55 protein-coding genes and 1 pseudogene (2 of these 56 only partly in view) are annotated in these 56,045 nt (G+C 70.5%); 12 read left to right on the plus strand and 44 right to left on the minus strand.

Annotated elements, in window-relative coordinates; all coding sequences use genetic code 11:
- From FCI23_RS02520 to FCI23_RS02535, 4 genes are all read right to left on the minus strand, one after another.
- On the minus strand, positions 1–300 hold the 5' portion of the coding sequence (locus FCI23_RS02520) for a succinic semialdehyde dehydrogenase (RefSeq protein WP_136721771.1). The gene continues 1,347 nt to the left of window position 1, outside the view; only the first 300 of its 1,647 coding nucleotides appear in the window; its start codon is at positions 298–300; the stop codon falls past the left edge of the window.
- 417 nt (positions 301–717) lie between these two features.
- A complete protein-coding gene (locus tag FCI23_RS02525; RefSeq protein WP_136721772.1) occupies positions 718–2,577 on the minus strand; it encodes a protein kinase in 1,860 nt (619 codons plus the stop codon).
- Between the two features lie 95 nt (positions 2,578–2,672).
- Positions 2,673–4,484 carry a serine/threonine-protein kinase gene (locus FCI23_RS02530; RefSeq protein ID WP_136721773.1) on the minus strand — a complete coding sequence of 604 codons (1,812 nt, stop codon included), beginning with the start codon at positions 4,482–4,484 and terminating at the stop codon, positions 2,673–2,675.
- A 189-nt stretch (positions 4,485–4,673) separates the two neighbouring features.
- A complete protein-coding gene (locus FCI23_RS02535; RefSeq protein WP_246143234.1) occupies positions 4,674–6,320 on the minus strand; it encodes a serine/threonine-protein kinase in 1,647 nt (548 codons plus the stop codon).
- 125 nt (positions 6,321–6,445) lie between these two features.
- Between FCI23_RS02535 and FCI23_RS56120 the strand changes: the two genes are divergently transcribed.
- Positions 6,446–6,622 (plus strand): hypothetical protein, encoded by a 177-nt coding sequence (locus FCI23_RS56120; RefSeq protein ID WP_169316664.1) that lies wholly within the window; start codon positions 6,446–6,448, stop codon positions 6,620–6,622.
- A 70-nt stretch (positions 6,623–6,692) separates the two neighbouring features.
- Here FCI23_RS56120 and FCI23_RS02540 read toward each other — a convergent pair whose 3' ends face one another.
- Complete coding sequence (locus FCI23_RS02540) at positions 6,693–8,402, minus strand: glycerol-3-phosphate dehydrogenase/oxidase (protein ID WP_136721774.1); 1,710 nt, start codon at positions 8,400–8,402, stop codon at positions 6,693–6,695.
- Between the two features lie 197 nt (positions 8,403–8,599).
- Between FCI23_RS02540 and FCI23_RS02545 the strand changes: the two genes are divergently transcribed.
- A complete protein-coding gene (locus tag FCI23_RS02545) occupies positions 8,600–9,766 on the plus strand; it encodes a nucleotide sugar dehydrogenase (protein ID WP_136721775.1) in 1,167 nt (388 codons plus the stop codon).
- Positions 9,767–9,913: 147 nt separating this feature from the next.
- A complete protein-coding gene (locus FCI23_RS02550; RefSeq protein WP_136721776.1) occupies positions 9,914–11,626 on the plus strand; it encodes a PH domain-containing protein in 1,713 nt (570 codons plus the stop codon).
- 215 nt (positions 11,627–11,841) lie between these two features.
- On the opposite strand, the gene FCI23_RS02555 is transcribed toward FCI23_RS02550, so the two are convergent.
- From FCI23_RS02555 to FCI23_RS02575, 5 genes are all read right to left on the minus strand, one after another.
- Positions 11,842–12,618: a polyprenol monophosphomannose synthase gene (locus FCI23_RS02555; protein ID WP_136721777.1), complete on the minus strand. Its 777-nt coding sequence runs from the start codon at positions 12,616–12,618 to the stop codon at positions 11,842–11,844.
- Between the two features lie 76 nt (positions 12,619–12,694).
- Entirely contained in the window at positions 12,695–13,816 is a 1,122-nt protein-coding gene (locus tag FCI23_RS02560; RefSeq protein ID WP_136721778.1) for a GuaB3 family IMP dehydrogenase-related protein, read from the minus strand.
- A gap of 319 nt (positions 13,817–14,135) precedes the next feature.
- A complete protein-coding gene (gene guaB, locus FCI23_RS02565) occupies positions 14,136–15,638 on the minus strand; it encodes an IMP dehydrogenase (protein ID WP_136721779.1) in 1,503 nt (500 codons plus the stop codon).
- Between the two features lie 247 nt (positions 15,639–15,885).
- A complete protein-coding gene (locus FCI23_RS02570; RefSeq protein WP_136721780.1) occupies positions 15,886–16,500 on the minus strand; it encodes a sigma-70 family RNA polymerase sigma factor in 615 nt (204 codons plus the stop codon).
- 291 nt (positions 16,501–16,791) lie between these two features.
- Positions 16,792–17,403: a response regulator transcription factor gene (locus FCI23_RS02575; RefSeq protein WP_003948568.1), complete on the minus strand. Its 612-nt coding sequence runs from the start codon at positions 17,401–17,403 to the stop codon at positions 16,792–16,794.
- 468 nt (positions 17,404–17,871) lie between these two features.
- Between FCI23_RS02575 and FCI23_RS02580 the strand changes: the two genes are divergently transcribed.
- From FCI23_RS02580 to FCI23_RS02590, 3 genes are all read left to right on the plus strand, one after another.
- Positions 17,872–18,180 carry a WhiB family transcriptional regulator gene (locus tag FCI23_RS02580; protein ID WP_136721781.1) on the plus strand — a complete coding sequence of 103 codons (309 nt, stop codon included), beginning with the start codon at positions 17,872–17,874 and terminating at the stop codon, positions 18,178–18,180.
- A gap of 110 nt (positions 18,181–18,290) precedes the next feature.
- The gene (locus FCI23_RS02585) at positions 18,291–19,367 is read left to right on the plus strand and encodes an aminotransferase class V-fold PLP-dependent enzyme (RefSeq protein ID WP_136721782.1); all 1,077 of its coding nucleotides are present in this window, start codon (positions 18,291–18,293) and stop codon (positions 19,365–19,367) included.
- A 253-nt stretch (positions 19,368–19,620) separates the two neighbouring features.
- A complete protein-coding gene (locus FCI23_RS02590) occupies positions 19,621–20,310 on the plus strand; it encodes an MOSC domain-containing protein (RefSeq protein ID WP_136721783.1) in 690 nt (229 codons plus the stop codon).
- A gap of 155 nt (positions 20,311–20,465) precedes the next feature.
- On the opposite strand, the gene groL is transcribed toward FCI23_RS02590, so the two are convergent.
- Both groL and groES read right to left on the minus strand, forming a co-directional pair.
- On the minus strand, positions 20,466–22,094 hold the full coding sequence (gene groL / locus FCI23_RS02595; RefSeq protein WP_136721784.1) for a chaperonin GroEL: 1,629 nt from the start codon (positions 22,092–22,094) through the stop codon (positions 20,466–20,468).
- 127 nt (positions 22,095–22,221) lie between these two features.
- Positions 22,222–22,530 (minus strand): co-chaperone GroES, encoded by a 309-nt coding sequence (gene groES / locus FCI23_RS02600; RefSeq protein WP_136721785.1) that lies wholly within the window; start codon positions 22,528–22,530, stop codon positions 22,222–22,224.
- Positions 22,531–22,767: 237 nt separating this feature from the next.
- Between groES and FCI23_RS02605 the strand changes: the two genes are divergently transcribed.
- On the plus strand, positions 22,768–23,937 hold the full coding sequence (locus tag FCI23_RS02605) for a class I SAM-dependent methyltransferase (protein ID WP_136721786.1): 1,170 nt from the start codon (positions 22,768–22,770) through the stop codon (positions 23,935–23,937).
- 96 nt (positions 23,938–24,033) lie between these two features.
- On the opposite strand, the gene FCI23_RS02610 is transcribed toward FCI23_RS02605, so the two are convergent.
- From FCI23_RS02610 to tsaB, 5 genes are all read right to left on the minus strand, one after another.
- Positions 24,034–24,168 (minus strand): SCO1431 family membrane protein, encoded by a 135-nt coding sequence (locus FCI23_RS02610; RefSeq protein ID WP_136721787.1) that lies wholly within the window; start codon positions 24,166–24,168, stop codon positions 24,034–24,036.
- 65 nt (positions 24,169–24,233) lie between these two features.
- Entirely contained in the window at positions 24,234–24,488 is a 255-nt protein-coding gene (locus FCI23_RS02615; protein WP_136721788.1) for a hypothetical protein, read from the minus strand.
- A complete protein-coding gene (tsaD, locus tag FCI23_RS02620; RefSeq protein WP_136721789.1) occupies positions 24,488–25,540 on the minus strand; it encodes a tRNA (adenosine(37)-N6)-threonylcarbamoyltransferase complex transferase subunit TsaD in 1,053 nt (350 codons plus the stop codon). The genes FCI23_RS02615 and tsaD overlap by 1 nt, the downstream gene beginning before the upstream one ends.
- Positions 25,533–26,039 carry a ribosomal protein S18-alanine N-acetyltransferase gene (gene rimI, locus FCI23_RS02625; protein ID WP_136721790.1) on the minus strand — a complete coding sequence of 169 codons (507 nt, stop codon included), beginning with the start codon at positions 26,037–26,039 and terminating at the stop codon, positions 25,533–25,535. Before rimI ends, tsaD begins: the two co-directional genes overlap by 8 nt.
- Entirely contained in the window at positions 26,036–26,689 is a 654-nt protein-coding gene (tsaB, locus tag FCI23_RS02630; RefSeq protein ID WP_136721791.1) for a tRNA (adenosine(37)-N6)-threonylcarbamoyltransferase complex dimerization subunit type 1 TsaB, read from the minus strand. Before tsaB ends, rimI begins: the two co-directional genes overlap by 4 nt.
- 514 nt (positions 26,690–27,203) lie before the next feature.
- Here tsaB and FCI23_RS02635 point away from each other — a divergent pair.
- Complete coding sequence (locus FCI23_RS02635) at positions 27,204–27,764, plus strand: hypothetical protein (protein ID WP_136721792.1); 561 nt, start codon at positions 27,204–27,206, stop codon at positions 27,762–27,764.
- Positions 27,765–27,770: 6 nt separating this feature from the next.
- Here FCI23_RS02635 and FCI23_RS02640 read toward each other — a convergent pair whose 3' ends face one another.
- From FCI23_RS02640 to glmS, 8 genes are all read right to left on the minus strand, one after another.
- Positions 27,771–27,971, minus strand: a complete 201-nt coding sequence (locus tag FCI23_RS02640; RefSeq protein WP_136721793.1) for a hypothetical protein — start codon at positions 27,969–27,971, stop codon at positions 27,771–27,773.
- A gap of 157 nt (positions 27,972–28,128) precedes the next feature.
- Entirely contained in the window at positions 28,129–28,638 is a 510-nt protein-coding gene (gene tsaE, locus FCI23_RS02645; RefSeq protein WP_136721794.1) for a tRNA (adenosine(37)-N6)-threonylcarbamoyltransferase complex ATPase subunit type 1 TsaE, read from the minus strand.
- A 39-nt stretch (positions 28,639–28,677) separates the two neighbouring features.
- Positions 28,678–29,928 (minus strand): alpha/beta fold hydrolase, encoded by a 1,251-nt coding sequence (locus FCI23_RS02650; protein WP_136721795.1) that lies wholly within the window; start codon positions 29,926–29,928, stop codon positions 28,678–28,680.
- Positions 29,929–29,961: 33 nt separating this feature from the next.
- A complete protein-coding gene (alr, locus tag FCI23_RS02655) occupies positions 29,962–31,098 on the minus strand; it encodes an alanine racemase (protein ID WP_136721796.1) in 1,137 nt (378 codons plus the stop codon).
- A gap of 38 nt (positions 31,099–31,136) precedes the next feature.
- Entirely contained in the window at positions 31,137–31,895 is a 759-nt protein-coding gene (locus FCI23_RS02660; RefSeq protein ID WP_246143236.1) for a L,D-transpeptidase family protein, read from the minus strand.
- 683 nt (positions 31,896–32,578) lie between these two features.
- Positions 32,579–34,018: an NAD(P)H-hydrate dehydratase gene (locus FCI23_RS02665; RefSeq protein ID WP_136721798.1), complete on the minus strand. Its 1,440-nt coding sequence runs from the start codon at positions 34,016–34,018 to the stop codon at positions 32,579–32,581.
- A gap of 34 nt (positions 34,019–34,052) precedes the next feature.
- Positions 34,053–34,421, minus strand: coding sequence for a holo-ACP synthase (locus tag FCI23_RS02670; protein WP_136721799.1), 369 nt, complete (start codon positions 34,419–34,421; stop codon positions 34,053–34,055).
- Positions 34,418–36,265, minus strand: a complete 1,848-nt coding sequence (gene glmS, locus FCI23_RS02675) for a glutamine--fructose-6-phosphate transaminase (isomerizing) (protein WP_136721800.1) — start codon at positions 36,263–36,265, stop codon at positions 34,418–34,420. Before glmS ends, FCI23_RS02670 begins: the two co-directional genes overlap by 4 nt.
- 73 nt (positions 36,266–36,338) lie before the next feature.
- On the opposite strand from glmS, the gene coaA reads away from it, so the two are divergent.
- Positions 36,339–37,331 (plus strand): type I pantothenate kinase, encoded by a 993-nt coding sequence (coaA, locus tag FCI23_RS02680; protein ID WP_136722008.1) that lies wholly within the window; start codon positions 36,339–36,341, stop codon positions 37,329–37,331.
- Positions 37,294–37,640: pseudogene (locus tag FCI23_RS02685) on the plus strand (hypothetical protein); the annotation flags it as partial. The gene coaA and the pseudogene FCI23_RS02685, both read left to right, overlap by 38 nt.
- A 326-nt stretch (positions 37,641–37,966) precedes the next feature.
- Here FCI23_RS02685 and glmM read toward each other — a convergent pair.
- From glmM to FCI23_RS02710, 5 genes are all read right to left on the minus strand, one after another.
- A complete protein-coding gene (gene glmM, locus FCI23_RS02690; protein WP_136721801.1) occupies positions 37,967–39,325 on the minus strand; it encodes a phosphoglucosamine mutase in 1,359 nt (452 codons plus the stop codon).
- A gap of 146 nt (positions 39,326–39,471) precedes the next feature.
- The gene (gene rpsI, locus FCI23_RS02695) at positions 39,472–39,972 is read right to left on the minus strand and encodes a 30S ribosomal protein S9 (RefSeq protein ID WP_136721802.1); all 501 of its coding nucleotides are present in this window, start codon (positions 39,970–39,972) and stop codon (positions 39,472–39,474) included.
- A 41-nt stretch (positions 39,973–40,013) separates the two neighbouring features.
- Complete coding sequence (gene rplM / locus FCI23_RS02700; RefSeq protein ID WP_136721803.1) at positions 40,014–40,466, minus strand: 50S ribosomal protein L13; 453 nt, start codon at positions 40,464–40,466, stop codon at positions 40,014–40,016.
- Between the two features lie 481 nt (positions 40,467–40,947).
- On the minus strand, positions 40,948–42,222 hold the full coding sequence (locus FCI23_RS02705; protein ID WP_246143237.1) for a glycosyltransferase family 87 protein: 1,275 nt from the start codon (positions 42,220–42,222) through the stop codon (positions 40,948–40,950).
- 106 nt (positions 42,223–42,328) lie between these two features.
- Complete coding sequence (locus tag FCI23_RS02710) at positions 42,329–43,948, minus strand: ABC-F family ATP-binding cassette domain-containing protein (RefSeq protein WP_136721804.1); 1,620 nt, start codon at positions 43,946–43,948, stop codon at positions 42,329–42,331.
- 102 nt (positions 43,949–44,050) lie between these two features.
- On the opposite strand from FCI23_RS02710, the gene FCI23_RS02715 reads away from it, so the two are divergent.
- Positions 44,051–44,968 carry a hypothetical protein gene (locus FCI23_RS02715; protein ID WP_211265182.1) on the plus strand — a complete coding sequence of 306 codons (918 nt, stop codon included), beginning with the start codon at positions 44,051–44,053 and terminating at the stop codon, positions 44,966–44,968.
- A 314-nt stretch (positions 44,969–45,282) separates the two neighbouring features.
- Here FCI23_RS02715 and FCI23_RS02720 read toward each other — a convergent pair whose 3' ends face one another.
- Positions 45,283–45,486 carry a DUF6191 domain-containing protein gene (locus FCI23_RS02720; RefSeq protein WP_136721805.1) on the minus strand — a complete coding sequence of 68 codons (204 nt, stop codon included), beginning with the start codon at positions 45,484–45,486 and terminating at the stop codon, positions 45,283–45,285.
- A 214-nt stretch (positions 45,487–45,700) separates the two neighbouring features.
- On the opposite strand from FCI23_RS02720, the gene gndA reads away from it, so the two are divergent.
- Complete coding sequence (gene gndA / locus FCI23_RS02725) at positions 45,701–47,143, plus strand: NADP-dependent phosphogluconate dehydrogenase (RefSeq protein WP_136721806.1); 1,443 nt, start codon at positions 45,701–45,703, stop codon at positions 47,141–47,143.
- A gap of 240 nt (positions 47,144–47,383) precedes the next feature.
- Here the strand turns inward: gndA and truA are convergent, their stop codons facing one another.
- The 13 genes from truA to rpmD form a co-directional block, all read right to left on the minus strand.
- The gene (gene truA / locus FCI23_RS02730) at positions 47,384–48,229 is read right to left on the minus strand and encodes a tRNA pseudouridine(38-40) synthase TruA (protein ID WP_136721807.1); all 846 of its coding nucleotides are present in this window, start codon (positions 48,227–48,229) and stop codon (positions 47,384–47,386) included.
- A gap of 79 nt (positions 48,230–48,308) precedes the next feature.
- On the minus strand, positions 48,309–48,821 hold the full coding sequence (gene rplQ / locus FCI23_RS02735; RefSeq protein WP_136721808.1) for a 50S ribosomal protein L17: 513 nt from the start codon (positions 48,819–48,821) through the stop codon (positions 48,309–48,311).
- A gap of 107 nt (positions 48,822–48,928) precedes the next feature.
- Positions 48,929–49,951, minus strand: coding sequence for a DNA-directed RNA polymerase subunit alpha (locus FCI23_RS02740; protein WP_136721809.1), 1,023 nt, complete (start codon positions 49,949–49,951; stop codon positions 48,929–48,931).
- A 127-nt stretch (positions 49,952–50,078) separates the two neighbouring features.
- Complete coding sequence (rpsK, locus tag FCI23_RS02745; RefSeq protein ID WP_136721810.1) at positions 50,079–50,483, minus strand: 30S ribosomal protein S11; 405 nt, start codon at positions 50,481–50,483, stop codon at positions 50,079–50,081.
- A gap of 106 nt (positions 50,484–50,589) precedes the next feature.
- Positions 50,590–50,970 carry a 30S ribosomal protein S13 gene (gene rpsM, locus FCI23_RS02750; protein WP_136721811.1) on the minus strand — a complete coding sequence of 127 codons (381 nt, stop codon included), beginning with the start codon at positions 50,968–50,970 and terminating at the stop codon, positions 50,590–50,592.
- Positions 50,971–51,144: 174 nt separating this feature from the next.
- Positions 51,145–51,258, minus strand: a complete 114-nt coding sequence (rpmJ, locus tag FCI23_RS02755; RefSeq protein WP_003956441.1) for a 50S ribosomal protein L36 — start codon at positions 51,256–51,258, stop codon at positions 51,145–51,147.
- 28 nt (positions 51,259–51,286) lie between these two features.
- A complete protein-coding gene (infA, locus tag FCI23_RS02760; RefSeq protein WP_003956442.1) occupies positions 51,287–51,508 on the minus strand; it encodes a translation initiation factor IF-1 in 222 nt (73 codons plus the stop codon).
- A gap of 296 nt (positions 51,509–51,804) precedes the next feature.
- The gene (gene map / locus FCI23_RS02765; RefSeq protein ID WP_136721812.1) at positions 51,805–52,641 is read right to left on the minus strand and encodes a type I methionyl aminopeptidase; all 837 of its coding nucleotides are present in this window, start codon (positions 52,639–52,641) and stop codon (positions 51,805–51,807) included.
- A 154-nt stretch (positions 52,642–52,795) separates the two neighbouring features.
- On the minus strand, positions 52,796–53,476 hold the full coding sequence (locus FCI23_RS02770) for an adenylate kinase (protein ID WP_136721813.1): 681 nt from the start codon (positions 53,474–53,476) through the stop codon (positions 52,796–52,798).
- On the minus strand, positions 53,476–54,789 hold the full coding sequence (gene secY, locus FCI23_RS02775) for a preprotein translocase subunit SecY (RefSeq protein ID WP_136721814.1): 1,314 nt from the start codon (positions 54,787–54,789) through the stop codon (positions 53,476–53,478). The genes FCI23_RS02770 and secY overlap by 1 nt, the downstream gene beginning before the upstream one ends.
- Before the next feature lie 375 nt (positions 54,790–55,164).
- Positions 55,165–55,323, minus strand: coding sequence for a hypothetical protein (locus FCI23_RS59230; protein ID WP_407645910.1), 159 nt, complete (start codon positions 55,321–55,323; stop codon positions 55,165–55,167).
- Positions 55,324–55,452: 129 nt separating this feature from the next.
- Positions 55,453–55,908, minus strand: a complete 456-nt coding sequence (gene rplO / locus FCI23_RS02785) for a 50S ribosomal protein L15 (RefSeq protein ID WP_136721815.1) — start codon at positions 55,906–55,908, stop codon at positions 55,453–55,455.
- 2 nt (positions 55,909–55,910) lie between these two features.
- Positions 55,911–56,045, minus strand: partial view of a 50S ribosomal protein L30 gene (rpmD, locus tag FCI23_RS02790; protein WP_136721816.1) — the 3' portion only. 48 nt of this gene lie beyond the right edge of the window; only the last 135 of its 183 coding nucleotides appear in the window; the start codon falls outside the window, past its right edge; its stop codon occupies positions 55,911–55,913.

A 56,045-nucleotide genomic window follows, 5' to 3' on the forward strand; every position in this document is an offset into this window, starting at 1 on the left:
CCTGACGGGCAGCGCCGCCCACCCCTGCTGGGCGGCGCGGGCACGCTCGAAGGCGGTGGCGACCTCTTCCGGGGTGGCCTCGGGGAGGTCGGCGAGTTTCTCGCCGTTCAGCGGGCTGTGGTTGCTCGTCCGGCCGCTGCCTACGACCCCGCGGGTGAGGCGGGCGATCAGGTCGGGGGTGACAACGTCCGCCGCGGTGCGCGCGCCTGCGGGGGCGGGGGCGACCGGGTTGCTGTCGCTGTTGCCGATGCTGTTGGTGCTGCTGCTGTTGCCGTTGCTGCTTTCCGGCGACTCCGTCATGGCGGCGAGGGTACGACCGGCGAACATGTCTTGGATACCCTCCGGTAACAAGTTCACACCAGGGTTACACAAACATGCCATCAATCACTGGCGTGGAACGACGCGGCGGCCGTCTCCAAATAGGTCCGGCCCTGCTCGGCCTTGGCGATGGGCGACGACACCCATACGTCGTACTGGCGACCGCTCTCCGTCCAGCACAGGTCGTACGTCCGGCGCGTGCCGCCCCCGTCGGCGAAGCCGTTCCATTGGACGTCCAGTCCCCCCGGGGCCCCGCCACAGCCGCACGCGGCAACAGGCCCGCATCCTGAGGGCGGCGCACCCCAACGCACCCGCCGGTGCCGGGAAATCGGCTGGGCGGGGGAACGCCCACCGCAGGCGCGGGCTGCCCTGAGGCGGCCGGGTAAGCCCCCCGCCGGGTCAGGCGGTCGTGCGGTAGGTCGCGGCGGCTTTGTCGAAGTAGCGCTTGACGGCAGCAGTCTGATCGCTGGGGCCGACGACAAGGATGACGTGGTACTTGTCGCCCCGGATCATGGCGAGATTGTTGGCGTAGACGTCGCGGCCGCTCGCTTCACGCCAGGTGTATTCGCCTTCGGCGGCGGCGACGCCGCCCATGTCGAGGCGGCGGGTGCCGAATACCGACGACCAGTCGGATGAGTGAAAGGCGGCGAGTTCGTTCTCGGAGGTGGACTGATAGGCGAGGGGGTCGCTGCCGAAGTCGGCGACGGAGTCGCGGCCGGGGACGACGATGATCTGGTAGTCACCGCCGGTGTAGCGGATCTGGCCGCTGGAGTTCTTGCCGCTGCGCTGCCAGCCTGTGGGGACGGCGAGGGAGAAACCGGCGGGGTCGGTGCGGAGTTGGAAGTCGCTGCCGACGTCGGTGGAGGGGGCGCTGGACGGGGTGGCGGCGGCGGTGGAGGGCGCCTTGGTGGTGGGCGCGGACGTGGCGGTGGGCTTGTCGTTGCCGGAGCCGGGGACCTGGGCAGGAATCGTCCGGGCGGTGTCGGCGGAGCCGCTGGTGTTGGAGGCGCCGTTGCGCGGCATGAAGACGAGGGCGTAGAGGACGACGGCGGCGAGCAGGATGAAGACGGCGGCGACGAGGAGCTTGCCGAGGCTGCGGGGGGCGCCGGCGGGCTTCCGCTGCTTGGAGCGAGCGTGCCGGTGCCGGGCAGCGGACTCGGCGGCGGCCGCGGCGGCAGCGGCTTTGCGGCGGCGGACGAGCTCGCCGCGGCGCCGTACGATCGGCAGCTTCTGGGGATCGGCGGGCACTTGGATGGTGTGGGCGCCGAGTTCGGGCTCGGGGGCGGAGCGCACCAGGGAGCGGAGCCAGCCGCCGAGTTCTTCGAAGTCGGGGCGCTCGGAGGCGTCCTGGCGGAGCAGCGACTCGACGATGGGGCGCAGGGGCCCGCATTCCTCGGCGAAGGCGGGGGGCTCGGCGCAGACGAGCTGTACGAGTTCGGCGGTGCTTTCCTCGGGGAAGGCGGGGTGGCCCTGGACGCTGCGGAAGAGCAGCGCACCGAGCGCCCAGAGGTCCGCTTCGGGGCCGACGGGCGGGGCGAGCTGCCAGGCGTCCTGTATTTCGGCGGCCTGCTCGGGCGCCCAGCGCTCGGTGACGGGGCCGATGACGGTGATCCGGGCCTGGCGGGCGCGTTCGAGCTCGAGTACGGAGTCGGGGCCGCTCCAGCTGGCCCCGGAGCCGCCGGAGACCATGGCGTGGGCGGGCTCCGGCACGGGGTCGTAGCCGCAGAGCGCTTCCTGGGCGGCGCCGACCGCGAGCCCGGTGAGCATGGCGCGGCCGTCGTCGCAGACGAGGACCGTGGCGGCGGTGACGTTACGGTGCGTCCAGCCGTGGGCGTGCACGGCGCGCAGCGCGTAGAGAACGTCGGAGGCGACCTCGGCGGCGCGGTACGGGGAGAGCCGCTTGTCGGCGAGGAGCGCGGCGAGCGGGCGGGCGGAGACGAGTTCGCTGACAACCCAGAGGCTGCCGCCGTCTATGAAGATGTCGAAGACCTGCACCAGGCGGGGGTGGTCGGGTATCGCGGCGGCGGCGCGTGCTGCGTCCAGCGCGCGCCGGGCACTGTCGCTGCCGGGGTCGTCCGGCCCGGCAGCGAGGCCGGTGGGCTCGGCGCCGACCACCTCCGGCAGCAGGACCTGGCGGACCAGCACCTCCTGACCGCTGTACGTGTCAAAGGCACGGGTCTCGACCAGCTCGTACTCATCGGCCGGGGGCCTGGGCAGGCGGTAGCGGTCGGCGAGTACCCGTCCCGCGTAGTCGTCCACGACGCCTCCCCAAAAAGCGTCAGTTCCGGTCAGAATCCGGAGGCAATCTGAATGCGGACAGTCCGCAGGGACTCACAATACGTGCCGCACCATTATCACTTGGCCGGTTTGAAGGTCTTGTAGAAGGTATCCCGCATCTTCTCCACCTTGGCGGTGTTCCAATCACCGGCGGGCGCCGAGAACATGATCGAATAGGCGTGGGTGTCATCCGTGACGAATCCGCGGTTCACGACGTGCACCTTGGTGCCTTCCTGGGTACGGAGGAACTCCCAGTCGGCGGCGGTGCGGTAGCCGTTGAAGCTGATCTTCTTGATGGAGATCAGCGTGTACGCGGTGCTGTTGGACCTCACGCCGGGTTCTGCGGCGCGCCAGGCAGCCGCCGCGTCCTTGCCGGGCGTTGGGGTGAAGTCCACCTGTACGCGCGGGAATCCACCGCCGGCGCTGTATATAACGCCGGAGCTCGCGCCGGCCGTGCCGGTCTGCTTCCAGCCGTCGGGCATCGCCATGGAGAAGTGGAACGCCGAGTTGGTCACGACGGTGAAGCCCGACGGCACCGAACTGCCACTGCCCGAGTTGCCACTGCCCGAGTTGCCACTGCTATTGCTGCCGGTCGTGTCACCGCTGCTGCCGCTGCCGCTTTTACTGCCGGTCCCTGATGAGCCGGATGCGCCGGCGGACGGCGAGGCCGACTTCGTCGCCGACTGGCTCGCGCTCGCCTTGGAGCCGGAGCCCGTCTTCTTGCCCTTGCCGTCGTCTGCGTTGGCGAGGACGAAGCCGATCGAGGTGCCCAGGATGGCAAGGGCAATGGCGATCGCGGCGATCACCGCCACGCGCTTGCGCGACTGCCCGGCTGCCGGGGCGGCCGGAGGGACGGCGCCCGGGGCCGCCGGGGCCGGATCCGGCTTCGGCTTGGACTTCGGCTTGGCGGCCCGGACCGAGCTCAGCGCGCTGCGGATCTTCGTCTGGTCGGCGGAGCTTTCGCGGGTGGTGGCGGGGGCGTCGGTCGGGGTGGGCTGCGGGTCGGCGGGGAGGGGCATGGCCCGGGTCACGTCGGGTGCCGGGGCGACAGGGGCCTCGGGCGCGTTGGCGATCTCGGTGAGCAGCGGGCGTACGGCGGTGTCGTCGAGCCGCCGGGCCGGGTCCTTGACGAGCAGGCCGTGGATGGCTTCGGTGAGCGGTCCGGCGTTGACCGGGGCCTTCGGCTGCTCGGTCATGACCGCGGTGAGGGTGGCGATCGCCGAGCCCCTGTCGTACGGCGGACGGCCCTCGACGGAGGCGTAGAGCAGCGCGCCCAGCGACCACAGGTCGGCCGGCGGCCCGGGCTTCTGGCCCCGGGCGCGCTCGGGGGAGATGTACGAGGGCGCGCCGACGAGCATGCCCGTGGACGTGACGGAGGGATCACCGTCGATCTGGGCGATGCCGAAGTCGGAGAGCACGACCCGGCCGTCGTTGGCGATCAGGACGTTGGACGGCTTGACGTCGCGGTGGAGGATGCCCTCCTTGTGAGCCGCCTTGAGCACGTTCAGGACGGTGAGCCCGACCTCGGCGGCGCGCTTGGGAGTGAGGGGGCCGTCCTCGCGGATCGCGTCGGACAGCGACCGGCCCTCGACCAGCTCCATGACGATCCAGGGCCGGTCGTCCTCTTCCACGACGTCGAAGACGGTGACGGCTCCGGTGTCCCGGATCCGGGCGGTCGCCTTCGCCTCGCGCAGGGTGCGGGTGATCAGGCGGCGCTTCTCGTCCTCGTCGATGTTGTGCGGGAAGCGGAGTTCCTTCACGGCGACGGTCCGGCCGAGGGTTTCGTCGACGCCCCGCCACACTGTGCCCATGCCGCCCTTGCCGAGGACCCCTCCGAGCCGGTACCGGCCGGCGAGGAGACGTCCGTCGGTGCCTTGCGCCTGGCCCATGAATTCCCTCTGCAGTCGCTGGAAATGGTGCGTCGGCAACCGGCGTTGCGCCGCCCCCCACAGGATGAGACCTCCATCATCCCTGAACCCGGACGCGGTCATGTACACCGCCGCTGCCCATGGGCACCGTACTGCCACGGACAACGGGATTCCAGACAGATTTTCAGGCCGCTGGCCAGCGATTACCGGCTATCCGGTCAGCCGGAGCCCGGCGACGGCGCTGTCGAAGACCGGCCTGTACGTTGCCCATTCGGCATCCGGCGCGGAGAGGTAGACGGCGTAGTCACGGCCCCCCTCCTTGCCGAAGCCGAGGTCGGCGGCGCGCCAGTTGCGAACCTTGCCCGTGAAGGTGAAGTCCCAGATGGCGGCTGCCTGTCCGCGCCAGCTGGTGGCCTGCAGGCGCAACTGCTGGTAGCCCTGCAACCGGTCGGGGTTGGACGCGGCCGTCAGCTGGGCCTCGACGTCCTTGAAGTGCTGGACGGGGTCCGGGCTCGCGTAGTCCAGGACGCTGATCTTCAGCCCGACCAGGCCGGTCGGGTCGATGTAGTTGATGTCCTGGCCGTTGGCGTTGGCCTGGCGCGTCCAGCCGTCCGGTACGGGGACGGAAAAGCCGAGCCCCGGCTCCTTGGCCAGGCGGTAACCGGCGGGCACCTTCGGCAGGGCGGAAGGGGTCGGCGTGGTCTTCACCGGGGACGCGCTCGCGGTGGGCGGCACGGCCTGGGCAACCGTCGGGGTGGGCCGCCCGGCCTGGGCGGTGGACCCGGTGCCGCCGATCTTCGTGGCCAGGACCGCCCCGCCCGCCGAGAGGGCCGCGATGGCAACGGCGGACCCCACCCACACGCCCCTCTTACGGCGCCGGGCGCGGCCGCCGTCGCTCCGCGACGCGCTCTTGACGCTGGCCGTGGGGCCGGTCGGCGAGCTGTCCGTCGATGCCTCGGCCTGGGTACCGGCCGGGCCGAAGGCCGGGGGCAGCGCCGGCCCGGCCCGCAGGCCCGTCGCCGTCTGCGGTTCGGCCATGGGGGCCCGCAGCAGCCGCTCCGCCGCATCCAGCGACAGGCGCTCCCCCGGCTCCCGCATGAGCAGGCCCGCTATCAGCGGCTCCAGCGCTCCGGCGTTGGGCGCCGTCGGCACGTCGTCCGCCGCTATCGCGTACGCCGTCTCGATCGCCGTGTCCTTGCGGAACGGCGAGTTCCCTTCCACCGCCTGGAACAGCGTCGCACCAAGCGCCCACAGATCCGCCTCCGGCCCGGGCGTCCCGCCCGTCAGCCGCTCCGGGGCCAGGAAGTCGATCGACCCGATCAGCTCCCCGGTGCGAGTCAGCGTGGAGGTGCCGGACGCCTGCGCTATCCCGAAGTCCGTCAGCACGACCCGCCCGTCCTTGCCGAGCAGCACATTGCCGGGCTTGACGTCCCGGTGCAGCACGCCTGCCTCGTGCGCGGCACGGAGGGCGGCGATCATGCCCCGGCCGATCCGGGCCGCCTCGGCGGGCGACACCGGGCCGCTTCTCTTGATCAGCTCGCCGAGCGTGATGGACGGCACGTACTCCATGACGATCGTCGGCAGCCCGTCGTCGTCCACCACGTCATGGACGGTCACCACATTCGGGTGGCTGATCCGCGCCGCGCTCCGCGCCTCCCGGCGGGTCCGCTCGAACAGCGTTGTCAGCTCGTCCTCATGCATATGCGCCTGCGGCGCGTGCAGACGTTTTACAGCGACTTGCCGGCCGAGCAGCTCATCCTCGGACCGCCATACGGTGCCCATGCCGCCGCGGCCTATGTGCTCCAGCAGGCGGTATCTGCCCGCCACCAGTCGGCCCTGATCGGTGCTATCGGACACCGTGCCCCCTTCCTGCTCCCCCGTACACGCTTAGGGGCACGATATCCGGCCCCCTTGCCCGGGCCGAATGTCCCCCTGCCCATGGGGTGGACGTGGAGGCGAAGGTCAAGGTCACGGTGTCACCGGTGGCTGCGTTGAAGGTGTGGTCGGCGGAAGGGACGATCGTGAAGCAGCAGTTGGTTCCCTTGCTGCCGTGGACCGCCAGGGTCTGGGTGCGGGAGTTCCGGTCAGCCGCCGGACCTTCTCCGGGACGGCCGGGCAGGGGCGCCACCACGCTCGTGGCGGTCGCCGACCGCGCGTAACGGCTGACGGTGCTCCGGGCCCGCTTTCGCCGGCCGCAGCGGCGAAAACGGGCCCGAACGGGACGGAGTCCTACTGGAGCGGGACGATGTCCGGCGCGCCCAGCCTTGCCGCGTCGGCCGTGAGGTCGTCGGGCTGACGCTGGGACTCGCGCTCGGCCTCGACCCGCTTCTCGTAGTGGGTGACTTCCTTCTCGATCTGCTCCTTGCCCCAGCCGAGCACCGGCGCCATGAGCTCGGCCGCCTCGCGCGCGCTGAGCGTGCCGCGGTCGAAGGTCTCGATGGAGATCCGGGTGCGGCGGGTGAGGACATCGTCCAGGTGCCGGGCGCTCTCGTGGGAGGCGGCGTAGACGACCTCGGCGCGGAGATAGTCGTCGGCGGCGGCGAGCGGATGGCCGAGGGAGGGGTCGTCGGCGATGAGCTGGAAGACTTCCTCGGCCAGGGTGCCGTACCGGTTGAGGAGGTGCTCGACCCGGGCGACATGGAGCCCGGTGCGGGCGGCGATGCGGGAGCGGGCGTTCCAGAGGGCGTGGTAGCCCTCCGCGCCGAGCAGGGGGATCTCTTCGGTGACACATTCGGCGACACGGTGGTCAAGCCCGTGGACGGCCTCGTCGACGGCGTCCTTGGCCATGATCCGGTAGGTCGTGTACTTGCCGCCGGCGACGACCACGAGCCCCGGCACGGGGTGCGCCACGCTGTGCTCGCGCGAGAGTCTGCTGGTGTCCGCCGACTCGCCGGCGAGCAGCGGGCGGAGCCCCGCGTAGACGCCCTGGACGTCGTCCCGGGTGAGGGGGACGTTGAGGATGGAGTTCACGTGCTCCAGCAGATAGTCGATGTCTGCGCTGGACGCCGCTGGGTGCGCTTTGTCGAGGTTCCATTCGGTGTCGGTGGTGCCGATGATCCAGTGCCGGCCCCAGGGGATCACGAAGAGCACGCTCTTCTCGGTGCGGAGGATCAGCCCGCTCGAGGAGTGGATGCGGTCCTTCGGTACGACCAGGTGGATGCCCTTGGACGCCTTGACGTGGATGAGCCCTCGCTCGCCGATGAGCCCCTGGGTGTCGTCCGTCCACACACCGGTGGCGTTGACCACCTGCTGGGCCCTGACCTCGTACTCGGTTCCCCCTTCGACATCCTGCACCCTGGCACCGACCACGCGTTCGCCCTCCCGCAGGAAGCCGATCACCCGGGACCGGTTGGCGACCTGTGCGCCGTACGAGGCTGCGGTCCTGATCAGGGTGGTCACATAGCGGGCGTCGTCGACCTGGGCGTCGTAGTACTGCAGCGCGCCGACCAGGGAGTCCTTCTTCAGCGATGGAACGATCCGCAGTGCCTTCCGCCGGGTGAGGTGCCGGTGGTGGGGCAGTCCCCGGCCGTGGCGGGAGGCGACCGCCATCGCGTCGTACAGGGCCACGCCCGTCCCGGCGTAGAGACGCTCCCAGCCGCGGTGCTGGAGCGGGTAGATGAAGGGCACCGGCTTGACGAGGTGCGGGGCGAGCCGCTGGACGAGCAGCCCGCGTTCCTTGAGTGCCTCTGCCACGAGCCGGAAGTCCAGCATCTCCAGGTAGCGCAGGCCGCCGTGGATCAGCTTGCTTGAACGGCTGGAGGTGCCGGACGCCCAGTCCCGCGCCTCGACCAAACCGGTGCTGAGGCCCCGGGTGGCCGCGTCCAGTGCGGTGCCGGCGCCGACGACTCCGCCGCCGACGACCAGTACGTCGAGTTCATGATCCGCCATCCGGGCGAGCGCTGTATCGCGCTCCGCCGGTCCGAGTGTCGCCGTGCGCATCGAGTGCCTCCTGTGGTGGAGGGTGCGTTCCCGTTCTTTCGATGCTTACCCCTCCGGGAGCGAACGGCCAGCCAGAGAGGCGCGGATCCGGGGGAGATCCACGGCACATCGGCGCGGCGTGCGGTCATATCAGCTATATGTCTGGTTAGCCTGTTTTGCAGCCATTTGGTGGTTTCTTCGTGAGAGGACGGACCTCCATGCCCGCAGACCTCGCCGTCATCGGACTCGGCCACACCGGACTTCCCCTCGCCCAAGCCGCCACCGCCGCCGGCGTCCGCACCATCGGCTACGACACCGACCCGCGCACCGTCGACGCCATCAACGCCGGCCGGATCCCCTCCGGCGCCCTGGCCGCCGCCGACGTACGCCGCATGCTCAAGGACGGCTTCCGCGCCACCGCCGAACCCGCCGTACTCGGCCGGGTACGCACCGCCGTCATCTGCGCACCCACCCCGGACGTCGCCGCCGCCGGCCGCATCCTCGCCGCGCACCTGCGGCCGCACACCACAGTCGTCCTCGAGTCGGCCGTACGCCCCGGAACCACCGAAGAACTGCTCCGACCCATCCTCGAAACCTCCGGCCTCCGGGCCGGCCGCGACTTCCACCTCGCCTACTCCCCCAGCCGCTTCCCCGGCGCCCCCAAGGTGATCGCCGGCTGCACCCCCGCCTGTACCGAGGCGGCCGCCGTCTTCTACGGCCGCTTCGCCGAACGCGTCGTACGCGCCCGCGGGCCGCGCGAGGCCGAGACCGTCAAGCTCCTCGAAACCAACTACCGGCACGTCAACATCGCGCTCGCCAACGAGATGGCCGTCTTCTGCCACGACGCCGGCATCGACCTCTGGGACGTCATCCGCTGCGCCGAGACCAAGCCCTACGGCTTCCACGCCTTCCGCCCCGGCCCCGGCGTCGGCGGCCCCGGCGGGCCTCTCCCGCTCCCCCTTCCCCTCGTCGAGCTCGCGCAGCAGATCAACGCACGCATGCCGAGCTACGTCGTCCAGCGGGCCGCGGCCCTCCTCAACGAGCACGGCAAATCACTGCGCGGCGCCCGAGTGCTCCTGCTCGGCGTCACCTACAAGGCCGACTTCCCCGACCAGACCGGCGCCCCCGCCCGCGAAATCGGCACCCTCCTGGCCGGCATGGGCGCCCACCTCAGCTACCACGACCCCTACGCCCCCACCTGGCACCTCCTCGACCGCCCCGTCCCCCGCGCCGATTCCCTCTGGGACGCCGCCGCCGACGCCGACCTCACGGTGCTGCTGCAGCACCACCGCACGTACGACCTGCAGGGCCTCGCCGTAAAGGCCCAGCTCCTGCTCGACACGCGAGGCGCCGCCCCGGCGGGGGCGGCTGCGACCCGGCTGTAGAAGGGGCCCGGGGTGTCGGTCAACGACTCTCCCCCAGACTCCGTCCGGGAGGTGCCCGCACCTTCCTCCACCCCACCTATTCGCGCGGCCTCTTACTCGGCTGACCCTGAGCAGGGGACGCACAGTCGTGACCGCCATAATGCGCGGATGACGCCGAGTTCAGTGCCGTACGCGGATGTGCCCGCGCGCCCCTGGGTGTCCGCCGACGCCGAGCGGTGGGCGAACGCCCGGGTGCCCGCGTGGGCGCGGCCGGTGGGGCCCGCAGCGGTGCTGCTGGTGGCCGTGATCATGGCTGCCGTGATGTTGTCGCCCGGCACGGTGTGCACAGTGGCGGCGCCCTGTGGGGCGCAGTGGCTTGATGCGGCCGGGGCCATGCTCTTCCTGCCACACCTGGTGTGGCTGTTTGTGCTGCCGGAATTCGCTTTGGTGTCGGCGCCGTTGCTGCTGTTCTGGATGGCGAATCCCGGCGTGTGGCAGGGCGGCCGGGCCGAGAAGATCGCGGATGCCATCGTTGTCGCGGCGCTGTGCTGGGGCTGGGCGGCCGTCGTGGCGCGACTACGGACGCGCCGCCGTCGGCGCTCGCTCGTGCTCGACGCGGCCGGCGGCATCACGGCCCCCGCCCCCGCGACGAACGACGTCCGCGCTTGGCGCCGGGGCCTGGTCCACGGCATCGCGGGGGCGATCCTGTGCGCGGCAGCCGGTGCCCTGATCACGACCGTCGTCGTGGCCAACCGGGCGGACGACCGCTTGGCCCGTACGGCCACTCCGCAGAACGCCCGCGTCGTGGCCTACGACACCGACAACTACACCATCACCGTCCGCCTCCCCGACAGCACACGGCACCGGTTCGACACCCAGGGCACTTATCGCGCCGGCAGCACCGTGCCCGTACTGGTGCGCGGCGATTGGCTGCGGCTCGCCACCGAGCCCTACGGCGACCACACCGGCCGCCAGTCCCTCGCCCTCACACTCGCCGGGCTCGGCGTAACCCTGCTCGGCTCGGGCCTGCTCTCCGGCCGCCGGGCGGCCGCGCTGCGCCACGCCCCCGTCCCGGTACTGCGCGTCCTGGCCCGCCACCATCAGGGCCGTACGGAGATATTCGCCGCCCACGACACGGCTGCGCTGCGCCCGGTGCTGAGCTACAGGCCCCACGTCCACACCCGCACGGCACTGCGCCAGGCCCTGCTCTACGGCACACCGAACGAGGGCGGTGAGCTGATCCTGGCGAGCGCCACGGAATCCGGGCACTGGCTCGTCGAGGCCACCGCGTCCCCGATACGGCGCGGCTCCCCCGCCGCCGGCAAGCCCGGCACAGACCGTCCCGGCACAGACCGCGCCGCCGCACACCTCCGGGCCGCCGAGGTCCGCGTCCAGAACGCCCTCGCCACGATGACTCCCGCCACCGGACCGGTCCGCTGGCAAGCGGGACCGGTAGCACGCTCGGTCGGAGCAGTGTTCCTCGTCGTGAGCCTCATGCTGCTGGGGACGCTCTTCACGAGTTCGCACACGTGGTGGCAGCTGCCCATCTGGTCGGTAGGTGGCGTGTACTGGGTGAGCGTCTGCCTCCGGATGATGACCTGGCGGATCACCGCCGACTCCGCCGGACTGCACGTCCGCGGTCTCGGGCGTACCCGTCACCTCCCGTGGGCGGATGTCACCCACGCCGTCTACACCCCCGGAAGTGAACTGGTCGTCCGTTGCCGCACCGGTGTCGACGACACCCGCGTCGGCAGCGTCGGCTTCCCCCCACTGGAGCGGCTGCTGCGCCGCCCCGGCCGCGCCGAGCACGCCGCCGCCGAGATCACCGCCATGGTCCGCGAGCCGATCCTGCGGCCGACAAGCGACACCGGACGCACCTGACCGCCGCGCCCGCTCCGGCCCGCAAAAGGGAGGCTGCCGGTCAGCGGACACGAGCAGCCTCCCCCAGCCTTCGGCCAGAAGTGCCCCGGCGCGGCGGGCGCCGATGACCGTCCGGGCACGGCCTGGGGCCATGGTGAGGCCGTTGGCCTCCTGGCGGCTGGATATGAAGCGCGAGTGCGCCGGTCGAGTTCGAAAAGGACCAGGCCGCCGGGCGCTCAGTCCCGGTTGCGCAGGCGCAGGCGCAAAGGCACAAGGGCGGACTCGATCTGGGTACCGAAGCTCATCTTGGAGACTCCTTCGGTGCGCTCTTCGAAGCGGATGGGAATCTCGACCCCGTTGTGGCCGATGCGAGTCGCCCTGAACTTGAGCTCGACCTGGAAGCTGTAGCCGGCGCTGCCCAGGGTGGAGAGGTCGACGTCGCGGAGGGTCCGGGCGCTCCAGAGATTGAAGCCGGCCGTGATGTCGCGGATTCGCGTCGACAGCACCGTACCGGCGTAGAAATTGGCCCATTTGGACAGCAGGCGGCGGTGCAGCCCCCAGTCCTCGGCGAGGGAGCCGCCGTCGACGTAGCGGCTGCCGACGACAAAGTCGGCGCCGGTGGCGAGGGCGGTGCCGAGCATTTGGGGGACGACATGAACGGGGTGGCTGCCGTCGCCGTCCATTTGGACGATGAAGGCGGCGCCTTCGCCGAGGGCGGCGGTCATGCCGGCGGCGTAGGCGCGGCCGAGGCCGTCCTTGGCGGTGCGGTGGAGGACGCTCATGCGTCTGCGACCGCCTGCGTTGGCCGCATCGGCGAGTTCTTCGGCGACGCGCCCGGTGCCATCGGGGCTGGAGTCATCGACGATCTTGAGGTGGAGCCCGGGGAGCGGCAACGCCAGGACGAGTCCGGCGATACGGGGCAGGTTGGCCGCTTCGTTGTAGGTCGGTATGACGACGGTGACGGCTGTACCGGCCCAGGCTGCGGGCAGATCCGCCGGACGCGAATGGGTCATGAGAGTTTCTCCTTGTCCTCCGCGGTAAAAGCCCGGACCGCGTCCGCGAATCCGGGCCCTTACTACCTCCGCCAGGTCAGCGGTGGTGCGTCGGAGACACCGTCACCTCGACGCGCTGGAACTCCTTGAGGTCGCTGTAGCCGGTGGTGGCCATGGAGCGGCGCAGCGCACCGAAGAAGTTCATCGACCCGTCGGGCGCGTGCGACGGACCGAGCAGGATCTCCTCCGTCGTACCGGCCGTGCCCAGGTTCATACGCTTGCCACGCGGCAGCTCGGTGTTGACCGCCTCCATGCCCCAGTGGAATCCACGGCCGGGCGCGTCGGTCGCACGGGCCAGCGGGGAGCCCATCATCACCGCGTCGGCGCCGCAGGCGACCGCCTTCGGGAGGTCACCGCTGGATCCAAAGCCACCGTCGGCGATCACGTGCACATAGCGGCCGCCGGACTCGTCCATGTAGTCCCGGCGGGCTGCGGCCACATCGGCCACCGCGGTCGCCATCGGCACCTGGATACCCAGCACGCTGCGCGTGGTGTGCGCCGCGCCGCCGCCGAAGCCGACGAGTACGCCCGCCGCGCCCGTACGCATCAGGTGCAGCGCCGCGGTGTATGTGGCGCAGCCGCCGACGATCACCGGGACGTCGAGCTCGTAGATGAACTGCTTCAGGTTGAGCGGCTCGTGCGAGCCGGAGACATGCTCGGCCGACACGGTGGTGCCCCGGATCACGAACAGGTCCACGCCCGCGTCCACCACGGCCTTGCTGAACTGCGCCGTCCGCTGCGGCGAGAGCGCGGCGGCGGTGACCACGCCCGCGTCACGCACCTCCTTGATGCGCTGGCCGATCAGTTCTTCCTTGATCGGGGCCGCGTAGATCTCCTGAAGGCGCCGGGTGGCGGCGGCGTCGTCCAGCTCCGCGATCTCGGCGAGCAGCGGCTCCGGGTCCTCGTACCGCGTCCACAGGCCTTCGAGGTTCAGCACGCCGAGGCCGCCGAGATTGCCGATCCGGATGGCCGTCTCCGGGGACACCACGGAGTCCATCGGCGCCGCGAGGAAGGGCAGCTCAAAGCGGTAGGCGTCGATCTGCCAGGCGATCGAGACCTCTTCCGGGTCCCGTGTGCGCCGGCTGGGGACGACCGCGATGTCGTCAAACGCGTAGGCCCTGCGGCCTCGCTTGCCCCGTCCGATCTCGATCTCAGTCACAGCGTGTGCCTTTCCTTGCGGTCTGCGGTCCCCAGTATCCCCCGCGCTGCCCTCGCCGGGCAGGCCGGGACGATGCCGGGTACGCCCGGCGCGGCTTGCGTTTGTCCGGCTGGACCGGCGCGGCAGGGTGTCCCCGGTGCTGGCGCGCCGATTCCGGTGCGAGGGTGGCAAACAAGAGGTGCGCCCGTCCGGCGTTTGCGGGGGGCACCTCCTGGGGGCACCTCCCGGCCGAAGGCTGGGGGAGGTAGCTGGGGGAGGATCGGCAACCCCGGCGCCGGGGCCACCCGGCGCCGCACCGGCCAGCCCGGCGAGGGCAACGTCAGCGCGCGGAGTAGTTAGGCGCCTCGGTGGTCATCTGGATGTCGTGCGGGTGGCTCTCCTTGAGCCCGGCGGCCGTGATCCGAACAAAGCGCCCCTTGGCCTTCAGCTCGGGGACGGTCGCGGAGCCGACGTAGCCCATGGAGGAGCGGAGGCCGCCGATGAGCTGGTGGACGACGCCGGAGAGCGGGCCGCGGTAGGGGACCTGGCCCTCGATGCCCTCGGGGACGAGCTTGTCCTCGGAGAGGACGTTGTCCTGGAAGTAGCGGTCCTTGGAGTAGGACTTGGCCTGGCCACGGGACTGCATGGCGCCCAGCGAACCCATGCCGCGGTAGGACTTGAACTGCTTGCCGTTGATGAAGAGCAGTTCGCCCGGCGACTCCTCGCAGCCCGCCAGCAGGCTGCCGAGCATGACGGTGTCCGCGCCGGCCGCGATCGCCTTGGCGATGTCGCCGGAGTACTGGAGGCCGCCGTCGCCGATGAGCGGGACGCCGGCCGGGCCGGCCGCGAGGGAGGCCTGGTAGATGGCGGTGACCTGCGGCGCACCGACGCCGGCGACGACTCGGGTCGTACAGATGGAGCCGGGGCCCACGCCCACCTTGATGCCGTCGGCGCCGGCGTCGATCAGGGCCTGGGCACCGTCACGCGTGGCGACATTGCCGGCCACGACCTCGGTGCGGATGTTCGCCCTGACCTTGGCGACCATGTCGAGGATGCCGCGGCTGTGGCCATGCGCACTGTCGATGACGAGGAAATCGGCACCGGCCTCGACCAGCGCCTGGGCACGGGTGTACGCCTCGTCGCCGACACCGACCGCGGCGCCGACCAGCAGGCGGCCCTCGGCGTCCTTGGCGGCGCCGGGGTACTTCTCGGCCTTGACGAAGTCCTTGACGGTGATCAGGCCCTTGAGGCGGCCCTCGTCGTCGGTCAGCGGCAGCTTCTCGATCTTGTGGCGGCGCAGCAGCTCGAAGGCGTCCTCGCCGGAGATCCCGACCCGGCCGGTGACCAGCGGCATCGGGGTCATGACCTCCCGCACCTGGCGGGCCCGGTCCGTCTCGAACACCATGTCGCGGTTGGTGACGATGCCGAGCAGCTTGCCGCCGCCGTCGGTGACCGGCACGCCGCTGATCCGGAACTTGGCGCAGAGCGCGTCCGCCTCCGCGAGCGTGGCGTCCGGGTGGACGGTGATCGGGTCCGTCACCATGCCGGATTCGGAGCGCTTGACCAGGTCGACCTGGTTGATCTGGTCCTCGATGGAGAGGTTGCGGTGCAGTACGCCGACGCCGCCCTGGCGGGCCATCGCGATGGCCATCCGAGCCTCGGTGACCTTGTCCATCGCGGCGGACAGCAGCGGGATGTTCACGCTGATGTTCCGGGTGATGCGGGAGGACGTATCGACCTGGTTGGGCACCACGTCGGACGCGCCCGGGAGCAGCAGCACGTCGTCGTAGGTGAGTCCGAGCAGTCCGAATTTCTCGGCTGCTCCGTCGGCGTTCAGCGACATGACACCTTCCCAATGGTCTTGCCCGGCGAGATGTTCAATGCTAATGGCTCCGCCGGGTGCCGGGTACGCCTACGGCCCGGCCCGCGCTTCCGGCCCGCTGGGGCGTGTTTTGCGCCAGGGCCGTATGGGCCGAGCCCGTCCGGAGGACAGAACGCCGAGCCCGTCCGGAGGACAGACCGAGCCCGTCCGGAGGACAGAACGCCGAGCCCGTCCGGAGGACAGACCGAGCCCGTCCGGAGGACAGAACTCAGCCCGCCCGGCGGGTGAGGGCGTCCGCCGTCTCCTCCGCCAACGCCCGCAACCGGCTGAGCGCCCGGTGCTGGGCGACCCGGACGGCCCCCGGCGACATGCCGAGCACCTGTCCGGTCTCCTCCGCCGTGAGGCCGACGGCAACCCGCAGCAGCACCAGCTCCCGCTGGTTGTCGGGCAGATTGGCCAGCAGCTTCTTCGCCCAGGCGGCGTCGCTGCTCAGCAGGGCCCGTTCCTCGGGGCCGAGGGAGTCGTCCGGCTGTTCCGGCATCTCGTCCGAGGGGACGGCCGTGCTGCCGGGCCCGCGCATCGCGGCCCGCTGGAGGTCGGCGACCTTGTGGGCGGCGATGCCGAAGACGAAGGCCTCGAAGGGCCGCCCCTGGTCCCGGTAGCGCGGCAGCGCGCACAGGACGGCGAGGCAGACCTCTTGTGCGAGGTCGTCCACGAAGTGGCGCGCGTCGCCGGGCAGCCGGTTGAGCCGGGTGCGGCAGTAACGCTCGGCCAGTGGATGTACCTGGGCCAATAGGTCGTGCGTCGCCCGTTCGTCGCCGTCGACGGCGCGACGGACCAGAGCACCGATGACTGTGCTGTTGCCGGTCGCCTCGTCGCGCATCCGTCCATAGTGCCTCGCCGCAGGACGATCCGTCGCATCCCAGCCGGACTTCTGCTCCGAAGCGTTATGAGAGATCGCACCCGTAGCCGTCATGTCATGCACCCGCCACCCCGCCCGCCCATCCCCGAGGAATTCCATACATCAAGCATGCGTCCTCTCCCGGGAAACCGGATACGCGCAGGGTAAGTGCATAGTCAGCTCACAGCCGCACCAGCGTCGGCGGGCGCTCCCGGACCGTGTCCGGCCGATCATGAACGATGGCTCGAACGCCCATGATCGGCCGGACAGGCCCTAGCGGACCAGGCCCCAGCGAAAGCCGAGCGCGACGGCATGCGCCCGGTCCGAGGCGCCGAGCTTCTTGAACAGCCGACGGGCATGGGTCTTCACGGTGTCCTCGGAGAGGAAGAGTTCACGGCCGATCTCGGCGTTCGACCGTCCATGGCTCATACCTTCCAAAACCTGGATCTCGCGGGCGGTCAGCGTCGGGGCCGCGCCCATCTCCGCCGAGCGAAGCCGGCGCGGAGCCAGCCGCCAGGTCGGGTCGGCCAGGGCCTGGGTGACCGTGGCCCGCAGTTCGGCGCGCGAGGCGTCCTTGTGCAGATAGCCACGGGCGCCGGCCGCCACAGCGAGCGCGACACCGTCCAGGTCCTCGGCGACGGTGAGCATGATGATGCGCGCCCCGGGGTCGGCGGACAGCAGCCGCCGTACCGTTTCCACACCCCCGAGGCCGGGCATGCGCACGTCCATGAGAATGAGGTCCGAGCGGTCCGCACCCCAGCGGCGGAGGACTTCCTCGCCGTTGGCCGCGGTCGTTACGCGCTCGACGCCGGGCACGGTAGCCACCGCGCGGCGCAGGGCCTCTCGGGCAAGCGGGGAGTCGTCGCAGACGAGGACGGAAGTCATGACCGTCCTCCGCAGCTGATCCGCGTCACGTTGAGCCTCCAGGCTGTACGAATCGTCACCAGTGGGGCTGACGGCTTCGGGCACCCGCCCGATTGGCCCCACCGTCAAGCACTTCCGCACTCCTAACGACCCTCACTCGAAAGAGTTACGAAGTTTGGCAGGCGCCTCCAGCACTCTATGTGAGCGTTCCGGCACTCACCGACTAGGCCGCAGGTCCGGTAGGCGCACCGGGCCCCGCGCGGGAGCACATCGCGCGCCCGCTTCCCCGGCGTGCCCCCCGCCAACCGGGGGGAAATGTAATGGTTTGCCGGTTTGGCTGCTTTTTGCCTGTATGGCGGGACTTCGATACAGAAGATGTGATGAATCATATTTACATCTACTTCGATAGTAGATGTACCGTCGGGGCAGCTGCCCTCACACGACCTCTCACCACCCGCACACGCAGCCCACCTCATGAGGAGATGAGCAATGGCAGACTTCTCCCGCCTCCCGGGCCCGAACGCCGACCTCTGGGACTGGCAGCTGGTCGCCGCCTGCCGCGGTGTCGACAGCTCTCTGTTCTTCCACCCCGAGGGGGAGCGAGGCGCCGCCCGCAGTGCGCGCGAAGCTTCGGCGAAGGAGGTGTGCATGCGCTGTCCCGTACGAGCGGAGTGCGCTACCCACGCTCTGGCGGTCCGCGAGCCCTACGGGGTCTGGGGTGGGCTGACCGAGGACGAGCGCGAAGAGATGATGGGGCGCTCCCGCAACCGGCTGGTCAGCACCACGCACACCGACTGAAGAATCGTTTCAGCGAACCTCTGCCGCTGGCCACGAGGGTGCCGTCGGTGTCGACGGCACGCCGCGCGCACTGTGGACTTCGGCACCGGGCCGCGTCACGCTGATGGCTCATGGAGACCAATTTCGCCGAACTTGTCGATGCGGAATTCGCGCTCGAACCCGGAATCACCTACCTCAACACCGCCTCGCTGGGGATCGGCCCGCAGCGCGCCGCCGCTGCCCTGCACCACGGCGCCGACGCCTGGACCTCCGGCCGGTCCACCTTCGCCGAGGCCGAGGCCGCAGTGGACTCCGTGCGCCGGGCGTACGCCCGGCTCACAAATGTGCCCCCCGACCGTGTCGCGGTCGGCTCAACTGTCTCGGCCCACGTCGGGCTGATCGCTGCGGCCCTGCCGGAGGGCGCCGAGGTGCTCATCGCCGACGACGACTTCGCCTCGCTCGTCACCCCCTTCGCCACCCGGCACGACGTGAAGCTGCGCTCCGTCCCCCTCGAACGGCTCGCCGACGCCGTACGGCCCGGGACAGATCTCGTCGCCGTCAGCGCAGTGCAGTCCGTCGACGGCCGGACCGCCGATCTCACCGCCCTCCGGCACGCCGCCGAGGCCGCCGGGGCCCGCGTCCTCCTCGACGCCACCCAGGCCGCGGGATGGCTGCCCCTGCAGGCCGACGGCTTCGACTACGTGGTCTGCGGGGCCTACAAATGGCTTCTCTGCCCGCGCGGCGTCTCCCTCCTCACCGTCCGCGAAGGCTCCGAGGACGGGATCTCCCCCCACTTCGCCGGCTGGTACAACGCCGACGACATCTGGGCCGATCTCTACGGCCCGATCCCCGAGGGCAGCCTCGCCTCCTCCGCCCGGCGGTTCGACTCCGCCCCGTCCTACCTTCCCTATCTCGGGGCTGCCCGGTCACTCGCCCTCGTCGAAGAGCTCGGCATCGACGCCATCCGCGCCCATGACGTCGCTCTCGCCGAGCGTTTCCATGCCGGGCTCGCCTCGCTCGGCCTTGACGCCCCTTCGCGCGGCAGCGCGATCGTCGCTGTGCCCGGCCTCGGGCGGCTCGCGGCGCCACTCGCCGATGCCGGCATCTTCGTCGCGACGCGGGGCGGGCGTCTGCGGGCGGCGTTTCATCTCTACAACGGGACCGCGGATGTGGACCGCTTGCTCGACGCGGTGGCAGGGCGGCTCTAGGTCCTGTCCGGGCGATCTCCGCGGGAGAAGGAGCGGGGTCCGGTGCCTGCGATCGCAAGGCGGAGGAAGGAAGCGACGCGATGGGGGTCCCCCCTGCTCGAGCGGAGCCGAGAGCTTGGTGGGGGCACCTCCCAGCCGCCAGGCTGGGGGAGCGCCGCGGGGCAGGCGGGGTTTGCCGGACAGGGCCTAACCCGTCCGCCCGGGCGCCGGAAAACCGGTGGGGCGGGCGGAGGGCCGAAGATACCGTCCTCGGATGCAGGTACTGACGGTAAATGTGGGCCATCCGCGGCCGAACCCCTGGAAGGGCCTGGCGGCGACCGGCATCGACAAGCGTCCGGTGGAGGGCCCGGTGGCCGTGAGCGCGCCGGGCCCCAAGGGCACGGGGGCGGTGGGGCTGGCCGGGGACCGGGTATACGACGTGCGGCATCACGGCGGCACGGACCAGGCGGTGTACGCCTACGCACGCGAAGACCTGGACGGCTGGGAGCGGGAGCTCACCCGCGAACTGCGGAACGGCGCGTTCGGTGAGAACCTCACCACCGGCGGGATCGATGTGAACGCGGCGCTGATCGGAGAGCGCTGGCGCATCGGCCGGGACGTGGTGCTGGAAGTCTCCTGCGCCCGGATCCCGTGCTCGACCTTCCAGGGCTGGCTGGACCGTGCGGGCTGGCTCAGGCGGTTCACACAGGAGGCCCGCCCCGGCGCATACCTGAGGGTGATCGAACCCGGCGATATCCGCGCCGGGGACCCGATCACCGTCGTACACCGGCCGGACCACGAAGTGACGGTGGCGCTGGGCTTCCGCGCGCTGACGACGCGTCCGGAGCTGCTCCCCCGGCTGCTGCCGGCGGCGGACGCGCTGCCGGAGGAGACCGTGGCGAGGATCCATGAGCGCATGGCCCCGGGCCTGGGGCACGAGGAGGATCAGGCCCCGGAGGATTAGGCTGGTATTTGAGCCTTGATCCGGAGCGCGGGGTCGCCCGTGGGAGGCGCGAGGCACCGTTGATCAAGCAATAGAGACCCGCAAGGGGCAGAAGGCCTCTGTTCCCGCCGCTCACGAGCGGGAACAGAGGCCTTCTCTTGGATCAGGCGCGTGCGTCAGTGGGAGTGGCCGTGACCATGGCCGTGACCCGCGTCGGCCGGCTCCTCTTCCTTCTTCTCGACCACAAGGGTCTCGGTGGTGAGGAGGAGGGACGCGATGGACGCGGCGTTCTCCAGCGCGGAGCGGGTGACCTTGACCGGGTCGATGACGCCGGCCTTCACCAGGTCGCCGTACTCGCCGGTCGCGGCGTTGAAGCCGTGGTTCTTCTCCAGCTCGGCGACCTTCGCGGTGATGACGTAGCCCTCGAGGCCCGCGTTCTCGGCGATCCAGCGCAGCGGCTCGACGGCGGCGCGGCGGACGACCGCAACACCGGTGGCCTCGTCGCCGGTCTTGCCGAGGTTGTCCTCCAGGACCTTGACGGCGTGGACGAGCGCGGAGCCACCACCGGAGACGATGCCCTCCTCGACCGCGGCGCGGGTCGCGGAGATGGCGTCCTCCAGACGGTGCTTCTTCTCCTTGAGCTCGACCTCGGTGGCCGCACCGACACGGATCACGCACACGCCGCCGGCCAGCTTCGCGAGGCGCTCCTGGAGCTTCTCGCGGTCCCAGTCGGAGTCGGTGTTGGCGATCTCGGCCTTGATCTGGGCGATGCGGCCCTCGATCTCGGCCTTGTCGCCGGCACCGTCGACGATGGTGGTCTCGTCCTTGGTGACGGTGACCCGGCGGGCGGTGCCCAGCAGGTCCAGATCGGCCTGCTCGAGCTTGAGGCCGACCTCCTCGGCGATGACGGTCGCACCGGTGAGGGTGGCGATGTCGCCGAGCATGGCCTTGCGACGGTCGCCAAAGCCGGGGGCCTTGACGGCGACCGCGTTGAAGGTGCCACGGATCTTGTTGACGACGAGGGTGGAGAGCGCCTCGCCGTCGACGTCCTCGGCGATGATCAGCAGCGGGCGGGAGGAACCGGCCTGGATGACCTTCTCCAGCAGGGGCAGCAGCTCCTGGATGGAGCTGATCTTGCCCTGGGTGACCAGGATGTACGGGTCGTCCAGGACAGCCTCGAGGCGCTCCTGGTCGGTGACGAAGTACGGGGACAGATAGCCCTTGTCGAAGGCCATGCCCTCGGTGAAGTCCAGCTCCAGGCCGAAGGTGTTGGACTCCTCGACGGTGATCACACCGTCCTTGCCGACCTTGTCGATCGCCTCGGCGATCAGCTCGCCGACCTGCTTGTCCTGGGCGCTGAGCGCGGCCACGGCCGCGACATCTTCCTTGCCCTCGATCGGGCGGGCGGTGGCGAGCAGCTCGTCCGAGACAGCCTTGACGGCCGCGTCGATGCCCTTCTTGAGCGAGGCGGGGGAGGCGCCCGCGGCGACATTGCGCAGGCCCTCGCGGACCAGTGCCTGGGCCAGCACGGTGGCGGTGGTGGTGCCGTCACCCGCGATGTCGTTGGTCTTGGTCGCCACCTCCTTCACCAGCTGGGCGCCCAGGTTCTCGTACGGGTCGTCGAGTTCCACCTCACGGGCGATGGTCACGCCGTCGTTGGTGATCGTCGGCGCGCCGAACTTCTTGTCGATGACGACATTGCGGCCCTTGGGGCCGATGGTCACCTTCACGGTGTCGGCGAGCTTGTTGACGCCGCGCTCAAGGGCGCGACGGGCGTCCTCGTCGAACTTCAGGGTCTTGGCCATGCCTGGAGTACTTCCTCGTCTTCTTCGTCGTCTACGTACGTCTACGTCGGCTGCGCCGTGAACGGCCACGCCCCGGGTCCCCGGTCTGGACGACGCGGATGACCCGGGGCGCGCTACTGCCTTGGTATTACTTCTCGATGATCGCGAGAACGTCGCGAGCCGAGAGGACGAGGTACTCCTCGCCGTTGTACTTCACCTCGGTGCCGCCGTACTTGCTGTACAGCACGACGTCGCCGACGTTGACGTCGAGCGGAAGGCGCTTGCCGTCCTCGAAGCGGCCCGGACCGACGGCAAGGATGACGCCCTCCTGGGGCTTCTCCTTGGCGGTGTCCGGAATGACCAGGCCCGAGGCCGTGGTCTGCTCGGCCTCGAGCGGCTGGACCACAACACGGTCCTCAAGCGGCTTGATGGCAACCTTGGTGCTGGCGGTCGTCACGATCCGACCTCCCCCTTCAAAGGGCTTACGGGAGTGTCTGTATGGGGTGGCGACCTGGTAGGCCCGTCGTCGCGGGTGCCGGACCTGCCCGTCGCTGTGTGTTTGGCACTCGGCAGTGCTGAGTGCCAGTTCTGAGACTAGGACGGACTTAGCACTCGGTCAAGTAGAGTGCCAACGCGTCGCCCCGGCGGTTTGTTGACGGCGGCTCGGGCACCACGGCTCGTTCACAATGACTGTGTGGATCTCGAAGCGTTCTCCGCGCTGCTGACCGGCCAGGGCCAGGCCCTGCTGGCCGGGCTGCGCGACTACGACCCCGCCCAGGAGCTCGGGACAGCGACAAGACTGCGCCGCGAGCACCCCGCGGCGCTGGTATCGGCGGCGCTCGCCCAGGCGCGGCTGCGGCAGCGGGGGGCGGCGAAGTTCGGCGAGGACGCCTACCGCATGTACTTCACGCCGGACGGCGTCGAGCAGGCCACCCGCACCTCCGTCGCCGCCCACCGCGCCGCCCGCTTCACCGCGCTGGGAGTGCGGCGGGTCGCCGACCTGTGCGGCGGTATCGGCGGCGACGCGATAGCGCTGGCTCGGGCCGGGGTGAAGGTGCTGGCCGTCGACCGCTCCCCGCTGACCTGCGCGGTCGCGAACGCCAACGCGCGGGCGCTGGGGCTGGAGGGGCTGATCGAGGTGCGGTGCGCGGATGTCACGGAGGTTGACACAGGTGCGTACGACGCCGTGTTCGTCGACCCGGCACGGCGCGGCGGCAGGGGCCGGATCTTCGACCCCGAGGCGTACTCACCGCCGCTGTCGTGGGCCGTCGCGGCCGCCCGCAAGGCACCGTACGCGGCCCTGAAGATCGCCCCGGGCATACCCCACGAGGCCGTACCCGAGGAGGCCGAGGCCGAGTGGGTCTCCGACCGGGGCGATGTGAAGGAGGCCGTGCTCTGGTTCGGCACCGCCCCCGGTGCCCGGCGCGCGACCTTGCTGCCATCGGGAGCGTCCCTGGTCGGCGAGGGACTCCAGGACCCCGCCGCGCGGCCCGTGGGGCGGTATCTGTACGAGCCCGACGGCGCCGTCATCCGCGCCCACCTGGTCGCGGACATCGCGCGGACGCTGGGGGGCGGGCTCATCGACGAGACCATCGCCTACATCACGGCCGACGAGCTGCGGCCGACGCCTTACGCGACCCCGTACGAGATCACCGATGTGCTGCCCTTCAACCTGAAGCGGCTCAAGGCGCTGCTGCGCGAGCGCCGGGTCGGGACCGCCGTCATCAAGAAGCGCGGTTCGGCGGTCGAGCCGGAGGAACTGCGCAAGCGGCTCAGACTCGAAGGAGTGAACACCTGCGTGATCGTCCTCACCCGCGTCGCGGGGGCTCCGATGATGCTGCTGGGGAACCCGGCCCAGGCGTAGCCTGGCACCTCGTCCGAGCTGGGCGGCAAGGTGCCGCTCCCCGATCCCTACCCGGTGCTGGACACCTCGGCCCTGCTGCCCTGAGCCCCGACCGGGCTACAACAGCCCCAGGCTGGTGACGAGCACGGCGAGCAGGACCACCAGCGCCCAGCCGATCGCATGCTCCAGCACATTGCCGCTGTCGTCCTTCGGTCCGCCAGTACGCGCCCGGGGCGCCGCCATCTCGGTCATCCCACAACCGTAAAGCGCCGTTCGCCCCATTACGGCCACAGGTGACCCAATTCACCACTCATGTGCTACGAGCCGAGTGACTCGAAGCGCCAGCGGTGCGGCGGACGGCTCACCAAGCCGCCGTCCGGCTCGGGGAGTTCCGGGAGTTCGGCGTCGTACGGCGCGTCCCACCAGGTGATCACAAGGACGCGGTTCCCAGGGGCGGTAAGGGTCTCGCGGCGCAGCGGCGGGGCGGAGAGTTCCTGCCCCCGTACCCACTCCAGCAGTTCGGTCCCCCGGCCCTCCGCCGCGCGGGCCTCCCACATCAGGGCGACGGCCATCAGTGGGTGTGTCCCGGTACGGAGACCTCGGTGACTGGCAGCGAGGAGTCGGCGGGCAGGTCCCAGGTGGACGCCGGGCGGCCCCGGGCGACCATCTCCGCGCCCAGCGCGGCCACCATCGCGCCATTGTCCGTGCAGAGCCCCGGCCTCGGCACCCGGAGCACGATGCCGGCGTCGGCGCAGCGTTCCTGGGCCAGCGACCGCAGCCGCGAATTCGCGGCGACACCGCCGCCGATCATCAGATGATCCACGCCGTTGTCCTTGCAGGCGCGGACGGCCTTCCGGGTCAGCACATCGACAACCGCCTCCTGGAAGGACGCGGCCACGTCGGCGACCGGCACCGCCACCCCCTCCCGGCGCTTGCCCTCCACCCAGCGCGCGACAGCGGTCTTCAGACCCGAGAAGGAGAAGTCATAGATCGGGTCGCGGCCCCCCGTGAGGCCGCGCGGGAAGCGGATGGCCCCGGGGTCGCCGTCGCGCGCCTGGCGGTCGATGGCCGGGCCGCCGGGGAAGCCGAGGCCCAGCACCCGGGCGACCTTGTCGAAGGCCTCGCCCGCCGCATCGTCGATGGTCGAGCCGAGCGGCCGCACATCGGTGGTGATATCGGGCGCGAGCAGCAGTGACGAGTGTCCGCCGGAGACCAGCAGCGCCATGGTCGGCTCGGGCAGCGCACCGTGTTCCAACTGGTCGACGCAGATGTGGGAGGCCAGGTGATTGACGCCGTAGAGCGGCTTTCCCAGGGCGTACGCATACGCCTTCGCCGCCGATACGCCCACCAGTAGCGCCCCCGCCAGCCCCGGCCCCGCCGTGACGGCGATACCGTCCAAGTCCGAAGCGGCGACACCGGCGTCCTTCAGGGCGCGCTGGATGGTCGGCACCATCGCCTCAAGGTGCGCCCGGCTCGCCACCTCCGGCACGACGCCGCCGAAACGGGCGTGCTCGTCGACGCTGGAGGCGATGGCGTCGGCGAGGAGAGTGTGGCCCCGGACGATGCCGACACCGGTCTCGTCGCACGAGGTTTCGATGCCGAGGACAAGAGGCTCGTCAGCCATGGATCTCTGTTCCTTGTACGGAGGAAGGGTCGGTCAGCCGCATCACCAGCGCGTCGACATTGCCCGGCTGGTAGTAGCCACGCCGGAAGCCGATCGACTCGAAGCCGAAACGGGTGTAGAGGCGCTGGGCACGCTCGTTGTCCACCCGCACTTCGAGCAGCACCTCATGGCACTCGAAAGAGGTGGCCTGGCGCAGCAGTTCCCGCAACAGCCTGGCGCCGAGGCCGGTGCCCCACTGGCCCCGGGCCGTGCCGATCGTCTGTATGTCGCCGGTCCCGGCGATCGCGGCGAGCCCCCCATAGCCCGCGACACGCCCGGACTCGTCCTCGGCCACCACATAGTGACGCGTTGCGTCGGGGTGGCGCGCGTCGGCCAGTTCCGACCAGAACATGCCGCGCGACCAGGCATCGTCCGGGAAGAGCTCGTGTTCCAGCTCCATCACCGCATCGATGTCCCACCAGCGCATCTCGCGCAACACAATGCTTGTTACGGCGTTCATTTCGGCAGGACCGCCTTGTAGCCAGCCGGCACTTGAGCGTCCGGCCGCCGCAGATACAGCGGCAGCGCCGGCAGGAACTCCTCGCCCTCCGCCAGCTTCAAGGCGGCCAACGCCGCCAGAGCCCCGGCCGACTGATGCCCAGGCGGTCGTACGTCCGTGAACACATCCGGATACAGCGCAGCCCCCGCGCCCACCGCCGGCAGCCCGGCAACAGCCCCTGCGATCTTCGCCGGACGGTCCACGGCGGCCTCGGTGACCCGGGTACGGGCGTTCAAGTACCGCGCCCAGTACACCTCTTTCCGCCGCGCATCGGTCGCGACGACGAACGGCTCGTCCAGGCCGGCCGCGTAAGCGATGCCGTCCAGCGTGCACACCCCGTGCACCGGCACCCCCAGCGCGTCCCCGAACGCCGCGGCCGTCACCAGGCCGACTCTCAGCCCCGTGTACGGCCCCGGCCCGACCCCGACCACGATGCCGGTCACCGCGTCGAGCTTCACCCCCGCCTCCCCCAGCACCCGGTCCACGGCGGGCATCAGCAGTTCCCCGTGCCGCCGCGCGTCGACGGTCGTCGATTCGGCGAGCACACCCTGCCCGTCGTGCAGGGCGGCGGTGACGGCGGGAGTGGCGGTATCAAAGGCGAGCAGCAGCACGACCACAGCCTACGGCGCGGGAGTCCCCCCACCGGCCCCAAGACGCAGCCTGGCAGCCCGCTGCCGCCGTCTTGTCACCCCTTACCGGCCGTGAGCCCGCGACGAGACGCAAGGGGGGCGGGACAGGCCCTAGTGCCCGTACGGGCACTAGGGCCTGTCCGGCCGATCTCCGTGGGAGAAGGAGCGGGGTCTGGCGCCTGTGATCGCAAGGCGGAGGAGGGAGGCGACGCGGAGCGTCGTCGACTGACGACAACGCCGCGAGCTCCCCCAGCTACCGCTGGGAGGTGCCCCCAGTGCCAGGGCACGCGACGCCGCGGAGATCGGCCGGACAGGCCCTAAAGCGACGCAGGGCGGGTGGCCACACGGCGGCAGCCGCAAATCGACCGCAGCGCCGCCCGCTAGGGCCCACGCCGCCCCACCCCGACCCACCCGCACCGGTGTGCGCCTTCCGGCGCCGAGTAACGGCCGGGCGCTGCTAACGTCGCAACAGAGCGCAAACCCCTCCGGAGGAGAAATGGCAAGGATCAGCCCGGGGACCATCGTGGCCGGCCTCACCGCGGCCGCGGTGGCCGCGATCGCCGCGCTGGCTGTCCAGGCGTCGGGCGCGGCACCGATCGCCCGCCCGGGCAACCCCGGTGGAGCGGCGGCCTCGCCCTCCACTGCCTCGTCGCAATCGACGGCGAAGGCGAAGGCCAACGCGTTGCCGGGCGGCTCCGGAAGCGGCCTGCGCGTCGTGTACTCGCTCGGCGAGAACCGGGTCTGGCTGGTGGACGCGGCCGGCAAGGCGACCCGCACCTTCCTGGTCACCCCCGGCACCGTCGATCCCGCGCTCGGCTCGTACACCGTGACGTCACGCACCGCACAGGGCCTGGGCGGCGACGGGGTGTCGATCGAGCATGTGGTGCGGTTCGCGACGCACAACGGTGTGATCATCGGCTTCAGCGCGGCGCAGGACGGCTCACTGCCCACCCCGAACCCCGCGCAGAAGACCGGCGGCATTCGCGAAAAGCGGGCGGACGGCACAGCGGTGTGGGACACGGCGGTGACCGGAACAAAGGTCGTCGTAGTGAAGTAACCCGACTCAATGACTGACGGCGGCGTCCGGCTCGTCCCCGGCGCCGGCGCCCGGTTCCGGGTCGGCCTCGGCGGCGTCGTCGCCCTCCGGCGGCGTACTGATCGTGTTCGCGGCGGCGCCTGCCGCCAGCAGGTCCCGCATCGAGAAACCCGGGCAGCCCGGCGCCTTCGGGGCGCTGGGTGCGTCCTTCGTGCCGTAGGCCGACATGCGTGCCTCCTGGGACCAGGCAGGTGAGGTTAGGTCGCCCTAACCGGCTCTCTGCCTCCAGCAGAACACGTATGGGTGCCTCTGCGCAACATCTTGCCGACACCTTGTCGGCACGTAAGCGCCGGAAACGCCAGAAGCCCCGGAAGCCCCACAGCCCTCAAACCGCGAGCGCCGACAGATCCTGGGCCGCCCAGCGCTCACCGATCCCGGTGACGGTCACCTCCCGCTCGTCGTGGTCGTCCTCGGCGAGCTCGACCATGCCGACAGCCCGCTGGATCACGACCTGCAGGCGCGCCTCGGACAGCTTCTCGACCTTGCCCTCGCCCCACTCCACGACCACCACCGATTCCGGCAGCGACACATCCAGGTCCAGATCCTCCATCTCGTCAAGCCCGCCGCCCAGCCGGTACGCGTCCACGTGCACCAGCGCGGGGCCGCCGCTCTGCGACGGATGCACGCGCGCGATCACGAACGTCGGCGATGTGACCGCCCCCCGCACCCCGAGTCCCTCGCCCAGCCCCCGGGTCAGCGTCGTCTTGCCCGCCCCCAGCTCACCGCTGAGCAGCACCAGGTCGCCGGGCGCGAGCAGCCCCGCGAGCCTGCGGCCCAGCTCCCGCATGTGCTCCGGGGTCTTGACGGTGATACGGACTTCCTGAGGTGCTCCCATGAGCCCGAATGTACCGGTGCCGGGCGCGGTGCAGAGCCGCTACGCCCCTTCGGCCGCCGCCGCGGACCCCAACTCGCGGAGCGCCTGCGGCAGCGGGGCCCTGGCGGCGTCCGCAGCCTCCGTGAGCAGCGCGGCGAGATGAGCGTTGACCAGGTCGGGACGCTCCAGCATCACGAGGTGCCCGGCGCCGGGGACGACGACGAACTCGGCGTCCGGCAGCCGCTCGGCGATGTCGCGGCTGTGGTCGCTGGGCGTCAGCAGGTCCTTGTCCCCGGCGAGCACAAGCCCCGGCAGGCTGTCGAAAACCTCCAGGGCCTCGGTCTTCTCGTGCTCGGTGAAGGCCGGATAGAACTCCGCCACGACATCGATCGGCGTCGACTCGATCATCCGCTCCGCGAACCTGCCGACTCCCGGGTCCACGTCGTCCGAGCCGAAGGAGTACCGCTTCACGATCCCGGCGAAGAGGTCCGCGGTCGCCCGCCGCCCCCGCTCCACCAGGTCCACCTGGGTGCCCAGCACCCGCAGCACGCCGGGCGCCAGCACTCGGAACGCCCGCGTGGCCGCCGCCGGCAGGCCGAGCGTGACGGCGGCCATCTTGCCGGAGGACGTGCCGACGAAGGCGACACCGGCCACCCGTTCGTGGACCAGGTCCGGGAACTGCTCGGCGAACGCCATGACCGTCATGCCGCCCATGGAGTGGCCGACGAGGACCAGCGGCCCGTCGGGCGCGGCGGCGTCGATGACCCGCTTCAGATCCCGTCCGAGCTGGTCGATGGTGGCGGGGGCGCCGCCGAGCTGGTCCTTGCCGCGCGCGGAGCGGCCGTGGGAGCGCTGGTCCCAGTACACGGCCCGTACGCTGCCGCGCAGGGCTGCGCGCTGGAAGTGCCAGGAGTCCTGGTTCAGGCAGTAACCATGGCTGAAGACAACGGTCAGCGGCGGTGAGGCCCCGTTTCGCCGGAAAAGCCCGGCCCGCCGCCTCTTGCCCCGGCGCGGGGCGGCCTCCGCCGGCGCGGACTCGATCTCGTCGGTCTCGTAGTAGAGCTCGGTGCCGTCCTCGGCGAAAACCGTGCTCGGGGTGCCGCGCAGAGTGCCGTACGGCCCGTAGGTGTCCAGCGCCAGCAGCGCCTTGCGGCGCACTCCGCGGCCGACGGTGGCCCGCTCGATGGCGACGCCCGCCGCCGCCCCCGCCGCGACGACGCCGATCGCGGCGCCGACGAGCCCGGCACGTGCCCAGCGCCCGGACGAGGTGGCCTCGGCCACCGCCTCCAATGCAGTTTTGGTCTCGCTCATGGTCGTATTCGCTGCTCCCGGTCGGCCTACGCGTTACTTACCCACGTAGACACGCGGCACCCGGGTTCCGATCCGAGTAATGATCTCGTAAGAGATGGTGTCGGCGGCCAGCGCCCAGTCCTCGGCCGTCGGCTCGCCCCGGTCACCCGGCCCGAAGAGCAGCGCCTCGTCGCCCACCTCCGCCGAGTCGCCGCCCAAGTCCACGACGAACTGGTCCATCGCCACCCTCCCCGCCACCGTCCGCCACTTGCCCGCGACCAGCACCGGCCCGGTGCCCGACGCATGGCGCGGGATGCCGTCCGCGTAGCCGACCGGCACCAGGGCGAGGGTCGTCGCACCCGGAGTGGTGTATTTGTGGCCGTAACTGATGCCGTGCCCGCCCGGTACCGCCTTGACCAGCGCGATCCGAGCACCGAGCGTCATCACCGGACGCAGCCCGAAGTCCGCCGGCGCCCCCAGCTGCGGCACGGGCGAGATCCCGTACATCGCGACCCCGGTCCGCACGAGATCGAAGTGCGACTCGGGGAGGGTGAGCGTCGCCGGGGAGTTCGCCATATGCCGGACCTCGGGCCGCAGGCCCGCACGCTCCGCATGCGCCAGTGCTTCGCGGTACGAGGCAAGTTGGGCGGCGATGGAGGGATGACCGGGCTCATCCGCGCACGCGAAGTGCGACCAGAGACCGGTCACCTGTAGGGCGCCCTCCGCCTCGGCCGCGCGTGCCGCCGCGACGAGTTCCGGCCAATCGGCGGGCTGCGCGCCGTTACGGCCCAACCCTGTGTCGGCTTTGAGGTGCACCCGGGCGTGTCGCCCGGCCGCGCGCGCGGCGGCGACGACCTCGCGCAGCGCCCACATGCCGCTCACCGATACGTCGATGTCCGCCTCGATGGCCTCGCGCCACGGGCCGCCCGGCGTCCACAGCCAGCACAGCGCCCTGGCGCCGACGCCCGCCGCGCGCAGCTCCAGCGCCTCCTGCGGCGTTGCCGTGCCCAGCCAGGTCGCGCCCGCCTCGATCGCCGCACGGGCGCACGGCACCATGCCGTGGCCATAGGCGTCCGATTTCACCACGGCCATCAGCCCGGCGCCGGGTGCACGGGCCCGCAGCGCCTCCACATTGGCCCGGAGCGCGGCCAGATCTATCCGGGCCCAGGCACGCATCGCAGTACTGTCCATCGAACCCAGTGTCTCAGGCTTCTGTCATGCCCCTCGCGTTACGTCCCTGGCTTGCGGCCCCACACGTACACCCGGTCCTTCAGCTTCAGCACGCCCCACAGGCTCTGCGCGTCGCTATAGGAGAGGTTTACGCAGCCGTACGAGCCCGGCGGGCCGTACACGCTCCCGCTGCTGATCGCGTGCAACGCCTCTCCCCCGTCGAAGAACTGGCTGAACGGCATCTTCGTACCGTAGATCTCCGACACCTGGTCCCGCTTGCGCTCGTACACCTCGTGCCATCCGATGCGCGTCTCGTACCCGCGCCGGCCGGTGCGGATCGAGACCGGGCCGTAGATGACCTTCTTGCCGCTCTGCACCCACAGCAGCTGCCGGTCCAAGTCCACGCACACCACGCGCTGTCTGGTGCGCACCGGGCACTTCCCGGCCGCGTTCGGGTTGCCCTGCGCCTGTTCGAGCCGCATCCAGCCCCAGGTCACGGGCCCGGCGTAGCCGGTGTCCGGGGTAATGCCGTACTCCGACTGGAATGCCCTGATCGCTTCGCAGTCCGCGGGCGACTGACTGCCGTCGACCGGCAGCTTCAGGTACTTCTCCACCTCGCGCTGGTACGGCCCGCTCTGCCCGGTGCAGGCACCGGCATCCGCGTCGCCGCCCGGCTCCCCAGCGTCAGAATCGTCGTCCGGTACCAACTCCACCAGGTCCACGTTCACGCTGTGACCGGAGCCCGGTCCGTCGTCGGCTATCGCTCTGGTCGGAGCGAGCGCCGTCATCGCGGCCAGTGCCACAGCCGCGAGACGCATCCTTTTCGTCACCATGCCGGATGCATTCCGCGTACACCGGCCCACGGCACGGTCCGAGGCCCCGATTCCCCCGCTTGGGGGATGCGCCAGCTGCTGCGCAGGGCCGGCCTGCATGGTCCCGCCCCGTCTGCCGGGGTTGCCGCTTTGTCCTCAAACGCCGGACGGGCTGGGTTGTCGTGCGCGGGGTCGGGGCCGCTGTGGGGTGATCTCCTCGGGGCTCGCGCGTGCGGGTCCGCAGCATGCTTGCCCGGGGTGCACACGCTCGTCCCCTGCGGGGACACCCCGGCGCGTCCCCTCCCAGCCGCATGGGCGCGTGACGGCCTCGCCGTGGCGGAGACCGTAAAACGAACGCACCGCACCCGGTGGTTTGGACCCCAAGAGAACACGCACCGCAAGGCGCTGTGACGGCCGGAGGGGGCGGTGCAGGGGTGTCCCCGCAGACTGTGTCGCCGTATGCCGGTGGCGATGGCGCATGGTGCAGGGGATGCTGGCGACACAGTCGTAAGGGCACCTCCTGGGGGCACCTCCCGGCCGAAGGCTGGGGGAGGTAGCTGGTGGGGGCACCTCCCGGCCGAAGGTTGGGGGAGAGAGTCACCCCGGAGGCGCCACCGACCCACCCACCGAACAAAGCGCACCCCGCGCAACGGCGCAGGGCCAGAAAGGCAGAGCCCGCCGCAGGGGCGCTACGCCGACCGTACGTCGCGCCACGCGGCAGGCAGCGAGTCGGCGATATCGGCGGCGGCGATGGGTGAGCCGGCGGCGATACGGCCCGCCAGACCGTGCAGGTAGGCGCCGACGGACGCCGCGTCGCGGGCGGCGAGGCCGGCCGCCAGCAGGGAGCCGGTCAGGCCGGACAGGACATCGCCGCTGCCCGCGGTGGCCAGCCACGGCGTGCCGGTGGGGTTCACCCGTACCGGCGTGTCCGGGTCCGGCTCGGCGACGAGGGTCGTCGAGCCCTTGAGCAGTGCGGTCGCCCGGTAGGCCGCCGCGAGGCGGCGCACCGAGGCGAGACGGGCGGCCTCGACCTCCTCGCGGGAGGCGCCCAGCAGCGCCGCCGCCTCCCCTGCGTGCGGGGTGAGTACAGTCGGCGCGCGCCGGGAGCGGACCTGTTCCCGTTCCATGAGCCGCAGGCCATCGGCGTCCACGAGAACCGGCACCTCGGCCGCCAGTACCTCCGCCACGGCCTGCCGCGCGTCCGACCCGTCGCCCAGGCCCGGGCCCACCACCCAGGCCTGCACGCGCCCCGCCTTGGCCGGCGGGCCCGCCGACACCAGCGTCTCGGGAAAGCGGGCCAGCACCGCGTCCGCCCCGGTGCCGACGTAGCGGACCGCGCCCGCCCCGCCCCGCAGCGCCCCGGCCACCGCTAGCACCGCCGCGCCGGGGTAGCGCTCCGAGCCCGCGACGATTCCGACGACGCCCCGGCGGTACTTGTCGCTCTCGGCGGAGGGCGTGGGCAGCAGCGCCGCCACGTCCGCGTGCTGAAGCGCTTCGAGCACGGGGTCCCGGAGGGCGAGCCCGATGTCGATGAGCCGCAGGGCTCCGGCGCGGCTCGCCGCCGGGTCGATCAGCAGGCCCGGCTTGTACGTCCCGAACGTGACCGTGAAGTCCGCCCGCACCGCCGGGCCGTGCAGTTCGCCGGTGTCGGCGTCGATGCCGCTCGGCAGATCCACCGCGACGACCGTCGCCCCCGACGCGGTGGCCGCCGCCGCCAGCTCCGCCGCTTCCGGGCGCAGCCCGCCCTTCCCACCGATGCCCACGATCCCGTCCAGGATCAGTTCCGCCCGTGCGATGAGCGGCCCCGCCGCCGCCGGGGTCACCGCCCTGCCGCCGGACGCTCTCAGTGCGGCCAGGCCCTGGGCGTGCGCGCGCTCAGGTGAGAGGAGTACGGCTGTCACGCCTGCTCCGCGCCTGGCGAGGCGCGCGCCCGCGTAGAGCGCGTCGCCGCCGTTGTCGCCGCTGCCGACGAGCAGCACGACGCGTGCGCCGTACACCCTGCGGAGCGCTTCCGTGCAGGTCGCGGCCAGGCCTGCCGCCGCGCGCTGCATGAGCGCGCCATCGGGGAGCGCGGCCATCAGGGCCCGCTCGGCGGTCCGGATCGTTTCGACACTGTGCGCTTGCCTCATGCGCACCATTGAACAGCCCCAGGGGGTTTTTCGTTCACCCCTCCGCGATCACCACGGCGGAAGCGATCCCCGCGTCGTGGCTCAACGACACGTGCCACGCCCGTACCCCGAGCTCCGCCGCGCACGCGGCCACCGTGCCGGAGACGGCCAGCCGGGGCCGTCCGGAGTCCTCCGTGACGATCTCGGCGTCGAGCCACCGCAGCCCGCCGGGGGCGCCCAGCGCCTTGGCCAGGGCCTCCTTGGCGGCGAAGCGGGCGGCGAGGGAGGCGACGCCGCGCCGGGCGCCGTCCGGGAGGTAGAACTCGTTCCGGAGGAACAAGCGGTCGGCCAGCCCCGGAGTGCGTTCCAGTGAAGCGGCGAAGCGGTCGATCTCGGCGACGTCGATGCCGACTCCGATGATCACTCGACGGTCACCGACTTGGCGAGGTTGCGCGGCTGGTCCACTTCGTTGCCGCGCGCGGTGGCGAGTTCGCAGGCGAAGACCTGGAGGGGGACGGTGGCGACGAGCGGCTGGAGCAGGACGGGGGTCTGCGGGACGCGCACGAGGTGGTCCGCGTACGGGACCACCGCCTCGTCACCCTCCTCGGCGATGACGATGGTCCGGGCCCCGCGTGCACGGATCTCCTGGATGTTGGAGACGATCTTGTCGTGCAGGACGGACCGCCCGCGCGGCGAGGGCACGACGACCACGACCGGCAGGTCGTCCTCGATGAGCGCGATCGGCCCGTGCTTCAGCTCGCCGGCGGCGAAGCCCTCGGCGTGCATATAGGCCAGTTCCTTGAGCTTGAGCGCACCCTCCAGGGCGACCGGGTATCCCACATGCCGCCCGAGGAAGAGGACCGTGTTCTTGTCTTTGAGCGAGCGCGCGAGCTCCCGCACCGGCTCCATGGTCTCGAGCACCTGCTCGACCTGCTTGGAGATGTCGGAGAGCTCGCGGATCACGGAGAGGATCTCGTCGCCCCACTTGGTGCCGCGTACCTGCCCGAGGTAAAGCGCCACCAGATAGCAGGCGACGACCTGCGTGAGGAACGCCTTCGTCGAGGCCACGGCGACTTCCGGCCCGGCGTGCGTATATAGCACGGCGTCCGATTCGCGCGGGATGGTCGAGCCGTTCGTATTGCAGATGGCCAGCACCTTGGAGCCCTGTTCGCGGGCGTGCCGGAGCGCCATGAGGGTGTCCATGGTCTCGCCGGACTGGCTGATGGCGACGACGAGGGTCCGCTGGTCGAGGATCGGGTCGCGGTAGCGGAACTCGCTGGCGAGTTCGACCTCGCAGGGCACCCGCGTCCAGTGCTCGATGGCGTACTTGGCGATCATCCCGGCGTGGAAGGCTGTTCCGCAGGCGACTATCACGACCTTGTCGATCTCGCGGAGTACGTGGTCGGGGATACGGACCTCATCCAGGGCGAGGCTGCCGGAGGCGTCGATCCGCCCGAGGAGGGTGTCGGCGACGGCCTTGGGCTGCTCGGCGATCTCCTTGAGCATGAAGTAGTCGTAGCCGCCCTTCTCGGCGGCGGACGCGTCCCAGGTGACGTGGTACGGCCGCACTTCGGCCGGCTTGCCGTCGAAGTCCGTGACCGTCACGCCCTCCCGGCGCAGCTCCACGACCTGGTCCTGGCCGAGCTCGATCGCCTCGCGGGTGTGCGCGATGAAGGCGGCGACGTCGGAGGCGAGGAAGTTCTCGCCCTGGCCGACTCCGACGACGAGCGGGGAGTTGCGGCGGGCACCGACCACCACATCCGGCTCGTCCGCGTGCACCGCGACCAGGGTGAAGGCGCCGTCAAGACGGCGGCAGACCTGCCGCATGGCCTCGGCGAGGTCGCCGCAGGAGGAGAAGTTCTCGGCGAGGAGGTGCGAGACGACCTCGGTGTCGGTCTCGGAGGCGAGGACGTGACCCCGTTCGGCGAGCTCCGCCCGCAGCGCGGCGAAGTTCTCGATGATGCCGTTGTGGACGACGGCGACCCGGCCGGCGTTGTCGAGGTGCGGATGCGCGTTGGCGTCGGTGGGGCCGCCATGGGTGGCCCAGCGGGTGTGGCCGATACCGGCGGGGCCGGTGGGCAGCGGACGCTCCTCCAGCAGCGCCTGGAGGTTGGCCAGCTTGCCCGCCTTCTTGGCACCGGCGAGCCCGCCGTCGGCGAGAACGGCGACGCCCGCCGAGTCGTAGCCGCGGTACTCCAGCCGCTTCAGGCCTGCGATGACGACGTCGAGGGCGGACTGGCCGCCTACGTAACCCACGATTCCACACATGACGGTCAGCCTAGGCCGTGTGCGGCACCGCGCGCCGACCCCCGGCGTCAGCCCCGTGCCGCCCGGCCGGACAATGGTGGCCGTGCCCATGACCGACCAGCACCAGCGCCGCGTGGATGTCACCCCGTTCGTGGACCTCACCCGCGCGGAGTGGAGTGCCCTGCGCGACCGGACCCCGCTGCCACTGACCGCCGCTGAGGTCGAGCGGCTGCGGGGCCTCGGCGACGTGGTGGACCTGGATGAGGTCCGCGACATCTACCTGCCGCTCTCCCGGCTGCTCAATCTCTACGTCGGTGCCACCAGCGGCCTGCGCGGCGCCCTCAACACCTTCCTCGGCGACGCCGGGAACGGCCACGGTGCCCAGGCCGGCACCCCCTTCGTCATAGGCGTCGCCGGCAGCGTGGCCGTCGGCAAGTCGACCGTCGCCCGCATCCTCCAGGCAGTGCTGGCCCGCTGGCCCGAACACCCGCGCGTCGAGCTGGTCACCACCGACGGCTTCCTGCTGCCCAAGGCGGAACTGCTGCGCCGCGGGCTGATGTCGCGGAAGGGTTTCCCCGAGTCCTACGACCGCCGGGCGCTGACGCGCTTTGTCGCGGACGTGAAGTCCGGCAAGGACGAGGTGACCGCGCCCGTCTACTCCCACCTGATCTACGACATCGTCCCCGACGAGCGGCTCGTGGTGCGCAGGCCCGACATCCTCATCGTCGAAGGGCTCAATGTGCTCCAGCCCGCGCTGCCGGGCAAGGACGGCCTGACCCGGGTCGGGCTGGCGGACTTCTTCGACTTCAGCGTCTATGTGGACGCGCGCACCGAGGACATCGAGCAGTGGTATCTCACCCGGTTCCGCAAGCTGCGCGAGACGGCCTTCCAGAACCCGCTCTCGTACTTCCACAAGTACACAAAGGTGTCGGAGGAGGAGGCGCTGGAGTACGGCCGTATGACGTGGCGCACCATCAACCTGCCGAATCTGCAGCAGAATGTGCTGCCCACCCGGGGGCGGGCGACGCTCGTGCTCCGCAAGGGGCCGGATCACAAGGTGCGGCGGCTGTCGCTGCGCAAGCTGTAGCCCCCCCGGCCGCACGGACGAAGTCATCGCTCTCGTCGAGCGGACCATCGGCCCGCCGGGGACGTGGTCACGTGCGACGTCGCCCGGGAGGCGGCCGGCGAACCGCTGGCCGGATTGCGGGCGCCGGGCATCGCGGCGCACGGGTCGATCGCGATGGAAAGCATCGGCCTGGTCCTCTGGGAGTCGCTCACCGACGCCGCCGGCGACGATGCTCGCGGCCTGCGGGGTGCTGCTGGACAGCGCGACCCTGATCGTGGGTGCCAGGTGGTGGGTCCGGAGTCCGGGCCGCTGGCGGGGATCGTGCTCGCGGGCACGCTCACGCTGCTCGCCCAGAAGTGGCTCTGGGCGAGGCAGCGCGCCACCGGCTGACGGGCGGTCTAGGGCCTGTCCGGCCGATCTCCGTGGGAGAAGGAGCGGGGTCTGGCGCCTGTGATCGCAAGGCGGAGGTGGGGGCACCTCCCAGCGGTAGCTGGGGGAGGAGGCGACGCGATGGGGGTCCCCCCTGCTCGAGCGGAGCCGAGAGCTTGGTGGGGGCACCTCCCGGACGGAGTCTGGGGGAGAGTCGTCGACTGACGACAACGCCGCGAGCGCTGGTGCCAGGGCACGCGACGCCGCGGAGATCGGCCGGACAGGCCCTAGCCCAGCGCGCTCTTGACGACGTCCGCCAGGCGTCCGGCCACCGCACGGGCGTGGTCGATGTCCGCGGCCTCGACCATGACCCGTACGAGGGGCTCCGTCCCGGAGGACCGCAGCAGGACCCGTCCGGTGGAGCCGAGTTCGGCCTCGGCCTCGGCCACGGCGGCGGTCAGCTCGGGCGAGGAGGCGACCCGGGACTTGTCGACGTCACGTACGTTGATGAGCACTTGGGGCAGCCGCCGCATGACGGCGGCCAGCTCGTCGAGGGGCCGTCCCGTGGCGACGACCCGGGCGGCGAGCATGAGGCCGGTGAGGGTGCCGTCGCCGGTCGTGGCGTGGTCGAGGATGATGACGTGGCCGGACTGCTCGCCGCCGAGCGCGTAGCCCTGGGCTTTCATCTCCTCCAGCACATAGCGGTCGCCGACCGCGGTCTGCACCAGGTCGATGCCTTCGCGCTCCATCGCCAGCTTGAAGCCGAGGTTGGACATGACGGTGCCGACGACGGTGTTCTTGCGCAGCCCGCCCGCCTCGCGCAGCGCCAGCGCCAGCACGGCCAGGATCTGGTCGCCGTCGACCTCCTCGCCCTTGGCGTCCACGGCGAGGCAGCGGTCGGCGTCACCGTCGTGGGCGATGCCGAGGTCGGCGCCGTGGTCGACGACGGCGGCCTTGAGCAGGTCCAGATGGGTGGACCCGCAGCCGTCGTTGATGTTGAGGCCGTCCGGGTCCGTGCCGATGGTGACGATCTCCGCGCCGGCCCGGGTGAAAGCCTCCGGGGAGACCCGGGCGGCGGCGCCGTGTGCCTCGTCCAGGACGACCTTGAGTCCGTCCAGGCGGTTGGGGAGTACGGCGACGAGGTGGGCGACGTAGCGGTCGAAGCCCTCGTCGTACGCCTTCACGCGGCCGACCCCGGCGCCGGTCGGTCTGTCCCAGGGCTCACCGGCCGCGTGCGAGTGGTACGTGTCCTCGATACGGTCCTCCAGCTCGTCGGCGAGCTTCTGCCCGCCCCGGGCGAAGAACTTGACGCCGTTGTCCGGCATCGCGTTGTGGCTCGCGGAGAGCATCACACCGAGGTCGGCGCCCAGCGCACCGGTGAGATACGCCACCGCCGGGGTGGGCAGCACACCGACCCGCAGGACGTCCACGCCGGCGCTCGCGAGGCCCGCCACTACGGCGGCCTCCAGGAACTCCCCGGACGCCCGCGGATCACGCCCGACCACGGCCACCGGCCGATGGCCCGCGAACGTGCCCGCCTCGGCCAGCACATGCGCCGCCGCGACCGACAAGCCGAGCGCCAGCTCCGCCGTCAGATCCGCGTTGGCGACGCCGCGCACGCCGTCCGTACCGAAGAGTCGTCCCACTGTTGTACCTCCGAGATTGCCGATCCTGGGCGTCTGCACCAGATTCACTGGCTTCAGCTGGCTTCACCAGATATACGCCCTGAGCCCCGAAACGCGTACGCCCCGGAGAAGCACAATGTGCCTCCGGGGCGTACGCGATAGCGTGCTTAGCGCTTGCTGTACTGCGGAGCCTTACGGGCCTTCTTCAGACCGGCCTTCTTGCGCTCGACCGTACGGTCGTCGCGGGTGAGGAAGCCGGCCTTCTTGAGCGCGGCGCGGTTGTTGTCCACGTCCGCCTCGTTCAGGGCGCGGGCCACGCCGTGGCGCAGGGCGCCGGCCTGGCCGGAGATGCCGCCGCCGCTGATGCGGGCGACGACGTCGTAGCGGTTGTCGAGCTCAAGGATCTTGAACGGCTCGTTGACTGCCTGCTGGTGCACCTTGTTGGGGAAGTAGCCCTCAAGGGTACGACCGTTGATCTTCCACTTGCCGGAGCCCGGCACGATGCGGACGCGCGCGATGGACTCCTTGCGGCGGCCGGTGCCGGCAGCCGGCTGCGGGTCGCCGAAGCGGCCCACGAGAGACTCGGAGGTGTACTCCTCCGGGATCTCGATGTTCTCGACGATCTCGCCGTCCTCGACGACGGGGGCCTCAGCGGTGGTCTCAGCCACGATTCTCCTCAGATTGCTTTCTGTGATGTTGGTGGCTGGGACTAGCCCTGCGCGACCTGGCTGATCTCGAACGGCACCGGCTGCTGGGCAGCGTGCGGGTGATCCGGGCCCGAGTAGACCTTCAGCTTCGAGAGCATCTGACGGCCCAGGGTGTTCTTGGGGACCATGCCCTTGATGGCCTTCTCGACGGCCTTCTCCGGGTTCTTGTCCAGGAGCTCGTCGTAGCGGACGGACCGCAGACCGCCCGGGAAGCCGGAGTGGCGGTAGGCGAGCTTCTGGGTCCGCTTGTTGCCGGACAGGTGCACCTTGTCGGCGTTGATGATGATGACGAAGTCACCCGTGTCAACGTGCGGCGCGTAAATCGGCTTGTGCTTGCCCCGGAGGAGGTTCGCGGCCTGAGTGGCCAGACGGCCCAGGACAACGTCCTGCGCGTCAATGACGTGCCACTGGCGCTGGACATCGCCGGGCTTGGGGCTGAACGTACGCGCGGTCATAGCCTTCGCTTCTTCAGTGAGTGAGTCCTGACAAGGCCACCTGGACGATCACGACAGCCTTGACGAGATACGGGGACGCAACCCGCAGCCCATCGCTGGATCATCGGCCCGGTGGACCGGCGTAACGGCCTCTCACGTGAGAACGAGCAAGCCAATACGCATAACGAACTCGCAGAATACCCGCCCGGCCCCGGACGGGTCAAAACGCGCTCCGCCACAGCACTCAACGGCGGACTCCTCCGCCGCGCCGGGGCGCCCGGCGCCACACCTGGCCGCGGGCCTGACCGGCACCCCAGCCGCGCCCTCGCCGGGCACCCGGGCCCGGGGCACGGGCGCGGCACCCCCGCCGGCGGCGCGGCCGGTTCAGCACCGCCGGGCTGCGCTGTCGCGCCTCGCGGCGTCGCGGCGTCGCGGCGGAATCCGGGCGCGCCCGGCGCCACAGGCGGCCGGAGGGGGCTCGGGGCGCCGGACGAACGGCGCCCTACGGGCCGGGCGGCCCCGTCTTCTCGAGCCCGCCCGGCGTTTGAGGGCGAGACGTCAGCCCGTCGGGCTCCTGAGGACACAGGGGCGGGCCGGCGGGGGAAGCCCGCCGCAGGCGGACGGGCCGCACCGGCACCGCGCACCGCCACGCGAGCACGGCCGCGAGGCCGCAGAACATGGCCGCGTCCTTGAAGGCACGCCGGGTAAGCGGCGTCACATACGGCCAGTCGATCACCGGGATCTGCGGAACCAGCGCGATCCAGAACCAGGGCGTACGGGCTGCCGAGCCCGGCACCACCACGGAGGCGAGCAATGGAAGGAGCACGACGAGGACGTAGTGGTCGAAGGAGGGCCGCGAGACGAGGAAAGCGGAAAGCATCAGCATGGTGCCGGTTTCCACAACGCGCATCGGCGTGTCGTCCGCCCGCCGCCAGCGCCGCCAGGCGCACCACACGCCTACGGCGGCGACGGCCATCGCGAACGCCAGCGCCAGGCCCCGCGGCACCCCCAGCCGTGGCAGCACGGCACCCAGCGAAGCGTCGTACAGCCCGGCGAAGGGATCCTGCCCCCGCAGCAGAAAAGGCACCGTACGCGTGAAGAAGTAACCGGGGTGCGGGATCGCGAGCGCCGCCGCCACGGACCCCGCCGCCGGGATCGCCACGGCCACCGCGAGCGCCCGCCAGCGCCCGGCGAAGACGAAGAGCAGCGCGAAGGGCACCAGCATCGGCTTGACCGCGACCGCCGCCCCGATCACGGCCCCCGCCGCGACCCACCGTGCCCGCACCACCAGCAGCAGCGCGAGCGGCAGCGCGGCGACCGAGACCGCCGTCCAGTTGCCCAGCAGCAGCAGGTTCCGGAACGGCGCGAAGTACGCCAGCCCGCCCGCGCCCAGCACCGCGAGCCGGCTCCCGGCCCAGACGCCGAAGATCCGCAGGGAACACCACCAGCCGCCCAGCACCAGCCCAGCCACCCCCACCGGCACCACCGCCCGCAGCACCCGGTCCGGCAGCAGCGCCTCCGGTACCGCCGCCAGCACCGCGCTGGGCAGATAGAGGAACCGCTTGTCCGCGTACGGCGACCCCCCGTCCAGGAAGCTGCGGGCGGCCCGCACCACAAAGGCGTTGTCCATCCCCCCGGAGTGGCTGCGCCGGTACACCTCCAGCACCGCCGCCACCAGCACTGCGGCGGCAGCCGCCCGTACAGGCCAGGAAGCCGGCCGTAGCAGCCAGCCCACCCCGCCCGTCTTGTCCGCGTCCATACGGATCAGGCCATCCATACGACTCAGGCTAGGTGGCCGCCGACCAGCTCCCCGGCGCGACACGAGCGCGCCGGGGCCCAGCCGCCCGGGGCCGGACGGCTGGGCCCCGGGGCGAAGACGGCCCCTACCGCTCGCGCGCCACCCGCCGCTCGTCCCACACCGGCTCGGTCGACTCCCGTACCAACCCGTCCGACCCGAAGACCAGATACCGGTCGAAGGTCCGCGCGAACCACCGGTCGTGCGTCACCGCCAGCACCGTCCCGTCGTACGCCTCAAGGCCGTCCTGCAACGCCTCCGCGCTCTCCAGGTCGAGGTTGTCCGTCGGCTCGTCCAGCAGCAGCGCGGTGGTCCCCGCCAGTTCGAGCAGCAGGATCTGGAAGCGCGCCTGCTGCCCGCCCGACAGATTCCCGAAGAGCTGGTCCCCCTGGCCCTCCAGTTCGTACCGCCGCAGGGCCCCCATCGCCTTGCCGCGGTCCCGGGCGTGCTCGGTCCACAGGATGTCGACGAGGGTGCGCCCCTGAAGCTCCGGATGCGCGTGGGTCTGCGCGAAGTGCCCGGGCACCACCCGCGCGCCGAGCTTCCACTCCCCCGAGTGCCGCACCGGCTCCCCCGCCAGCAGCCGCAGGAAGTGCGACTTCCCCGAGCCGTTCGACCCCAGCACCGCCACCCGTTCCCCGTAGAAAACCTCCAGGTCGAACGGCTGCATCAGCCCCGTCAGCTCCAGCCCCTTGCAGGTCACGGCCCGGATCCCGGTGCGGCCGCCCTGGAGCCGCATCTTGATGTCCTGCTCACGCGGCGGCTCCGGCGGCGGGCCGATCTCCTCGAACTTCCGCAGCCGGGTCTGCGCGGCGGCGTAGCGCGAGGCCATGTCGGGGCTGATGGCGGCCTGCTGCCGCAGCCGGAACACCAGCTGCTTCAGCTTGGTGTGCTCCTCCTCCCAACGCCGCCGCAGCTCCTCGAAGCGCGCGAAGCGTTCCTTGCGTGCCTGGTGGTACGTCTCGAATCCGGCGCCGTGCACCCACACGTCGGACCCCGAGGCTCCCGGCTCGACGCTCACGATCTTCTCCGCCGACCGTGCCAGCAGTTCCCGGTCGTGGCTGACGAAGAGCACCGTCTTCTTCGTCTCGCGCAGCCGTTCCTCAAGCCATCGCTTGCCGGGTACGTCCAGATAGTTGTCCGGCTCGTCCAGGAGCAGCACCTCGTCCGTGCCGCGCAGCAGAGCCTCCAGTACGAGCCGTTTCTGCTCGCCGCCCGAGAGGGTCTTCACCTCGCGCCACTGGGCCCGCTCGTACGGGACGCCCAGCGCGGCCATGGTGCACATGTCCCATACCGTCTCGGCCTCGTAGCCGCGTACCTCCGCCCAGTCGCTGAGGGACTGGGCGTACTCCATCTGCGCGGCCTCGTCGTCCTGCGCGAGGATCGCGAGTTCGGCGGCGTCCACCGCCTTCGCGGCCTCACGGATACGGGGGTGGGCCACGGACACCAGCAGGTCCCGTACGGTCCGGTCGTCCCGCACCGACCCGACGAACTGCGGCATCACCCCCAGGCCGCCGCTCACCTTCACCGTGCCGCCGTGCGGTTTCAGCTCCCCCGCGATCAGCCGCAGCAGCGTCGTCTTCCCCGCGCCGTTCGCCCCGACCAGGGCCACCGCGGCGCCTTCTCCCACCCGGAACGAGACGTCGCCGAGCAGCACCCGCCCGTCCGGCAGGTAGTACTCCAGATGTGCCGCCTCAACATGTCCCATAGTCAACGATTCTCCCTGGGCACCGGCCCGCTCCCAACCGGATTTCACTGCCGGGGCCCAGGGGCCGCCCCATCACCCCATCGGCCCAATATGATGCCCGCCATGACCGATGGGCCGCAGCAGCCGCAGGACCCCCATCAGGGGTTCCCGGGCAACAACCCCTTCCCCCCGTATCAGCAGCAGGGACCGCCGCCGGCCTGGAACACCCCCGGGCCGGCGGCCCCGCGTCCCGCCGAGCCGGACTGGAGCGCTCTCGCCGAGCAGTCCGAGGCCCGGGACAGGCGCCGCAAGCTCCTCTTCGTGAGCGGCGGAGTGCTCGCGGTCGCCGCGATAGCCGGCATCGTCGCGACCGCCGTGGTCAGCTCCAACCACAGCAGCGACGACAAGAAGACCCAGGCGGGCCCCTCCGCAAGCGCCTCCGAGGAGCCCCTCCCCCCTCAGCCCACCTTCTCCGACGTCTCCATCCCGCCCCCGCCCAACCCCCTGGACTTCATCTCCACCGCCAAGAAGGACACCGCGCCCCTGACCACCGCCACCCTCTTCCCCGGCAAGTCCCTCCTCTGGCAGAGCCACACCTACGCCAAGACCGCCACCACCCGCACCACCCACTGCACCACCGCCGCCGCCGGCACCCTCTCCACCGTCCTGGCCAAAAACGGCTGCCGCCAGCTCTTCCGTGCCACCTACGTCCGCGGCACCGTCGCCGTCACCGTCGGCATCGCCATCTTCGACAACAGCGCCTCGGCCGCCAAGCTCAAAAACACCGCCGCCTACATACGGCCCCTCAACGGCGGTGGCGTCGTGGACTTCTGCCACGCCGTCAACTGCCGCTTCACCACCAACGCCATCGGCCGCTACGCCTACTTCACCACCGCCGGCCTCAAGAACAACCAGACCATCACCGAGGCCGACACCGCCGCCAAGCAGGCCGGCACCGACATCTCCGACTTCGCCTTCAACCAGATCCGCCAGCGCGGCATCACCCAGGCCGGCGCGGCAGCAGCAAGCCCGACAAACTGACCCAAGTCGTGGGCAGGCGTCCCGCGAGGCGGGACCGGGGACTGTGACGTACGTCACGGGGCCGCGGCCAGGATCCCCGGAGTCGTCCTGGTTTCGGATGCCACGGACGCGGCGGGGCGGCACGGGGTCGCCGTGGCCCGTACGGACGAGGCCACCGGCCGGCGCATCGAGTGGATCTTCGACCGGAGGACCAACGAGTTCCTCGGCGAGCGCACGGTACAGACGAAACCCACAGGCAGCGCGAAGAGCCTGCTGAAACCCGGCACCGTCGTCTCCAGCACCGCCGTCCCTCGCGCGCGTCGTCGTCAACGGCATCAAGCAGACCCCGTGGCGGACCGGCTGACGCCCTCGTCCCCGGAGCGCGCCCTGACCACCACGACACCCGCGTCGAGGTCTATCGGGCCGCGCCCCGGGTCGGCGTCCCCCGGCTCGTCCCGGGTAAGCGCGAGGCGGTTCTGCTCCTCCTCCAGATGACGGCGGCCGGGCTGGAAGAGCTCGTCGAACATACCCGTCAGCATGCGTTCCTCCGGGGTGCGGCAAAGGCGGAAACGATTCGGCCCCGCATAGTGAGACGCCGCAGGTGCCCGAAGCATTCCCGGCACCGCCGAAGCGGAATGTGGCGTTGACGCCCGTGGTTAGCTCGTAAGAACAGCGGGGCGCTCATCTGCGCGAGCGCCCCTTGAACGCGGCCGCGCCGTATTACGTATGGGCAGCCGACGAATGGAGCGCTCGATGACGACACCCACCGCACAGATCGGCGTCACCGGCCTGGCAGTGATGGGCCGCAATCTGGCCCGTAACTTCGCGCGGCACGGCCATACGGTGGCCATCCACAACCGCACCGCCGCCAAGACGACCGCACTGGCCGAGGAATTCGGTCACGAGGGGACGTTCATCCCCGCCACCACCGCCGCGGAGTTCGTGGCCGCGCTGGAACGCCCGCGCCGGCTGGTGATCATGGTCAAGGCGGGCGGACCGACCGATGCCGTGATCGACGAGTTCGCACCGCTACTGGAACCCGGTGACATGATCATTGACGGCGGGAACGCGCACTTCGCCGACACCCGGCGCCGGGAGGCGGCACTGCGCCCGAGCGGCGTCCACTTCGTGGGCGCCGGGATCTCCGGCGGCGAGGAGGGCGCGCTGCACGGCCCGAGCATCATGCCGGGCGGCTCCCCGGAGTCGTACGAGAGCCTGGGGCCGCTGCTGGAGGACATCGCCGCGAAGGCCGACGACGGCACTCCGTGCTGCGCGCACATCGGGCCGGACGGCGCCGGGCACTTCGTGAAGATGGTGCACAACGGCATCGAGTACGCCGACATGCAGCTCATCGCCGAGGCGTACGACCTGCTGCGCAATGTCGCCGGATACGAACCGGCCCAGATCGCGGAGACCTTCCACGGCTGGAACAAGGGCCGCCTGGACTCCTACCTGATCGAGATCACCGCCGAGATCCTCGCCCACAAGGACGCCGCCACCGGCAAGCCGTTCGTCGATGTCGTCGCCGACGCCGCCGAGCAGAAGGGCACCGGCCGCTGGACCGTACAGACCGCCCTGGACCTGGGCGTCCCGGTCTCCGGCATCGCCGAGGCGGTCTTCGCCCGCGCGGTGTCCGGCCACGGCGAGCTGCGGCGCAGCGCCGCGGGGCTGCCCGGACCGCACCCGAGCGTGCTGGACCCGCGGGACGCGGCGCGCTTCGCGGACCAGGTGGAGCAGGCGCTGTACGCGTCGAAGGTGATCTCGTACACGCAGGGCTTCCACCAGATCCAGGCGGCCGGCGCGGAGTACGGCTGGGACATCGACCTCGGCGCCGTCGCCGCCCTCTGGCGGGGCGGCTGCATCATCCGTGCCGCGTTCCTGGACGACATCCGGGCCGCGTACGCCGCCGATCCGGCCCTGCCCGGCCTCCTGGCCGACCAGCGGTTCGCCACCGGGGTGGGCGAGGCGCAGCACGCCTGGCGCACCGTCGTGGCAAGCGCCGCACGGCACGGTATCGCCGCGCCCGGGTTCTCCGCTTCCCTCGCCTATTACGACGCCCTGCGCGCCGAGCGGCTCCCGGCGGCCCTGACCCAGGGCCAGCGCGACTACTTCGGCGCCCACACCTACCGGCGGACGGACCGCGAGGGGTCCTTCCACACTCTCTGGGGCGGCGACCGCTCGGAGGTCGAGGCGTAAGCCAGGTCGAGGCGTAAGCTGGTCCGGCGGATCTTCGCCGGGGTGCGGCCGGTTCGAAAGCGCCGGTCCGCGCCCCGGCGGTCACTCGCCATCGCCGCGGCGCGGACCGGTGGCCCCGGAACGCTCCAGGGGCCAGCGCCCCGGCATTTCCCTCCGCCGCGACGGCGAGCAACCACTACCGCGCAGCCCGGCGGCCATGAACCCGCCGCACGCCAGGACACCGCAAACCCGCCGGCCGGCTCAACGGCAGCCCGGCAGCGTCCGCATATTGCGCGCCTCCCGGTTGCGGGCCGCCAGCAGTTCGTCCGCCGGGTAGCCGACCTCCTCCAGCGTCAGGCCGTGCGGCCGCACCACGTTCACCGCCGAGTGCCGGACTTGGCCGGCCAGGACCTCGCCGGGGAAGCCGATCGGGCGGTGCCCGTCACCGACCAGGATCATGGCTCCGACCAGGGCCCGCACCATGTTGTGGCAGAAGGCGTCGGCCCGCACCGTCGCGACGGCCACCCCTTCCGGCGTCCGCTCCCACCGGAGCTCCAGCAGGGTGCGGATCGTCGTCGCGCCCTCGCGCTTCTTGCAGTAGGCGGCGAAGTCGTGCTCCCCGAGGAGCTTCTCGGCCGCCTCGTTCATCAGGTCCACGTCCACCGGCCGGTCGTGCCAGAGCACATGCCCGCGCAGCAGCGGATCGACCCCGGCCTCGTGGTCCCCGACCCGGTAGGCGTACCGGCGCCAGATCGCCGAGAAGCGCGCGTTGAAACCGTCCGGCGCGGGTTCGGCCTTCCACACCCGTACGTCCCAGGGCAGCCGCCCGGCCAGCCGGCGCCGCAGCCGCTCGCCCTCCACGGCCCACACCTCCGCCGGCAGGTCCACATGCGCGACCTGGCCGCGCGCGTGCACCCCGGCGTCGGTCCGCCCGGCCACGGTCAGGTCCACCGGCTCCGGCAGCCGCAGCACGGTCTGGATGGCGGACTCCAGTTCACCCTGGACCGTACGCCGGTTCCGCTGCTTGGCCCAGCCGGAGAATTCGGCCCCGTCGTAGGACAGGTCCAGCCGTACCCGTACGCGGCCGGGCTCGATCTCGTCGCTCACGCGATGATCCTCTCAAACACGCGGAACGGGCCCGTCCCCAGAAACTGGGGGCGGGCCCGTTCGTCAGCCAGGAGACGCCTCAGGCGTCCTTCGACTCCTCGGCCGGGGTCTCAGTCGCGGCCTCGGGGGCAGCGTCCTCGGCGTCGGTGTCAGCAGCCTCGGCCTTGACCTCGGACTCCTTGACCGCGCGCTTGGTGGCCGCCTCGGCCTCACCGGTGGCCTCCTGGGCCACAGTCAGCGCCTCGACCAGCTCGATGACCGCCATCGGGGCGTTGTCGCCACGACGGTTCCCGATCTTGGTGATACGGGTGTAGCCACCGGGGCGGTTCTCGTACCGCGGGGCGATCTCGGTGAAGAGCGTGTGGACGATGCTCTTGTCCGTGATCGTCTGCAGCACCAGGCGACGGTTGTGGATGTCGCCCTTCTTCGCCTTGGTGACCAGGCGCTCCGCGACCGGACGCAGCCGGCGCGCCTTGGCCTCGGTGGTGGTGATGCGGCCGTGCTCGAACAGCGACCTCGCGAGGTTCGCGAGAAGCAGCCGCTCGTGCGCGGCGCTGCCGCCCAGACGGGCGCCCTTGGCGGGCTTCGGCATGGTCTTTCTCCTTCATTCCTGCACCGGCCGTATCAGGTACCGGTGTCAGTACCTCTGAGGCGGTCGCCTCAGCGGGGGGTGTGCGGGGGCAGGGCCCCCGCACGGACTCAGTACTGCTCGGTCTCCACGAAGCCCGCGTCCGCGTCGTCGTCCGCGCCGAACGCGTCCGCCGCGGCGGTGGGGTCAAATCCGGGCGGGCTGTCCTTGAGGGCCAGGCCCATGCCGGCCAGCTTCGCCTTGACCTCGTCGATCGACTTCGCACCGAAGTTGCGGATGTCGAGCAGGTCCGCCTCGGAACGGGCCACGAGCTCACCCACGGAGTGGATGCCCTCGCGCTTGAGGCAGTTGTACGAACGGACGGTGAGCTCGAGCTCCTCGATCGGGAGCGCGAGGTCCGCCGCCAGGGCGGCGTCCGTCGGGGACGGGCCCATGTCGATGCCCTCGGCGTCGACATTGAGCTCGCGGGCGAGCCCGAAGAGCTCGACCAGGGTCTTGCCGGCCGAGGCCATCGCGTCACGCGGGCGCATGGCCTGCTTGGTCTCGACGTCGACGATCAGCTTGTCGAAGTCGGTGCGCTGCTCGACACGGGTCGCCTCGACCTTGTACGTGACCTTGAGCACGGGCGAGTAGATGGAGTCGACCGGGATACGGCCGATCTCCTGGCCCTGCTGCTTGTTCTGGACGGCGGAGACATAGCCGCGACCGCGCTCGACGGTCAGCTCCATCTCCAGCTTGCCCTTGGCGTTCAGGGTGGCCAGAACCAGGTCGGGGTTGTGGCATTCGACACCGGCCGGAGGCGCGATGTCGGCGGCGGTGACCACACCCGGTCCCTGCTTGCGCAGGTACATCACGACCGGCTCGTCGTGCTCCGAGGAGACGACCAGCTGCTTGATGTTGAGGATGAGGTCGGTGACGTCCTCCTTGACGCCCGGCACGGTGGTGAACTCGTGCAGGACCCCGTCGACCCGGATGCTGGTGACAGCGGCACCGGGGATCGAGGAGAGGAGCGTACGGCGGAGCGAGTTGCCGAGGGTGTAGCCGAAGCCCGGCTCCAGCGGCTCGATCACGAACCGGGAGCGGAATTCGTCGACGACCTCTTCGGTCAACGAGGGGCGCTGAGCGATCAGCATTTGGTGTTGCCTCCAGTCTTCGGCACCCACTATTTGATGCCGACGCATACTGCTGGTACTGCAAGGGTACGGGCGGCACGACGCTTACGCGCCGTACCGCCCATGCCGTCTTCGCAAAGCCAGGTCGTCAGACCCGGCGACGCTTCGGCGGGCGGCAGCCGTTGTGCGGGGTCGGGGTGACGTCCTGGATCGAACCCACCTCCAGGCCGGTGGCCTGGAGGGAGCGGATCGCGGTCTCACGGCCGGAGCCGGGACCCTTGACGAACACGTCGACCTTGCGCATGCCGTGCTCCTGCGCCCGGCGGGCGGCCGACTCGGCGGCCATCTGCGCGGCGAAGGGGGTGGACTTGCGCGAGCCCTTGAAGCCGACATGGCCGGCAGAGGCCCAGGAGATCACATTCCCGGCGGGGTCAGTGATCGAGACGATGGTGTTGTTGAACGTGCTCTTGATGTGAGCATGCCCATGAGCGACGTTCTTCTTCTCCTTGCGGCGCACCTTCTTGGCGCCGGCCTGACGACCCTTCGGAGGCATAAGTCTGTTAACTCCCATGGAGGTGGTCGGTCCTACAGCACGGACCGCTTATGACCTGCGGAGATCCAGGGATCCTCCCGGAAAACCGCAGTGCGTCCGGTGCGGACTACTTCTTACCCGGCTTCTTCTTACCGGCGATGGCGCGACGCGGGCCCTTGCGGGTGCGGGCGTTGGTGTGAGTCCGCTGACCGTGGACCGGCAGGCCGCGACGGTGGCGCAGACCCTGGTAGCAGCCGATCTCGACCTTGCGGCGGATGTCCGCCTGGACCTCGCGACGGAGGTCACCCTCGGTCTTGAAGTTGGCGTCCACGTACTCGCGGAGCTTGACGAGGTCTTCCTCGGCAAGATCGCGGACGCGGGTGTCCGGGTTCACACCGGTGTTCTTCAGGGTCTCCTGAGCACGGGTGCGACCGATGCCGAAGACGTACGTGAGGGCGATCTCCACGCGCTTTTCGCGCGGGAGGTCAACGCCTGCAAGGCGTGCCATTCATTGGCTCCTGGTGAGATCGGAGGTCTTCCGCAGCCCCGCTCCCGACCGGTATCGGCGGGTCCCCGGCCTCCGCCGGGGGTGTCATCCCCCTTGAACAGGGGGATGGGTGACTGCGTATATACGTTTGTGCGCGTCGCGCGAAGTTCTGCGGATGCAGAGGGTGGTCGTACGTCAGCCCTGGCGCTGCTTGTGGCGCAGGTTGTCGCAGATGACCATGACCCGACCATGACGGCGGATCACCTTGCACTTGTCGCAGATCTTCTTGACGCTCGGCTTGACCTTCATGGGGTTCAGGTTCTCCGGGTCGTGAGATCTACTTGTAGCGGTAGACGATCCGTCCGCGCGTCAGGTCGTATGGAGACAGCTCCACCACAACCCTGTCATCGGGGAGGATACGGATGTAGTGCATCCGCATCTTGCCGCTGATGTGCGCGAGGACCTTGTGACCGTTCTGCAGCTCCACTTTGAACATCGCGTTCGGCAGAGATTCGATCACGGTGCCCTCGATCTCGATGGCGCCTTGCTTCTTGGCCATGTCCTGCTTTCGGGATCGACTACCTTGATCGGCCCTCGGCATGCCGATAGACATACGTGAGCCGACGTGTCAGTCTACGTCAGCGCTACGGGAACACGAAATCGGGCCCCCATCCAATGCCCAGGACCCCTGATCGTTATGCCAGGGGATCCAGCGGCCCGACTCAGCCCAGCGGATCCGGCGCCGCAGTGACCCCGTACACAGCACCCTCTCCACGCCCCTCTCGCGGGCTCGGCGCCCCGGGGGCGCCTCACAAGCTTCGAGCGGCTGCGCCGGGCTCCGCCCGCCGGGGCCACTCAGCCCAGCGGATCCGGCGCCGCAGTGACCCCGTACTCCGCGAGCTTCGCCTTGCCTCCGTCGACCGCCGTGAGGACCAGCGGGCCCTGCTCGGTCAGCGCGATGGAGTGCTCCCAGTGCGAGGACCAGCTGCCGTCGTCCGTCTTAACGGTCCAGTTGTCCTCGAGGACATGGGTGAGCGGGGTACCCAGGCTCACCATCGGCTCGATCGCGAGGCAGACCCCCGGCACCAGCTTGATGCCCCGGCCGCGCTTGCGCGAGACATAGTTCAGCAGATGCGGGTCCATGTGCATCTCGGAGCCGATGCCATGGCCGCCGTAGTCCTCGACGATCCCGTACTTGCCGGTCGCCGGGCGCGGCTGGCGGCGGATGTAGGACTCGATGGCCTTGGAGATGTCGACCAGCCGGTTGCCGTTGCGGAAGGCTGCGACGCCGGCCCACATCGACTCCTCGGTCACCCGGCTGAGCTCCAGCAGCTCCGGCGCGTGACCCGACCCCACAAAGGCGGTGAAGGCGGCATCGCCGTGCCAGCCCTCGATGATCGCGCCGGCGTCGATGGAGATGATGTCGCCGTCCTTGAGCACCGTCTCCCGGTCCGGGATGCCATGCACCACGACATCGTTCACCGAGGTGCAGATGTTGCCGGGGAAGCCCCCGTAACCCAGGAAGTTCGGCTTGGCGCCATGGTCCGCGATCACCTTCGCCGCGACCTCGTCCAAGTCCTTCGTGCTCGCCCCCGGGACGGCCGCCTTCCGGGTCGCCTCATGGATGGCGGCGACAACGAGCCCCGCCGCGCGCATCTTCGCGATCTGTTCGGGGTTCTTGATCTCCACCATGGTGGCGGTCGCCTTTCTGCATCCGAGTGGCTGTGTACCGCTCCAGTCTGCCGCATGGGCCCTGCCTGGGCGGCGGCCGACCGGGAGCAAAGAGCAGCCGCGACGCCCACTGGGGCATCGCGGCCGCATTCACACAGCAACCATCAATTGATCACTAGCCACGAGAAGGGGCGACCGCGTCCTTGTTCCGCTCCCGCAGCGCGTCCATCGCTCGCTGGGTGACTTCGGAGACCGGGCCCAGCGCGGGGATCGTGATCAGGAGATCCTGGTCGCGGTAGTAGTCGATGATCGGCTCGGTCTCGCGATGGTAGACCTCCAGCCGCCGCCGCACCGTCTCCTCGCTGTCGTCGTCGCGCTGGTACAGCTCACCGCCGCACTCGTCGCAGACGCCGTCGACCTTGGGCTTCTTGTACTCGACGTGGAAGGTGTGGCTGCTGTCGTTACGGCAGGTCCGCCGGCCGGCGATCCGCTTGACGACCTCCTCCTCCGGGACCTCCAGGTCGAGCACGGCGTCGAGCCCTATGCCCTCGTCCTTGAGGATCCGGTCCAGCGCCTCGGCCTGCTTCACATTGCGCGGGAAGCCGTCGAGCAGGAAGCCGTGCGCGGCGTCCGGCTGCTCCCAGCGGTCCTTGGCCATCGCGATGGTGAGTTCGTCGGGAACCAGGTCGCCGGCCTTCATATAGGCCTGCGCCCGCTTACCGAGGTTCGATCCCTGGCTGATGTTCGCCCTGAAGAGGTCACCCGTGGAGATGTGCGGAATCGACAGGTTCTTGGCCAGGTACGCGGCCTGCGTACCCTTGCCGGCCCCGGGCGGCCCAACGAGGACGATGCGCATCAGCGGAGGAACCCTTCGTAATTACGCTGCTGGAGCTGGCTCTCGATCTGCTTCACCGTCTCCAGACCCACACCCACGATGATCAGGATGCTGGTTCCGCCGAACGGGAAGTTACCGGTCGCATTGAAAAGCACCAGCGCCACAGTGGGCACCAGCGCAATCAGTCCCAGGTACATCGCTCCCGGCCACGTGATCCTGTTGAGCACGTAGCTGAGGTACTCCGCGGTGGGGCGGCCGGCCCGGATGCCCGGGATGAACCCACCATACTTCTTCATGTTGTCGGCCACTTCTTCGGGGTTGAAGGAGATGGCGACGTAGAAGAAGGCGAAGAAGACGATCAGCAAAAAGTACGTAGCGATGTAAATCGGGTGATCGCCCTTCACCATGTTGTCCCGGATCCAGTTCGCCCAGCTCGCCGTGGACCCGCTGAACTGCACCAGCAGTGACGGAATGTAGAGCAGCGACGACGCGAAGATGACGGGAATCACACCCGCCTGGTTCACCTTCAACGGGATGTATGTGGACGTACCACCGTAGGACCGGCGGCCGACCATTCGCTTCGCGTACTGCACGGGAATGCGGCGCTGAGCCTGCTCGACGAAGACCACCAGGGCCACCATCGCCAGGCCGACCGCGATCACCGCGAAGAACTCGACCCAGCCACCGGCGATCTTGCCGGACTTCTTGATGGCCCACAGCTGGGTGGGGAAGCCGGCCGCGATCGACAGGAACATCAGGATCGACATGCCGTTGCCGATACCGCGGTCGGTGATCAGCTCACCCAGCCACATGATCATCGCGGTACCCGAGGTCATCGTGACGACCATGGTGATCGTGGTGAAGATCGACTGGTTCGGGATGATCTGGCTCGCCACGGTGCAGTTGCCGAAGAGGCTGCCGCTACGAGCGGTGGCCACCAGGCCGGTGCCCTGCAGGACCGCGAGCGCGACCGTGAGGTAACGCGTGTACTGCGTGATCTTCGTGGTGCCGGCCTGACCCTCCTTCTTGAGGGCCTCCAGGCGAGGGATCACCACGGTCAGCAGCTGCAGGATGATGCTCGCCGTGATGTACGGCATGATCCCAAGCGCGAAGATGGTCAGCTGGAGCAGTGCGCCGCCGCTGAACAGGTTCACCAGACCGAAGAGGCCGCCGCTGCCGCCGACCTCGGTGACACAGGTCTGGACAGCCTTGTAGTCGACCCCCGGTACGGGGATGTGCGAGCCCAGGCGGAACAGCAGCATGATGCCCAGCGTGAACAGCAGCTTCTTGCGCAGGTCGGGCGTCCTGAACGCCCGGGCGAACGCGGTGAGCACGGTGCCTCCTGCGACCCCCGCGTCATGCGCAGGGGGTAACGGTCTCGGTTATCGAAAAGGATTCAGCCGGGACCCGCGGCAGGGCAGACCCCCGCGCAAGGTAACAGCTAGGACACCCTACCGGGCCCGACAGCCTGTGAGGAACATATGGCGGCCATCACTAATTCCACGCGGCCCGGTTACCCCCCCAAACAGCCTCGCCTGCCCACTGTCGGACACGCACATATAGGGCCATCTGACCCCCGCGAACGACTGCCGAAAGGTCAGCTGGCCGCGAAGGGCCAGAGGACGTCGGCCGGCCGCCCCGTTCACGCTGGTGATGGCTCGCCCGCAGACCAGCTTGTCCGGGTGCTCGTTCAACTGGCTCGCGGTGGCCTACAGATGGGCCTTGGCAGCTCCGATGGTGCCTTGCCGGTAGATCGCCGCCGTCAGGGGGGAGCCGCCGCAGGACAGGGCGGCCGTGGTGAAGCCGTCGGCGATTGGCTCCCGGTCGGCGAGGAAGACGATCCAGCGTTCCCAGTCCGCGCCGCCCACGCGTGAGCATGGCAATCTCCAACCTCCAGTGGATTCGCCAGTACGCCTTCCGAGGCAACCAGCACAAAAAGAGAGGGGCCGGGCCTTCCTCACGGAAGTCCCGGCCCCCCTCTTCGTACGGTGTACCGACTAGATGAGCTCGGTAACAGTGCCGCCGGCAGCGGCGATCTTCTCCTTGGCGGAGCCGGAGACCGCGTCAACGGTCACCTGCAGCGCCACGGAGACCTCGCCGGTGCCAAGCACCTTGACGAGCTGGTTCTTACGGACCGCACCCTTGGCGACCAGGTCCGCGACCGTGACGTCACCACCCTCGGGGTAGAGGGTGGCGAGCTTGTCCAGGTTGACGACCTGGTACTCGGTGCGGAACGGGTTCTTGAAGCCCTTGAGCTTCGGCAGACGCATGTGGAGGGGCATCTGCCCACCCTCGAAGCGCGCCGGAACCTGGTAGCGGGCCTTGGTGCCCTTGGTGCCACGACCGGCCGTCTTGCCCTTGGACGCCTCGCCACGACCCACGCGGGTCTTGGCGGTCTTGGCGCCCGGGGCCGGACGGAGGTTGTGGATCTTGATCGGGTTCTCAGCACCCATGATCAGTCGACCTCCTCAACCGTGACGAGGTGGCGGACGGTCTGGACCATGCCGCGGATCTCCGGCCGGTCCTCCTTGACCACAACGTCGTGCATACGCTTGAGACCGAGCGAACGCAGAGTGTCACGGTGGTTCTG

It is taken from the genome of Actinacidiphila oryziradicis (assembly GCF_005047355.1).
Classification (GTDB): domain Bacteria; phylum Actinomycetota; class Actinomycetes; order Streptomycetales; family Streptomycetaceae; genus Actinacidiphila; species Actinacidiphila oryziradicis.

Coding starts and splice junctions, on each gene's coding strand:
- FCI23_RS02530 (WP_136721773.1), bottom strand. CDS start 4,484: ATGGGCCAGGCGCAAGGCACCGACGGACGTCTCCTCGCCGGCCGGTAC.
- FCI23_RS02540 (WP_136721774.1), bottom strand. CDS start 8,402: ATGCGCACGGCGACACTCGGACCGGCGGAGCGCGATACAGCGCTCGCC.
- FCI23_RS02545 (WP_136721775.1), top strand. CDS start 8,600: ATGCCCGCAGACCTCGCCGTCATCGGACTCGGCCACACCGGACTTCCC.
- FCI23_RS02550 (WP_136721776.1), top strand. CDS start 9,914: ATGACGCCGAGTTCAGTGCCGTACGCGGATGTGCCCGCGCGCCCCTGG.
- FCI23_RS02555 (WP_136721777.1), bottom strand. CDS start 12,618: ATGACCCATTCGCGTCCGGCGGATCTGCCCGCAGCCTGGGCCGGTACA.
- guaB (WP_136721779.1), bottom strand. CDS start 15,638: ATGTCGCTGAACGCCGACGGAGCAGCCGAGAAATTCGGACTGCTCGGA.
- FCI23_RS02570 (WP_136721780.1), bottom strand. CDS start 16,500: ATGCGCGACGAGGCGACCGGCAACAGCACAGTCATCGGTGCTCTGGTC.
- FCI23_RS02575 (WP_003948568.1), bottom strand. CDS start 17,403: ATGACTTCCGTCCTCGTCTGCGACGACTCCCCGCTTGCCCGAGAGGCC.
- FCI23_RS02580 (WP_136721781.1), top strand. CDS start 17,872: ATGGCAGACTTCTCCCGCCTCCCGGGCCCGAACGCCGACCTCTGGGAC.
- FCI23_RS02585 (WP_136721782.1), top strand. CDS start 18,291: ATGGAGACCAATTTCGCCGAACTTGTCGATGCGGAATTCGCGCTCGAA.
- FCI23_RS02590 (WP_136721783.1), top strand. CDS start 19,621: ATGCAGGTACTGACGGTAAATGTGGGCCATCCGCGGCCGAACCCCTGG.
- groL (WP_136721784.1), bottom strand. CDS start 22,094: ATGGCCAAGACCCTGAAGTTCGACGAGGACGCCCGTCGCGCCCTTGAG.
- FCI23_RS02610 (WP_136721787.1), bottom strand. CDS start 24,168: ATGACCGAGATGGCGGCGCCCCGGGCGCGTACTGGCGGACCGAAGGAC.
- FCI23_RS02615 (WP_136721788.1), bottom strand. CDS start 24,488: ATGGCCGTCGCCCTGATGTGGGAGGCCCGCGCGGCGGAGGGCCGGGGG.
- tsaD (WP_136721789.1), bottom strand. CDS start 25,540: ATGGCTGACGAGCCTCTTGTCCTCGGCATCGAAACCTCGTGCGACGAG.
- rimI (WP_136721790.1), bottom strand. CDS start 26,039: ATGAACGCCGTAACAAGCATTGTGTTGCGCGAGATGCGCTGGTGGGAC.
- FCI23_RS02635 (WP_136721792.1), top strand. CDS start 27,204: ATGGCAAGGATCAGCCCGGGGACCATCGTGGCCGGCCTCACCGCGGCC.
- FCI23_RS02640 (WP_136721793.1), bottom strand. CDS start 27,971: ATGTCGGCCTACGGCACGAAGGACGCACCCAGCGCCCCGAAGGCGCCG.
- tsaE (WP_136721794.1), bottom strand. CDS start 28,638: ATGGGAGCACCTCAGGAAGTCCGTATCACCGTCAAGACCCCGGAGCAC.
- FCI23_RS02650 (WP_136721795.1), bottom strand. CDS start 29,928: ATGAGCGAGACCAAAACTGCATTGGAGGCGGTGGCCGAGGCCACCTCG.
- alr (WP_136721796.1), bottom strand. CDS start 31,098: ATGGACAGTACTGCGATGCGTGCCTGGGCCCGGATAGATCTGGCCGCG.
- FCI23_RS02660 (WP_246143236.1), bottom strand. CDS start 31,895: ATGCGTCTCGCGGCTGTGGCACTGGCCGCGATGACGGCGCTCGCTCCG.
- FCI23_RS02665 (WP_136721798.1), bottom strand. CDS start 34,018: ATGAGGCAAGCGCACAGTGTCGAAACGATCCGGACCGCCGAGCGGGCC.
- glmS (WP_136721800.1), bottom strand. CDS start 36,265: ATGTGTGGAATCGTGGGTTACGTAGGCGGCCAGTCCGCCCTCGACGTC.
- coaA (WP_136722008.1), top strand. CDS start 36,339: ATGGTGGCCGTGCCCATGACCGACCAGCACCAGCGCCGCGTGGATGTC.
- rplM (WP_136721803.1), bottom strand. CDS start 40,466: ATGACCGCGCGTACGTTCAGCCCCAAGCCCGGCGATGTCCAGCGCCAG.
- FCI23_RS02705 (WP_246143237.1), bottom strand. CDS start 42,222: ATGGATGGCCTGATCCGTATGGACGCGGACAAGACGGGCGGGGTGGGC.
- FCI23_RS02710 (WP_136721804.1), bottom strand. CDS start 43,948: ATGGGACATGTTGAGGCGGCACATCTGGAGTACTACCTGCCGGACGGG.
- FCI23_RS02715 (WP_211265182.1), top strand. CDS start 44,051: ATGACCGATGGGCCGCAGCAGCCGCAGGACCCCCATCAGGGGTTCCCG.
- FCI23_RS02720 (WP_136721805.1), bottom strand. CDS start 45,486: ATGCTGACGGGTATGTTCGACGAGCTCTTCCAGCCCGGCCGCCGTCAT.
- gndA (WP_136721806.1), top strand. CDS start 45,701: ATGACGACACCCACCGCACAGATCGGCGTCACCGGCCTGGCAGTGATG.
- rplQ (WP_136721808.1), bottom strand. CDS start 48,821: ATGCCGAAGCCCGCCAAGGGCGCCCGTCTGGGCGGCAGCGCCGCGCAC.
- FCI23_RS02740 (WP_136721809.1), bottom strand. CDS start 49,951: ATGCTGATCGCTCAGCGCCCCTCGTTGACCGAAGAGGTCGTCGACGAA.
- rpsK (WP_136721810.1), bottom strand. CDS start 50,483: ATGCCTCCGAAGGGTCGTCAGGCCGGCGCCAAGAAGGTGCGCCGCAAG.
- rpsM (WP_136721811.1), bottom strand. CDS start 50,970: ATGGCACGCCTTGCAGGCGTTGACCTCCCGCGCGAAAAGCGCGTGGAG.
- rpmJ (WP_003956441.1), bottom strand. CDS start 51,258: ATGAAGGTCAAGCCGAGCGTCAAGAAGATCTGCGACAAGTGCAAGGTG.
- infA (WP_003956442.1), bottom strand. CDS start 51,508: ATGGCCAAGAAGCAAGGCGCCATCGAGATCGAGGGCACCGTGATCGAA.
- map (WP_136721812.1), bottom strand. CDS start 52,641: ATGGTGGAGATCAAGAACCCCGAACAGATCGCGAAGATGCGCGCGGCG.
- FCI23_RS02770 (WP_136721813.1), bottom strand. CDS start 53,476: ATGCGCATCGTCCTCGTTGGGCCGCCCGGGGCCGGCAAGGGTACGCAG.
- rplO (WP_136721815.1), bottom strand. CDS start 55,908: ATGGGTGCTGAGAACCCGATCAAGATCCACAACCTCCGTCCGGCCCCG.